The 57671-nt window shown below is 48.8% G+C and carries 58 protein-coding genes (1 of these 58 running past the window's edge); 41 read left to right on the forward strand and 17 right to left on the reverse strand.

All coding sequences use genetic code 11. The features are described from left to right. Positions 1-247 precede the first annotated feature (247 nt). The 17 genes from C8E01_RS18325 (at position 248) to C8E01_RS18405 (ending at position 14831) form a co-directional block, all read left to right on the forward strand. Positions 248-1825, forward strand: a complete 1578-nt coding sequence (locus C8E01_RS18325) for a relaxase/mobilization nuclease domain-containing protein (protein WP_116544922.1) — start codon at positions 248-250, stop codon at positions 1823-1825. Between the two features lie 20 nt (positions 1826-1845). Next, positions 1846-2475: a ParA family protein gene (locus C8E01_RS18330; RefSeq protein WP_116544923.1), complete on the forward strand. Its 630-nt coding sequence runs from the start codon at positions 1846-1848 to the stop codon at positions 2473-2475. 72 nt (positions 2476-2547) lie between these two features. Then, positions 2548-3042 (forward strand): hypothetical protein, encoded by a 495-nt coding sequence (locus C8E01_RS18335; RefSeq protein WP_116544924.1) that lies wholly within the window; start codon positions 2548-2550, stop codon positions 3040-3042. A 154-nt stretch (positions 3043-3196) separates the two neighbouring features. Then, the gene (locus C8E01_RS18340) at positions 3197-3607 is read left to right on the forward strand and encodes a hypothetical protein (RefSeq protein WP_116544925.1); all 411 of its coding nucleotides are present in this window, start codon (positions 3197-3199) and stop codon (positions 3605-3607) included. 24 nt (positions 3608-3631) lie between these two features. Then, entirely contained in the window at positions 3632-3925 is a 294-nt protein-coding gene (locus C8E01_RS18345) for a DUF4134 domain-containing protein (protein ID WP_025603778.1), read from the forward strand. A gap of 72 nt (positions 3926-3997) precedes the next feature. Beyond that, the gene (locus C8E01_RS18350; protein ID WP_243409691.1) at positions 3998-4231 is read left to right on the forward strand and encodes a DUF4133 domain-containing protein; all 234 of its coding nucleotides are present in this window, start codon (positions 3998-4000) and stop codon (positions 4229-4231) included. Positions 4232-4279: 48 nt separating this feature from the next. Beyond that, on the forward strand, positions 4280-6724 hold the full coding sequence (locus C8E01_RS18355; RefSeq protein ID WP_116544927.1) for a TraG family conjugative transposon ATPase: 2445 nt from the start codon (positions 4280-4282) through the stop codon (positions 6722-6724). Further along, complete coding sequence (locus tag C8E01_RS18360) at positions 6699-7370, forward strand: plasmid transfer protein (protein WP_116544928.1); 672 nt, start codon at positions 6699-6701, stop codon at positions 7368-7370. Before C8E01_RS18355 ends, C8E01_RS18360 begins: the two co-directional genes overlap by 26 nt. Before the next feature lie 15 nt (positions 7371-7385). Continuing rightward, the gene (locus C8E01_RS18365) at positions 7386-8009 is read left to right on the forward strand and encodes a hypothetical protein (RefSeq protein WP_133242788.1); all 624 of its coding nucleotides are present in this window, start codon (positions 7386-7388) and stop codon (positions 8007-8009) included. A gap of 4 nt (positions 8010-8013) precedes the next feature. Then, positions 8014-9009 carry a plasmid transfer protein gene (locus tag C8E01_RS18370; RefSeq protein ID WP_116544930.1) on the forward strand — a complete coding sequence of 332 codons (996 nt, stop codon included), beginning with the start codon at positions 8014-8016 and terminating at the stop codon, positions 9007-9009. Positions 9010-9026: 17 nt separating this feature from the next. Continuing rightward, positions 9027-9635: a conjugative transposon protein TraK gene (gene traK / locus C8E01_RS18375; protein WP_007661352.1), complete on the forward strand. Its 609-nt coding sequence runs from the start codon at positions 9027-9029 to the stop codon at positions 9633-9635. Between the two features lie 85 nt (positions 9636-9720). Further along, positions 9721-9999 carry a hypothetical protein gene (locus tag C8E01_RS18380; protein ID WP_116544931.1) on the forward strand — a complete coding sequence of 93 codons (279 nt, stop codon included), beginning with the start codon at positions 9721-9723 and terminating at the stop codon, positions 9997-9999. Beyond that, positions 9986-11167, forward strand: a complete 1182-nt coding sequence (gene traM / locus C8E01_RS18385; RefSeq protein ID WP_116544932.1) for a conjugative transposon protein TraM — start codon at positions 9986-9988, stop codon at positions 11165-11167. The genes C8E01_RS18380 and traM overlap by 14 nt, the downstream gene beginning before the upstream one ends. A 1-nt stretch (position 11168) precedes the next feature. After that, on the forward strand, positions 11169-11957 hold the full coding sequence (traN, locus tag C8E01_RS18390) for a conjugative transposon protein TraN (RefSeq protein ID WP_116544933.1): 789 nt from the start codon (positions 11169-11171) through the stop codon (positions 11955-11957). Further along, positions 11954-12412, forward strand: a complete 459-nt coding sequence (locus C8E01_RS18395) for a hypothetical protein (protein ID WP_133242789.1) — start codon at positions 11954-11956, stop codon at positions 12410-12412. The genes traN and C8E01_RS18395 overlap by 4 nt, the downstream gene beginning before the upstream one ends. Positions 12413-12516: 104 nt before the next feature. Further along, entirely contained in the window at positions 12517-14484 is a 1968-nt protein-coding gene (locus tag C8E01_RS18400) for a type IV secretory system conjugative DNA transfer family protein (RefSeq protein ID WP_116544935.1), read from the forward strand. Next, positions 14481-14831, forward strand: a complete 351-nt coding sequence (locus C8E01_RS18405; RefSeq protein WP_116544936.1) for a helix-turn-helix domain-containing protein — start codon at positions 14481-14483, stop codon at positions 14829-14831. Before C8E01_RS18400 ends, C8E01_RS18405 begins: the two co-directional genes overlap by 4 nt. A 33-nt stretch (positions 14832-14864) precedes the next feature. Here the strand turns inward: C8E01_RS18405 and C8E01_RS18410 are convergent, their stop codons facing one another. Then, the gene (locus C8E01_RS18410; RefSeq protein WP_116544937.1) at positions 14865-15044 is read right to left on the reverse strand and encodes a hypothetical protein; all 180 of its coding nucleotides are present in this window, start codon (positions 15042-15044) and stop codon (positions 14865-14867) included. A gap of 35 nt (positions 15045-15079) precedes the next feature. After that, positions 15080-15830 (reverse strand): IS5 family transposase gene (locus C8E01_RS18415; RefSeq protein WP_116544938.1). Its coding sequence is split into 2 segments (ribosomal slippage): positions 15080-15496 and positions 15498-15830, totalling 750 coding nucleotides; the frame shifts between segments, so codons are not numbered across the junction. Between the two features lie 96 nt (positions 15831-15926). On the opposite strand from C8E01_RS18415, the gene C8E01_RS18420 reads away from it, so the two are divergent. From C8E01_RS18420 to C8E01_RS18435, 4 genes are all read left to right on the forward strand, one after another. Continuing rightward, the gene (locus C8E01_RS18420) at positions 15927-16262 is read left to right on the forward strand and encodes a transposase (RefSeq protein WP_116544939.1); all 336 of its coding nucleotides are present in this window, start codon (positions 15927-15929) and stop codon (positions 16260-16262) included. Then, positions 16259-17170, forward strand: a complete 912-nt coding sequence (locus tag C8E01_RS18425; protein ID WP_243409700.1) for an IS3 family transposase — start codon at positions 16259-16261, stop codon at positions 17168-17170. The genes C8E01_RS18420 and C8E01_RS18425 overlap by 4 nt, the downstream gene beginning before the upstream one ends. Before the next feature lie 154 nt (positions 17171-17324). Next, positions 17325-17702 (forward strand): COG3415 family protein, encoded by a 378-nt coding sequence (locus tag C8E01_RS18430; RefSeq protein ID WP_116544941.1) that lies wholly within the window; start codon positions 17325-17327, stop codon positions 17700-17702. A 2-nt stretch (positions 17703-17704) separates the two neighbouring features. Then, positions 17705-18610: an IS3 family transposase gene (locus C8E01_RS18435; protein WP_262509650.1), complete on the forward strand. Its 906-nt coding sequence runs from the start codon at positions 17705-17707 to the stop codon at positions 18608-18610. Positions 18611-19442: 832 nt separating this feature from the next. On the opposite strand, the gene C8E01_RS18440 is transcribed toward C8E01_RS18435, so the two are convergent. The 8 genes from C8E01_RS18440 to C8E01_RS18475 all read right to left on the reverse strand — a co-directional run bounded on the left by C8E01_RS18440 (position 19443) and on the right by C8E01_RS18475 (position 25682). Continuing rightward, a complete protein-coding gene (locus C8E01_RS18440; RefSeq protein ID WP_116544943.1) occupies positions 19443-19715 on the reverse strand; it encodes a hypothetical protein in 273 nt (90 codons plus the stop codon). A 167-nt stretch (positions 19716-19882) separates the two neighbouring features. Further along, entirely contained in the window at positions 19883-20638 is a 756-nt protein-coding gene (locus C8E01_RS18445) for a DUF2490 domain-containing protein (protein ID WP_116544944.1), read from the reverse strand. A gap of 253 nt (positions 20639-20891) precedes the next feature. Next, complete coding sequence (locus C8E01_RS18450; RefSeq protein WP_243409693.1) at positions 20892-21701, reverse strand: carbonic anhydrase; 810 nt, start codon at positions 21699-21701, stop codon at positions 20892-20894. Between the two features lie 321 nt (positions 21702-22022). Then, positions 22023-22844: an IS982 family transposase gene (locus C8E01_RS18455; protein WP_116544946.1), complete on the reverse strand. Its 822-nt coding sequence runs from the start codon at positions 22842-22844 to the stop codon at positions 22023-22025. Between the two features lie 163 nt (positions 22845-23007). Then, on the reverse strand, positions 23008-23940 hold the full coding sequence (locus C8E01_RS18460) for a TerC family protein (RefSeq protein ID WP_116544947.1): 933 nt from the start codon (positions 23938-23940) through the stop codon (positions 23008-23010). A gap of 218 nt (positions 23941-24158) precedes the next feature. Beyond that, positions 24159-24509: a YetF domain-containing protein gene (locus tag C8E01_RS18465; RefSeq protein WP_133242790.1), complete on the reverse strand. Its 351-nt coding sequence runs from the start codon at positions 24507-24509 to the stop codon at positions 24159-24161. 220 nt (positions 24510-24729) lie between these two features. Further along, positions 24730-25461: a transposase gene (locus C8E01_RS18470; RefSeq protein WP_116544949.1), complete on the reverse strand. Its 732-nt coding sequence runs from the start codon at positions 25459-25461 to the stop codon at positions 24730-24732. Then, positions 25458-25682: a hypothetical protein gene (locus tag C8E01_RS18475; protein ID WP_116544950.1), complete on the reverse strand. Its 225-nt coding sequence runs from the start codon at positions 25680-25682 to the stop codon at positions 25458-25460. Before C8E01_RS18475 ends, C8E01_RS18470 begins: the two co-directional genes overlap by 4 nt. On the opposite strand from C8E01_RS18475, the gene C8E01_RS18480 reads away from it, so the two are divergent. The 4 genes from C8E01_RS18480 (at position 25681) to C8E01_RS18495 (ending at position 30021) form a co-directional block, all read left to right on the forward strand. Then, positions 25681-26801 (forward strand): IS3 family transposase gene (locus C8E01_RS18480; protein WP_394342113.1). Its coding sequence is split into 2 segments (ribosomal slippage): positions 25681-25933 and positions 25933-26801, totalling 1122 coding nucleotides; the frame shifts between segments, so codons are not numbered across the junction. The two genes, C8E01_RS18475 and C8E01_RS18480, sit on opposite strands and share 2 nt — an antisense overlap. Before the next feature lie 905 nt (positions 26802-27706). Next, positions 27707-28339, forward strand: coding sequence for a DUF4099 domain-containing protein (locus C8E01_RS18485; protein ID WP_116544952.1), 633 nt, complete (start codon positions 27707-27709; stop codon positions 28337-28339). 7 nt (positions 28340-28346) lie between these two features. Then, entirely contained in the window at positions 28347-29441 is a 1095-nt protein-coding gene (locus C8E01_RS18490; protein WP_116544953.1) for a DUF3991 domain-containing protein, read from the forward strand. Between the two features lie 136 nt (positions 29442-29577). Next, a complete protein-coding gene (locus tag C8E01_RS18495; RefSeq protein WP_116544954.1) occupies positions 29578-30021 on the forward strand; it encodes a beta-barrel fold lipoprotein in 444 nt (147 codons plus the stop codon). A gap of 129 nt (positions 30022-30150) precedes the next feature. Here the strand turns inward: C8E01_RS18495 and chrA are convergent, their stop codons facing one another. The 3 genes from chrA to C8E01_RS18510 form a co-directional block, all read right to left on the reverse strand. Continuing rightward, complete coding sequence (chrA, locus tag C8E01_RS18500) at positions 30151-31362, reverse strand: chromate efflux transporter (RefSeq protein WP_116545007.1); 1212 nt, start codon at positions 31360-31362, stop codon at positions 30151-30153. A gap of 140 nt (positions 31363-31502) precedes the next feature. Continuing rightward, complete coding sequence (locus C8E01_RS18505) at positions 31503-32366, reverse strand: chromate resistance protein ChrB domain-containing protein (protein ID WP_116544955.1); 864 nt, start codon at positions 32364-32366, stop codon at positions 31503-31505. Between the two features lie 157 nt (positions 32367-32523). Then, on the reverse strand, positions 32524-33090 hold the full coding sequence (locus tag C8E01_RS18510) for a hypothetical protein (RefSeq protein WP_207774915.1): 567 nt from the start codon (positions 33088-33090) through the stop codon (positions 32524-32526). Positions 33091-33488: 398 nt separating this feature from the next. On the opposite strand from C8E01_RS18510, the gene C8E01_RS18515 reads away from it, so the two are divergent. The 10 genes from C8E01_RS18515 to C8E01_RS18560 all read left to right on the forward strand — a co-directional run bounded on the left by C8E01_RS18515 (position 33489) and on the right by C8E01_RS18560 (position 44168). Continuing rightward, positions 33489-34505, forward strand: coding sequence for an extracellular solute-binding protein (locus tag C8E01_RS18515; protein ID WP_116544956.1), 1017 nt, complete (start codon positions 33489-33491; stop codon positions 34503-34505). Between the two features lie 16 nt (positions 34506-34521). Next, complete coding sequence (locus tag C8E01_RS18520) at positions 34522-36081, forward strand: ABC transporter permease (protein ID WP_116544957.1); 1560 nt, start codon at positions 34522-34524, stop codon at positions 36079-36081. Further along, positions 36068-36784, forward strand: a complete 717-nt coding sequence (locus tag C8E01_RS18525) for an ABC transporter ATP-binding protein (RefSeq protein WP_116544958.1) — start codon at positions 36068-36070, stop codon at positions 36782-36784. The genes C8E01_RS18520 and C8E01_RS18525 overlap by 14 nt, the downstream gene beginning before the upstream one ends. Positions 36785-36806: 22 nt before the next feature. Continuing rightward, complete coding sequence (locus C8E01_RS18530) at positions 36807-37568, forward strand: hypothetical protein (protein WP_116544959.1); 762 nt, start codon at positions 36807-36809, stop codon at positions 37566-37568. A 48-nt stretch (positions 37569-37616) separates the two neighbouring features. Continuing rightward, entirely contained in the window at positions 37617-38600 is a 984-nt protein-coding gene (locus C8E01_RS18535) for a DUF1259 domain-containing protein (protein ID WP_116544960.1), read from the forward strand. Positions 38601-38668: 68 nt separating this feature from the next. Further along, a complete protein-coding gene (locus C8E01_RS18540) occupies positions 38669-39301 on the forward strand; it encodes an ABC transporter ATP-binding protein (protein WP_116544961.1) in 633 nt (210 codons plus the stop codon). 12 nt (positions 39302-39313) lie between these two features. After that, positions 39314-40108 (forward strand): ABC transporter permease, encoded by a 795-nt coding sequence (locus C8E01_RS18545; RefSeq protein ID WP_116544962.1) that lies wholly within the window; start codon positions 39314-39316, stop codon positions 40106-40108. A gap of 61 nt (positions 40109-40169) precedes the next feature. Then, positions 40170-42362, forward strand: a complete 2193-nt coding sequence (locus tag C8E01_RS18550; protein WP_165820689.1) for a DUF5916 domain-containing protein — start codon at positions 40170-40172, stop codon at positions 42360-42362. A gap of 181 nt (positions 42363-42543) precedes the next feature. Next, positions 42544-42756, forward strand: a complete 213-nt coding sequence (locus tag C8E01_RS18555; protein WP_116544964.1) for a hypothetical protein — start codon at positions 42544-42546, stop codon at positions 42754-42756. Between the two features lie 326 nt (positions 42757-43082). Continuing rightward, positions 43083-44168 carry a PDDEXK nuclease domain-containing protein gene (locus C8E01_RS18560; RefSeq protein WP_116544965.1) on the forward strand — a complete coding sequence of 362 codons (1086 nt, stop codon included), beginning with the start codon at positions 43083-43085 and terminating at the stop codon, positions 44166-44168. A 237-nt stretch (positions 44169-44405) separates the two neighbouring features. Here C8E01_RS18560 and C8E01_RS18565 read toward each other — a convergent pair whose 3' ends face one another. The 4 genes from C8E01_RS18565 to C8E01_RS21990 form a co-directional block, all read right to left on the reverse strand. Beyond that, entirely contained in the window at positions 44406-45374 is a 969-nt protein-coding gene (locus C8E01_RS18565) for a 5'-nucleotidase (protein WP_116544966.1), read from the reverse strand. A gap of 162 nt (positions 45375-45536) precedes the next feature. Next, a complete protein-coding gene (locus tag C8E01_RS21485; protein WP_133242793.1) occupies positions 45537-47444 on the reverse strand; it encodes a DNA methyltransferase in 1908 nt (635 codons plus the stop codon). Positions 47445-47463: 19 nt separating this feature from the next. Further along, positions 47464-48159: an MBL fold metallo-hydrolase gene (locus C8E01_RS18575; protein WP_243409695.1), complete on the reverse strand. Its 696-nt coding sequence runs from the start codon at positions 48157-48159 to the stop codon at positions 47464-47466. Then, positions 48110-48541, reverse strand: coding sequence for a hypothetical protein (locus C8E01_RS21990; protein WP_243409697.1), 432 nt, complete (start codon positions 48539-48541; stop codon positions 48110-48112). The genes C8E01_RS18575 and C8E01_RS21990 overlap by 50 nt, the downstream gene beginning before the upstream one ends. Before the next feature lie 601 nt (positions 48542-49142). On the opposite strand from C8E01_RS21990, the gene C8E01_RS18585 reads away from it, so the two are divergent. The 6 genes from C8E01_RS18585 to spt all read left to right on the forward strand — a co-directional run. Continuing rightward, on the forward strand, positions 49143-49736 hold the full coding sequence (locus C8E01_RS18585) for a TetR/AcrR family transcriptional regulator (protein ID WP_089320852.1): 594 nt from the start codon (positions 49143-49145) through the stop codon (positions 49734-49736). 100 nt (positions 49737-49836) lie between these two features. After that, positions 49837-50865: an efflux RND transporter periplasmic adaptor subunit gene (locus C8E01_RS18590; protein WP_165820690.1), complete on the forward strand. Its 1029-nt coding sequence runs from the start codon at positions 49837-49839 to the stop codon at positions 50863-50865. A gap of 7 nt (positions 50866-50872) precedes the next feature. Further along, positions 50873-53983 carry an efflux RND transporter permease subunit gene (locus tag C8E01_RS18595; RefSeq protein WP_089320854.1) on the forward strand — a complete coding sequence of 1037 codons (3111 nt, stop codon included), beginning with the start codon at positions 50873-50875 and terminating at the stop codon, positions 53981-53983. A 17-nt stretch (positions 53984-54000) separates the two neighbouring features. After that, the gene (locus C8E01_RS18600) at positions 54001-55293 is read left to right on the forward strand and encodes a TolC family protein (RefSeq protein WP_089320855.1); all 1293 of its coding nucleotides are present in this window, start codon (positions 54001-54003) and stop codon (positions 55291-55293) included. A gap of 560 nt (positions 55294-55853) precedes the next feature. Beyond that, positions 55854-56447 carry a TetR/AcrR family transcriptional regulator gene (locus tag C8E01_RS18605; protein WP_089320856.1) on the forward strand — a complete coding sequence of 198 codons (594 nt, stop codon included), beginning with the start codon at positions 55854-55856 and terminating at the stop codon, positions 56445-56447. A gap of 248 nt (positions 56448-56695) precedes the next feature. Then, on the forward strand, positions 56696-57671 hold the 5' portion of the coding sequence (gene spt, locus C8E01_RS18610; RefSeq protein WP_089320857.1) for a serine palmitoyltransferase. The gene runs 266 nt beyond the window's last position; 976 of the gene's 1242 nt are visible here — the first part of the coding sequence; it begins with the start codon at positions 56696-56698; the stop codon falls past the right edge of the window.

The raw sequence follows: 57671 nt of genomic DNA on the forward strand, positions 1-57671 counted from the left end.
AGAATTAATAAGTAAGAATTAATAAGTAAGAATTAATAAGTAAGAATTAATAAGTAAGAATTAATAAGTAAGAATTAATAAGTAAGAATTAATAAATATTAAGTATTAATTCTTAAGCTTTATATCATAAATAACAATTAATAATTATTAAATAAAATCTAATAGTTTAAAATTGTTAAATAATATATAGTAACTTTTATGTGAAAGTTATTATTTGTTATATTTTTGAAGCGTTAATGAGTGGGCTATGATCGTGAAAATCCTTTCTGCCGCTGCCGGGTTTAATGGCGTTGTTTACAATGAAGAGAAAAGAGCACAGGGTGCAGCTCAGCTGCTCAAGGCTGAGAACTTCGGTTTCTTGAACCTGGCTGCGGGAAACTTGAAGCAGGAGGATTATATCAGGTACATGACGTTGGTGGCAAACACAAACGAGTCAGTGCTAAAGTCCCAGTTCCATGCCATTATTTCCTGTAAGGGAAGGGAGAAGAGTGCGGAGGAACTCCTGGAAATCGCGGAGAAATACCTCCAGCGCATGGGGTACCATGATAACCCCTACCTTATCTACTTTCATTCAGATACTGCGCACAACCATGTACACATGGTGTCTACCAGGGTAAGCAAAGAGGGGAAGAAGGTGAACGACAAGTATGAAAACATGAGGTCTCAGAAAGTGATGCAGGAGATTATGATGCAGGATGTGGAATACGAGGTAAAAACATGCTTGACTAAAGCGCTGGCATATGGATTTTCCTCAGAAGCTCAGTTTAAGTTGCTGCTCGAAAGGGAAGGCGTGAAAGTCACGGAGAAGGATGGGCAGTACCAGCTCATTAAGTACGGTTCAGTGGTACATGCCTTTGCAAGCAAAGAAGTTGCTGACAGGATAGCGAAGTATAAAGCACCAGATGCGCGTGTAGGGCAGGTGAAAGCCATATTCCGCAAGTATAAACGAGGCCTAACGGTGGAGCAGTTCTCCGGGCTATTAAAGGAAAAGTTCGGGATAGAGCTGGTGGCGCACCAGGCAAAGGGGAAGAGCACTCCCTATGGCTACACGATTCTCGACCATGCCAGCAAACAGGTGCTGAAGGGTTCCCAGGTGATGAAGCTCGACGAGCTGCTTTCCAGTGTTAACAGAGAAGAGAAAATACAGGCTGGACGGGAGCTCATAGCCAAGCTTTCTACAGACAGGGGGCTGTGCTACACCGGTTTCAAAAGACAGCTGGAGGCAACAGGGCTCCTTGTCAACAAAAAGGGAGAGATCCGCATCAAGGGAGATGAAGAAGGCAGCATCCCTGTTCTGATGCTTGATAAGACCCATGTCAGGGCGCTGCTTTACCAAGAAAGGCTGCAGGAGGCGCGGCAGTACGCCGTGACGAGCGATAAGGATATGAGGCTGCTTGCCAGGCTGTTTTTTGTAAAGCAGTCGGATCTGTCGGTTGCGAAGGCTTCTGACCCTCTGGAGAAGGAGGTGGTAGCCGCCAAACTGCACAGCGGCCTTGCCAGCGGCAGGCCGCTGCAGGAAATACTGGACAGTTGCGGCTGGAGCATCGCCCAAGCAGACGGAAAGCACTTCCTGATTGATCATCAGCAGAAACGGGTGTATGCCTGGGCAGATCTGACAAAAGAGAGGCCTGCCTTTCAAGCTGTGCAGGTTGTTGAGCTTGATAAGGGTAGTGATCGGGCGAGAGAGGAAAGGCTGCAGGACGCATGGACCCAGTCTTCCGGGACCACCGGTCAACTGGTAGCTTCTATGCTTTACCTTATGGAGTCAAACCTCGGACCTGATCAGGGAGAGAATAGGAAGAGAAAGAATCAACGAAAACGATAATACACATAGACGATTAATACATGAAAATTGTAGTAGCAAACCAAAAAGGAGGGGTAGGCAAATCCACCACCTGTATACTGCTGGCTAATTATCTGGCCTTAGAGAAAAAGGACAATGTGATCATCCTGGATATGGACTTTCAGGACTCCATCTACTCCAGATGGGAGAAGGAGAAGGAGCTATATGCCAATGACCCACTGTACGAGGTTATCAAGATGGAGGTAGAGGAGTACCCGAAATACAAGGTGCATATTGATAGTCTGCAAGGGGGGCATGTTATTATGGACATGCCTGGCAGGCTGGACACGAACGAGCTCATTGCTGTATACCAGGACGCTGAAGTAATCGTCTGTCCGTTTGCCTATGAAAAGATGACTTTTGAGTCCACCATGTTCTTTGTTCAGGTGGCCAAGCATGTTAACCCGCAGGTAAAGATCGTGTTCCTGCCAAACCGCCTGAAGTCCTCCGTGAACTATGAATTGAAAGCTGCAGTGGATGAGCAGCTGGCGCAGTTCGGCACTGTGGCTCCGGCGCTGCCAGACCGGGTAGGATTTCAACGCATAGATACCGTATCGATCTCTTCGGATATCCGAGGGGTGCTCGACAAGTCTTTTGGGTATATATATAATGAGTATTTAGAGACAGTATAGAAGATTCTTTAAATAAAATTTATATTAATATTCAATAATTGAAACATTTTAATTAAATAACGTATAATATTCATGGCTACAGCAGGTAACAAGGGGTTTGACATCAAGAGCTTTAAGCAAAGCATAGGACAGGCTCCCCAGCAGAAAAACGCAGAAGAGAAAGCTGTTCAACCAGTTCCTGAGGAAAGAGAAGAGACGGCGCGAGAAGTTTCAAAATCGGGCAAAAACGGTGAAAAGCCTAAGGCTTCTTCTAACGCTACAGCAGGCAAAAGGCAGGAGGCTCCTTCCTCGAAAAAGACAGCGGCAAAGGCTTCGGGTAAAGCAGCATCAGGTTTAAACTTTGAACAACTGCTTGCTGAACTCGATAAGGCGAAGGATGAGTTTACCTTTACCTCCAAAACAGTTTATGTGGACGTGCATATACACGAAGTGCTAGACCTACTGAAGAAAAAAGGAGGGATCAAAATCAATGTGCTGGCAAGCTACCTGTTTGCCAAATTCATTGAGGAGCATAAAGAGGAGATCCAAAGGCTCCGTGATAGAACGGATAACAAGTTCCTGAACTAAGCTGAATCTGTAACATTAGGTAAAAAAGTATATAAATAAATAATCTAATCTTAAAATATACGTATAAGTATAAAACCGTATTTCATATCAATTATATATTTAAAGTAGGAATGTCTAGTTTGTAAATTGATGTTTTAACTTAAATTATATAGCTATGTCTTGGGGCGTTTTCTTTGCTACGGTAGCAGTACTCTATGTGCTTTATTATGCAGGTAACCTGTTGTTTGACCTGTACCTTCGAAATGCAAAAGGCGTAGCCGCAGATATGGTAGCGCAGTACAGTGTTTCAGATTTAGTAGACACTACAGAGGCACCCCAAGACATTGTGGACGAGGATTACCTGGAGGAAGAATTCGAGGAGGATTATGAGGATTACGAGCAGGAGGAGCAACCCTTGGATAGCGGCCCCCAAGAATATCCTATTGCAGCCGACGGGCATGCCTTTGCGCACCAGACGGTCTCTGAGAATAGTGTCGCCATGCCCGTGATAGGGCAGGGGATACCCCTAGAGGAATTCCTTCAGAACGCCAGGCGACTTTCAAACGCAATACCTTTTTCTTCATAAATTTTTAACTCAATGACAGAGATTATGAAAAAGTTACTTGCTATGCTCGTATTGGTAGTCCTCGCTGTCCCATCTTCCTTTGCTCAAGGGGCCGGAGGCATTGATGCCGGAGCCTCTGAACTCCAAACTTACATTGACCCTGTAGGCAACCTAATCCTGGTCATCGGAGCCATTGTTGGCCTGATTGGGGGAGTTAGGGTGTACATCAAGTGGAACTCCGGGGACCAGGACACACAAAAGGCTGTTATGGGGTGGATGGGGTCCTGCGTATTCCTGATGGTGGTGGGGGTAGTGATCAAAGCCTTCTTCGGCTTGTAAGCCGTGGCTCCTGAAGCTAACAGAGGATTTAATGTCTACAAGGGGCTGCAAAAACCCCTTGTATTTAAATCTTTGAAAGGTAGATATATCTACTGGGGTCTGGCCTCCGTTCTAACTGGCTTCTTTGCGGCAGTTGTCTTATCTGTTTCGCTCAACTTCTTTTCAGGTCTGGTAGCCTTGGTGATCGTGACTTTCGGCGGTATGGGGTTTACGGCTATGCAGCAGAAGAAAGGGTTGCATCATAAAACGAAGTCCAAAGGGGTATACATCATGCCCGCACAATGGAAGCGTTCTGCACGAAGATAGGAGCCTGGCCCTGGCAGCACAACTTTAACGTCATCACTTTTCTCAGCCATGAAAAAGCAGCGGTTTGGTCTGCCATACATTGGCATAGACCGTCATGCCCATGATATTCTATATCATGAGCGCGGAGATTATTCGGTTATCATCAAAGTACAAAATCCTGCCCTGCAGTATTGTGCAGACGTGGAGGCTTACCATCTCTTCCACCAGACCTTTGCCAACATCGTTAAAATTCTAGGCGCAGGCTACACCCTTCAGAAAACGGACATACTAGCCAGGAAGTGCTATGTGCCGAAGCAAACGGATGACCTCCTGAGTCAGAAATTTCAGGAGACATTTGCAGGAAGAGAGTACCTGGACGTCTCTACATATCTGACTATAACAAGGGGCGTGCGGCGCTCCAGCTTCTTTACATATGACGAGAAAGACTTCAAAGCATTCCAGCGGAACGTTGCCAAAGTGCTGGACATACTGGAGAGCAGGTCTTTCAAGCCCTATGCTCTGAAAGAGACCGAGGTGAAGCAGTTTATTTCCCGCATTCTTGCCTTCAACTTTTCCGATGAGGTTTATGCGCTCAATAACCTCCTTGCCTCAGAGGAAGGCCTGCAAGTTGGTGGCAGCGTTATCCGATGTATCTCGCTTGTGGACATAGATGAGATCAACTTCCCGTCCAATCTTAAGCCAAACACAGCGCTTCACATAGGGTACAGCCTCCCGGTAGACCTGATGCATTTTCTGCACCAGGTGCCAGGTTGTGACTGCCTGGTGTACAACCAGGTAATCCAAATCCCTGATCAGCGCCATGAATTGGCCAGGCTGCAGGCCAAAAGAAAGAAACACCTCTCCATGCCTGACCCGGCCAATGATCTGAGTGTGCAGGATATTGATCAGGTGATGGCCGATATCGCCAAGGATAACCAGCTGCTCGTGTACGGACACTACAGCGTGCTGCTTTCAGCCAGAGAAAAGGAGATAGACCGTGCTGCTAACTATCTGGAAAGCGCTTTGTTTTCCATTGGTATTATTCCCTCCCGAAACGCATATAACCAACTCGAACTATTCCGGTGTGCCTTGCCCGGCAATAGTTCGGAGCTTAAAGTATATGATAAATTTTTGACTACTTCAGACGCGGCCTTATGTCTGCTTTTTAAAGAACGTTTGCTGCAAAGTGAGTCATCCAGCTTTCAGGTATACTTCACGGACCGGCAGGGGATTCCTATCACGATTGACACGAGTGATGCGCCCATCTTCTCAGGCCGGATGAATAACCGTAACAAGTTCGTGTTGGGGCCTTCGGGAGCAGGGAAGTCATTTTTCATGAACCACCTGATCCGGCAGTATGCCCTGCAGCACACAGATGTTATTTTGGTGGATACCGGACACAGTTACTCCGGCCTGTGTGCCTACTACAGGGGCCGTTACATTACCTACTCTGAGGAGCAGCCTATCACCATGAACCCCTTCCGGATCTCTGCTGCCGAATTCAACGAGGAGAAGCGGGAGTTTCTCAAGTCATTGGTGGGCCTGCTCTGGAAAGGTGCCGAGGGCACTGTCAGCCAAATTGAGGACAGCGTCCTCTCTTCCGTTATCACTTCCTATTACCAATACTACTTTGAAAACGGCTTGGAGAGCAGCTACCTTTCCTTCCAGTCCTTCTATGACTTCTCCATCAGAAAGATCGACGAGATCACGCAAAAAGAGTCCATTGACTTTGACCTGACCAGTTATCGCTTTATCCTCAAGAAGTTCTGCAAAGGGGAGGCGTATGGCCAGATCCTGAACAACGAGATGGATACCACCCTTTTTGATGAGCCCTTTATTGTTTTCGAAATTGATGCCATCAAGGAGCATAAGGTACTTTTCCCGATCACCACCCTGATCATTATGGATGTGTTCCTTCAGAAGATGCGCCACAAGAAGAACCGTAAGGCGCTCATCATCGAGGAGGCCTGGAAGGCCATTGCCTCTCCGCTGATGGCCGGCTATATCCTCTACGTCTATAAAACGGTCCGCAAATTCTGGGGAGAGGCCGTGGTCGTGACACAGGAGCTGGATGATATCATCGGCAATGTTGTGGTTAAGAACTCTATCATCAACAACTCCGACACCATCTGCCTTTTGGACCAGACCAAATTCAAGGACAATTTCGATGAGATCGCCGCGCTGCTCTCTATCAATGAGGTGGAGCGCAAGAAAATATTTACCATCAACAGCCTCGACAACAAAGAGGGGCGGGGCCGCTTCAAGGAAGTCTACATCAAGCGTGGGGCCACCGGTGAGGTGTACGGTGTGGAGGTATCGCTGGAAGAGTATTTGACCTTCACCACCGAGCGCCAGGAAAAAGAGGCTATGCAAGTGTACCTGAGCAAGTATGGGGATTTCAGGGAGGCCTTGGAAAGGTTTGTCGCAGACTTCAAGGCCTCGGGGCTCAAGCTAAATGAATTTGTTCACCTGATTTTGCAACGCAGCTATGAAAAAGTACCTCTACACGCTTAGCTTCATGAGCCTGGTAACAGGTCATGTACTAGCCCAGCAGGTTGTTTTTGACCCAGCGGTCGTTTCCACACTTGTTGTCAACCACACGGCCCAGCAGGCGGCCTTAAACGACATTAAGGAAAACGAAGGAAAGATCGCGGCCCTGCAGACGACCATCAGCCTGAAGATGACGCAGATCAAGGAGCTGGAGGAAAAGATGTACAACTCCCTTAAATCCGTGCAATCCATTATCGGGCAGAGTAAAAACATTATTTACGCCTCCCAAATTGCCGCAGACATAGGCCGCTACCAAAACCAAATGATGGAACTGGCGCGCGGTGATAACGAGCTGCTCCTGATCGCTGCCAAGACAGAGCTGGAGCTGCTCAACCGGACATCTGACCTGTTTACCTATATCTACCAGGTAGCTGTCATCGGCACGGATGTGAACCTAATGAACAATGCCGACAGGCTCACCCTGATCCGCCACGTAGTGGACGAGCTGCGGGTGATGCGGGGCCTGGCCTATTCCATTACGCGCAAGATGCGTGTGGCCAAGTACGCGGGACTTTTGAAGACTATGAATCCGATGGGACTCACTTACCCTGACAACAGCCAGGCGATCATCCGCTCCCTGATGGATGAGTACAAGGCAATCAAGAAGTAAATTATCTCTATTGCTATGAATTCAATATTTGTACCCGCTTTGTGCCTGGCCCTGCTTCCTGGCCTCTTTACAGATGCCCTGGGGCAAGGCGTACAGCCAGTTAACAGCAAAAACACAAGGTACCAGCTGGAGCGGGAGGTTGTTACCCGTTGGGGAAAGTTCAACCCGAAATGGTACTTTATTCTTTTCCATAACAAGTACAGGAAAGGACCTGACAGGCGGAACATGCTGCAGCTTGCCCCTACCATGGCTTTGCTGAACCAGAACAGGGTGAAGGCCCAGGCGCAGGAGGAAGCAATAAGCCAAGTATATGAGCAGGAGATGTTCAAGTTTGCCGACAGGTCCCTGAATAAAGGCTACCACCTGTTGTATGAAAAGAAGATCGATGAACTCAACACTGCCCTATTGGGGATGAATGCCGAGGCGGTGCAGGCCGGGGTGCAGGCAGATTATATTTTGGCCATCCATGCCGAGCGGGACAGAATCAACGCCGACATCGGGATCATCCTGGACGCTTACCTGGACGATGCCAAAAAAGGGGAGCAGCTGCGGGTATACATAGGGGAGCTTACGGCCTTGAGGAATGATTTCAGGCGGCTCATCTCTCTCTTTAAAACGAGTCAGGACTTAACCGAATGATGCCATGCGTGAATTGATCGATAAAGCCATATTTGACCTGTTCGACGGGCTCTTTCTCAATATACAGGATTTGGTGAGTGTTTTTCTGTATGATGCGCAGGCGCTTTGCGCCATCAGCATGCTGCTCTACTTTGGCCTGGAGGCTTACAAAATGATGGCCGGGGATGAAACGCTTCGCATCATGCCCTTGCTGCGCCCTTTCGCCCTGACACTGGTGATTGTTTTCTGGCCAGGGTTTATCGATGCTGTGAACCTGCCGCTGCAGCTAGTCAATGATCAGGCAAAAGGCATGTACGGCGCACAGGTAGACCAGGTGGAGGATTTGCACCGGGAACGCCTCGCGCTGGTAGACTCTGTGGCCCGAAAACTCTCTGAGAGCAGCGCCGAGTTTGAGCGGATTGAGAGTGAAGCCAGTGACGCGAGCTGGTACGAAACTATGGGGATTGACCTGCAGCCCCTGTTTAACAAAATGAAAGGCTATTACCTGATGCTGATGGCCAAGCTGCACTTTACGGCGATGATGGTGGTTGAGTGGATTGTGATCAGCATCTTTCAGGTATGCTCCTACATTATCTATTTCCTACAGATCATCTTTGCAGGCATTCTGGTGATCCTGGGTCCCTTCTCCTTTGCCCTTAGCGTGCTGCCGGGCTTTCGGGACTCTTACCTGACTTGGATTGCCCGCTATATCTCCGTGGGGCTGTACTCGGGACTGGGCTATATCGTTATGTCCATCTCCTTTGTGCTGGTCAAGTATGGGTTGATGAAGGAAATAGATATCCTGAAGGCAGTACTGGGCAACGAAGAGATGTTCATTGCCTACGTTTCCTTCCCCTCGGGCGGCATCAGTTTCTACATCGTCTCCTTGATTGTGGGAGGATTGGCCATGCTGACCATTCCCATTATTTCCACCTGGATCGTGCACACCACGGGTGTGGGTAATGCCATTGGTACAATGGCAGGAGGAGCTGCGAAGGCGGCCGGAGGAATTTTAAAATAAACTAAAAAGCGCTTGCTATGATAAACAACCTCGAAAAGAAAATGAAGCTGGCATTTGCCGTGAGTATCGGCAGCTTTATCTCCTCCATCATTATAGTAGGCACGGTTTGCGCCTTTGCCTTTCGTTATGCCGAGGAGCAACGGAAGAAGATCTATGTGATCGACCACTCGGTGCCGCTCTTGGTGGAGCAGACCGAGCTGGGGGTAAACCGGACAGTAGAGTACAAGTCGCACGTGAACATGTTTCACCTGCTCTTCTTCACGCTACCTCCAGATGACGCCTACATTAAGAATAACATCTCCAAGGCCATGTACCTGGTGGATGAATCCGGTCTGGCACAATACAACAACTTGAAGGAGAAGGGCTATTATAACCAGATCCTGGCAAGCTCTGCGGTTTTGACGATCAAAACCGATAGCGTTAAAGTGGACGAAAACAGGCACTTTACCTACTACGCCACACAGCGCATTGAGCGGGAGACCTCTGTGATGAAAAGACTTCTTGTCACAGAGGGGGATCTTGAGGAAGTGCCGCGCACAGAGAACAACCCCCATGGACTTTTGATAAAGAACTGGAAAACGGTCATGAACAAGGACTTGGAGTATGTCGAAAAGAAATCCTTTTAGCGGTAACATAAAGCAAAGGCTTTCATACCTCAGGGAAAGTGTCAGGGACTACTGTGCCTCGAATCCTAAAGCAGTAGTGCTGTCCATGCTGGTTTTACTGTCTGTGGCTGTCATGGGGCTATTAGCCGTCCGGCACCTGCACCAGGGAAACTATGCCGTGTCGGTTGGCAAGCTGTACAGGCAGCTTGATACTTCTGGCGACAAGATGACTATAGGCAGGTCAAGTACCGCAGATATGCTGGAGCTGATAAAGCTCTACAACACGGCCAGGCAGCTGGATCCTGACAGCCTGCGTGCCCAAGACAGTGTTTTTCTCAAAGCTATTGATCAGCGTTTAAACCGAATCATCCATGAAGAGAATTAACTTTCGGCATCCCAGATATGCCATCCCGCTCATCATACTGCCTTTCCTTGTCCTGCTTAATTACCTGTGGCTGGACATGACACCGGCGGCCACCGCCGCACAAGCGAAAGTGGAACTCACCGAGACAACAGCTCTTAATACCTCTCTTCCGGATGCCAACCTGAGAAAGCGGGACATGAAGGATAAGTTCTCGGCTTTTCGGGACGAGTTTAAGTATAGGACCGATTACTCGGCCATACAGGAAATCGGGGAGGATAGGGTAGACCCCAGGGACATTGCCTATGGCAGCGTGTACACGGAAGAGGAGCGGCGGATGCTCGACAGTCTCAATAACCGTATCCTATCGGATCAGCAGCCGGAGGGGTTTATGGAGCGTGTAAGCCAGCGGCAGCGCCTCAGCTCAGAGCGCTATGCATCGGCTTCTGCCTCTGTGCCTGGACGGTCAACCCGACCTATGCGAAAAGTTGAATCGGCATATGAAGAGGAAATGCGGCTATTCCGGGAGCAGATGATGTTTATTGACAGCCTGAGCCGGGTAGGAGAGGAACCTGTGCCTTCTCGTAGGGGGCCACAGCCGATGAAAGCCCATGTACCGGCTTCCGAGAAGCAAGAGCCGACACCTTTACCCGTGACCAAAAGCAGGAATACGAATAAAGCCTTTTTCAATACCATTACAGCTGACAGTGAGGAGCAGTTTATCAGAGCTATTCTGGACGAAGGGTTGAAGGTGATGCAAGGCGGCAGGATCAGGATTCGCTTGCTGGACGACATCTATGTGCGGGACTACGAAATAAAGAAAGGCAGCTACCTCTACGGCACTGTTTCCGGTTTCAGTGCCCAACGAATTGAGATAGCCATCCGCTCTATACTCTACGGCAACCAAATCATCCCGGTAGACCTGAGTATCTACGACAACGACGGCTTGGCTGGGCTGTATGTCCCAGATTCGCAGTTCCGGGACTTTACAAAAGAGCTTGCCGGGAATGTGAGCAGTGGTCAGACACTGACTTTTGAGGATTCACCTGACGATGCCAATCAGATGCTTTATTCTATGCTGGAAAGGGTTTCTCAGACCACCACCCGCGCCGCAGGCAAAGCCATCCGGAAGAACAAAGCTAAGTTAAAGTACAACACCATTGTTTATTTGATAGATAATAAAGCCCAATAATATGAAAAAGCTATTCCTTCTATATGTGTTGTTTGCCCTGCTGTTTTCAGCCTCGGCACAGGATTCTCTTCAGGTAGTGCACGTGCATGAGAGCATCTCCACGCATATTGTGAGTCCTGAGCCGATACAGTATGTAGATATCTCTACAGATGATGTGGCCGGAGACATACCTGTTGCCAATATCCTTCGGGTCAAACCCAAGCATGGCGGAGCAAAACCGGGTATTATCACCATCGTTGGAGAGCGCTTCCTAGTACAATATAAGCTGGCCTACAGCCGAGCGGATCGGGCAGATACGGAGGTGCGTATAGACCCTACCCAGGTAGATGATTACCTGAACCCAGCTGTGGCCATGAGCCGGGAGGACATGGCACGGTTTGCGCTACTGGCTCTCCAGCGAAAACCCCAGTTCAATAGTGTGACTACGAAAGGGCAGGGCATGCGGGCAAGGCTGAACAATATCTATACGGTGGGGGACTATTTCTTTATTGATCTCTCCCTTAGAAATGACACCAACATCCCCTATACGGTCGATCAAATACGGTTTAAGGTTGAGGATAAAAAAGTTGTGAAGGCCACTAACTTTCAGCAGGTGGAGCTACAGCCCAGTTTCCAGCTTTATGACACGGGTCACTTCAAGCGTAAGTACCGGAACGTGTTTGTGTTCAGGAAGTTTACTTTCCCAGAGGAAAAGGTGTTCAATATTGAGGTGGCCGAGGAGCAGATCTCGGGGCGCACCATCTCCCTTAAAATTGACTATTCCGACATCCTTCATGCAGACACCTTATGAGAAAGTCGTTACTCCTTTCCTTACTGCTCTTAGTTGTGCTGCCGTGCCGAGCGCAAGAGGGCTACACCCACCTGAACCTGGCATGCGGCTGGATGTACAAAGATGCCTTAACTGCTAACCTTGCCTTGGAGTTTAGCAAACGCCACCACAATTCCTATGAGATCTTCAGTGATGCCTATAAGAGCAACGTGGACGACAGCAAAAACTGGTTAATGGGGGTTGCTTACAAACCCATGCTTTCCCGTTCCAGAAACACGTTTCTCAAGCTGCGCCTGGGAGCGGGCATTGGCTCTAACACCGAGCACTTCATAGGAGCCCTGCAGGCAGCCCTGGAGCTGGGCTATGTGCTGCCGGGAAATTTGGTGCTGATGCTCCAACAGAAAAACGAGGGCGTGCTTCGGGTAAACCACAACTTCATAGCTGGTTTGCTGGCGGGCATCAAAATTCCATTGTGAGCAGGATTTGGCTAGTCGACGGGAATTTCCACAGGAAAGAAATTCTGCTAAGACTTTCCCTCACATCTATCTGATAGTATTGGATAACCTTTATCAGGAACGATATGGAAGAATCCAGCGAAATCAAAAAACTTTACTCCTTCCTGCAGGGACTTATCTACTTCACAATTGTGGTAGAGGTAGCTGTTTTCCTCTTTATGGATTCGGGCAGTATGTATGAGCTGCAGCCTATACTGCGCAAGGTAAAGCGTATGGCTATTTATGAGCACATCTACTTCTCCAAAGCTTTTACTTTCGGGTTGATTCTGATCGTGAGCATTGGCACAAAGGCCAGGAAGAACCTGAACCTTGACCCGCTCCGGCATATCTTCCTTCCCTTGCTCATCGGCTGCGCCTTTTTCTTTGGCTCGGGTTTCTTTTATTTCTTTGAAAGCAGCCGTATTCTTTTCTGGGATGTGTCCCTGTCTGATGCGGCTTACATCCTGCTCTCCTTCTTAGGTGCGATGATGATTCATATAGCCTTGGATAATATCTCCAAGCATATACAGCACCGATTGATGAAGGACAAATTTAACGTGGAGAATGAGTCCTTTGAGCAGTCCAGGAAACCGGTACATACGCCTTTCTCGGTGAATATCCCGATGCTTTACTATTACCAAAAGCGGATACACCGCGGGTGGCTTAATGTGGTGAACCCCTTTCGGGCAACACTGCTCATCGGTACACCTGGCTCTGGAAAGTCTTTCTCGGTGGTGTTGCCTTTTATCAAACAGCTTCTGGGGAAAGGCTTCTCTATGATGGTCTACGACTTCAAGTTTCCAGACCTGGCTAGAACGGCTTATTACCATTACCTGGTCAATAGAAAGAGAGGGATATTGAAAAACCACAGGTTCCATGTCATTAATTTTAATAGCGTAGAGCACAGCAGGAGGTTTAACCCTTTAAAGCCGGAGTACTTGCCTACCCTGGCTGATGCCACCGAAACGGCTGAGGCGCTGCTGGAGGCGCTGCGGAAAGGAGACAGGGACTCTGGGACTGCGCAATTCTTCAACCAGTCAGCCGTTAATTTCCTGGCTAGTTGCATCTACTTTCTGAGCCGCCACGAAGGGGGGCGGTATTCTTCTTTTCCGCATGTACTTTCTTTCATTAACCTTAGCTATGATCAGATTTTCGAGGTGCTCTTTTCCGAACCTGAGCTGGAGAGTCTGCTTTCGCCTTTTGCCACAGCCTATAAGAACAGAGCCTTTGAGCAGCTGGAAGGGCAGATTGGCACCTTAAAGATTAATATTGGCCGACTGGCCACAAAAGAAACATTCTGGGTACTATCAGGAGACGACTTTAATTTAAAGATAACGGACCCGGAAAACCCTTCTATATTGGTGATTGCAAATGACCCGGCCACACAGAGCATTAACAGCGCCTGCAATGCACTTATCCTCAATCGCATGACACGCCTGATCAATACAAAGGGGAACTTGCCCTGTGGGCTGATCGTGGATGAGTCTCCTACGCTTTACATACACCGGGTGGAGAACCTGATCGCTACTGCCAGGAGCAATAAGATAGCTGTGCTGCTGGGCCTGCAGGAACTACCGCAGCTGCGGCAGCAATATGGCAGGGAAACAGCCGACACCATTTGCTCTGTAGCGGCCAATGTACTCTCGGGCTCTGCCCGTAATAAAGAGACGCTTGACTGGCTGGAAAAACTGTTTGGTAGGGTGAGGCAGCTAAAGGAGGGGCTTAGTGTGGACCGTAACCGTACCTCAGTGAATATGAACGAGGAAATGGGGCCGCTCATTCCGGCATCCAAAATAGCCAATTTGCAGGCCGGTGAGCTGGTAGGACAGGTGGCTTCCGATAGCGAAGCGTATAGCGGAAAGTATGTTGCCAGTACCTACCACTGTAAAATTAATCTTGACCTTGATAACATACAACAGGAAGAAAAGCAGTATCTTGACCTGCCAAAATTTTATAACTTTGGTACCCCCGACCAGAAAGACCAAATCCTGAGAGCGAACTACAATAAAATTAGAAATGAGGTTAAGACACTAATCACAGCGTTACAGGTATGAGCGTAAGCATACAGGAGTTAGGCCAAAGGCTAAAGCTGCTGCGAAAGCGGCTTGATTTATCGCAGGAGAGCCTGGCAGAGTCCATGGGGGTGAACCAGAACCAGATATCCCGGCTAGAGAACGGGGTGGGAGGGACGATCGAACTGCTTTTACTTCTGTTCAGCTTCTACAGCAAGCACTTTCACGTGGACCTTCTTTTTTCCGACAACTTCGACATCCTGGAGAAGCACGAAAAGCTATCCAACAGCCACAGCCTCAACAGTATTGCCGTTGAAAAGCTGAAGCTGGCTCAAAGTGAGCTTTCCTCGCAGATTGAGGAGGTAATACGCTTACTTGATACGCCTTAAAAGTTTTAAGGGCATACAGGCTGCTTGTTAGGCTTATAAATTGAGTGTTTTTATGCCTAAGAATCTTCGAACATCAGTAGGCTGCATAGACGCGACTAATTCCAATTTTATTTTGCTTCCTAAGCTTTCATCTAGCGCATGCCTAAAGATTATTTCTGCCTCGATGCCAAGTTCGTTTTGAATACTTTCTGTAATAGCCGTTAACTCTTCCATCTCTAATTCAGCTGTTGTCTAGGTCGTGTTGACAATTAGAGCAGCAGTATCATAGTTGCAGCCAGGTGCAGGAAAGCCAGAAAACTGGAGGCTGTTTTGTCGTAGCGTGTGGCGATGCGGCGGTAGTGCTTTACTCTGTTAAAGAAGCGCTCTATCTTGTTTCTGTCCTTGTAGAGGTTCCCGTCGATGGGGCGTGGCTGCCTGGCGCTAGATCGTGAGGGAACGACCGCTTCTGCCTTCAGGTCGGCAATGACCTTGGCGAAGGCATGGCTGTCGTAGCCCTTGTCGGCCACCACGGCTCCCGGCGTGTCATCACCCAGCAGGGCTACGGCCTGCCGGTGGTCTGACTGCTGGCCGGCGGAGAGAATGAAGCGGCGGGGGTTGCCCAAGGCATCGCAGCAGGCATGTATCTTGGTTGAGAAACCGCCACGGCTACGGCCCAGCGACTCCGCCTCTGCCGTTGTTTTTTTGCCCTGCCGCGTGCTGGTGGGCTCTGACGGTAGTCGAGTCGAGCATTAGCCAGTCCAGGTCCGGCTCCTGCAGCTGCTCGAAGACCTGCTGCCAGACGCCCTTGCGGGCCCAGCGACGGAAGCGCTGGTAGGCCGAGTTCCAGGGGCCGTAGCGCTCGGGCAGGTCCCGCCAGGGGGCGCCGCTGCGGGCAATCCAGAGCACGGCGTTGAGGAAGAGGCGGTTGTCCCTGGGCGTGCATCCCACATCACCGGGCTTGCCCGGGAGCAGAGGGGAAAGGCGCTGCCAGTCATGGTCGCTGATTTCGTAACGTCGCATAAGCTTTTTAGTACTTAAACAACAGGAAAACGAAATCATTCAATAATTGTCAACACGACCTAGTCCTGATATAGGTTGACAAAAAAGTCAACGAAAATGAAGGACAAAGCATTAAGAGAACGTATTGTAGCTGAGTATCTCACCTCCGGGCAGAGCTACCGGGAAGTGGCCGACAGATGTGGTGTTGATTACCGTAGCCTCCACCGTTGGGTTAAGGAGTACCAAGGGCGCATGAAAAAACCACACAAAATCAGAAGGGCCAGACTGCTGCGGGAACTGCCTACAGACAGGCTACCAACCGATGTCGAGACCCTGCAATCGGAGCTGCGCAAAGCCAGGCTCTACAACCAGGCCCTTCAGGAGGCCATCCTCATAGCCGAGGAGGAGCTCGGAGCCCCCATCCTAAAAAAGTCTGGTACCAAGCAATCCTGAGAGTAGAGCAAAGAACGCCCTTCCAAGCAGTTGGAGTGCTTTGCCGCTTGTTTGGTTACAGTAGACAGGCGTACTACCAGCATCTCAAAGCCCGGCAGCGGCAAGCGCTGCAAGAGGACTTGCTGGTGCAAGAGGTGCTGCGAATCCGGCGCACGCAGAAGCGGCTGGGAGCGCGCAAGCTGCTGGTGATGATGTCCCCTTTTATGGCTGCCCATGACATTGAAATAGGCCGCGACGCCTTTTTTGAGCTGCTGAGGGGACTCGATCTGCTGGTCAGGAGGCGAAGGCGCTCCAGGCCCCAGACCACTTTCTCTGGGCACTGGCTGCACAAGTACGAGAACCTTGCCGTAGGTTTTGTGCCCAAGGCGGCCGGGCAGCTGTGGGTGAGCGACATCACCTACATCCACCTGGAGGAGGGCTTTGCCTACCTGAGCCTGGTGACCGATGCCTACAGCCGCAAGATCGTCGGTTTTTACCTAAGTCAGGACCTTGCCGCCGAGGGCTGCATCCGGGCTCTGGAGATGGCCCTGGCCAGCTGCCCCATGCAGGGCTACCTCATCCATCACTCCGACAGGGGTATTCAGTACTGCAGCCAAGGATATGTCAGGCTGCTGCAGGAGCGGCGCATTGCCATCTCCATGACCCAGAGTGGCGACCCGCTGGAGAATGCGCTGGCCGAGCGGGTGAACGGTGTCCTCAAGCAGGAACTCCTGGAGACGCTGTACGCAGGCTTTCCGGCGGCCCAGCTGGCCGTGGCCACGGCAGTGAGCGTCTACAACCATCAGCGCCCGCACTCGAGCGTGGACATGCTCACACCAGTGGAGGCGCACGGCAGAACCGGCGAGCTGAAGAGGCACTGGAAAAACTATTATGCCACCAAGAAGGGAAAGGAGGTACCCCTGCAATAAAGTGCAACTTCTAAAGGAGCATGGCAAGAAGAAATGTCGCTGCCAGAACACCTTGCCTGTGGTGGCGGTATAAGGGTGTAAAGGGTTGGCAGGATTAAGCACCAGCTGGTCTTCTCCTGAAATAGGTTGACAGTTTTTCAAACAAACTATCCCTATGGAAGACCACATTCGAGAACTACTTAACCGCTATCAGTATAGCGAGGAAGTCAAAGAGACCACTGCCTTTCGCGTACTTTTTGGAGGCGAAGATGCCAAGCAAATTATGCAGGAACTTGGCATCCACAGTGTCAAAACTATTCATCATTGGGTGGCTGACTATCAGCAAAAAATTGAGCAAGGGCTTATATCTTTACCTCCCATGAATGAGAAGCAAAAGCAAAACCTGGAAGCCCTGAATCAGCGAAACAAGCAGCTGGAGAAAGCACTGGAGGAGGCTAACCTCATGATCCTGGCCCTGCACACGATGATTGAGGTGGCTGAAAAGGACCTCAAGATCTCGATACGAAAAAAGTCTGGTACCAAACGGTCCTGACCCTGCAGCATAAGGGAGGAGCAAAGGTAAGTGTCGGTTGCCTTTGCCGACTGTTTGGTAAAAGCCGTCAAGCATTCCATCAGAAAAGGACGCACCTGGATCAGCGTGCTGCCCAGGCCATGCTGGCATTGGACCTGGTTACTGCCATCAGAAGGGAGATTCCCGGCTTGGGGACCAAGAAGCTGTATCTTCTGCTGCGGGAGCCCCTGCAGAAAAGCGGCATCACCATGGGCAGGGACAGGCTACATGAGCTGCTCCGGGAACACCGCCTGCTCATCCGCCATAAAAGGTCTGTGCCCAAGACCACCCATTCTAATCATCTTCTGAGAAAGTACCCTAACCTGATCAAGCAGCTCCCTGTCCTGGAGACAGAGCAAGTCTGGGTGTGTGACATGACCTACATCTATGTGGGCTTCGACTTTAACTACCTGTCTCTGATTACTGATGCATATTCCAAGAAGATTATAGGCTACTGCCTGCATCAGTTCTTAAGCACGGAAGGCTGCCTGAAAGCTTTAGAAATGGCGCTTGCCACACGCAGCAAACAAGGTAGCAGGCTTATTCACCATTCTGACCGTGGCGTGCAGTACTGCAGCTTTGAATATGTAAAGAAGCTAAAGGCAGCAGACATTGCCATCAGCATGACAGATAGCGGTGAGGCGTATGAGAATCAGATTGCCGAACGGGTGAATGGTATACTCAAGCATGAGTTCAGGCTCAACCAGGTGTTCAAAACACACATGGAGGCTCTATTGGCTGTAGAAAAGGGTATCCGAAATTACAACACGCTTCGCCCACATATGAGCTGTAGTTACTTAACCCCCTCACAGGCTCATCAGGTGGAAGAGCCTCTGGTGAAGCATTGGAAAAGCAAGTCACCGGTCAGTGGAGCTGATGTTCTAAGCTAAAAAGCTGTGGATTTATGGATAACTCTTGCAGAGTTACCCACAAGTCCACAGCTGCGATAATAGTAGTTACCGGATAAAAAAGGGTCAAGCTAATTTAGTCCTTAACTAGATATTAAAAGAGCAAATCAATACATTTGACAAGCTATAGCCGTATTAATTCTTCAAATTTATCATCAACTCAAAATCGTCAACTTTTTCCAGGACGGGACCAACTGTCAACTTTTTTCAGGACGAGTCAGCTCTATTTAATCTGTTTGATCGGTCTCGTTTTCCCGTTTCACAATTCATAACTTAAAATTGTTTATGAGATGAGTTTTAAGTAGGAGAGTAGGGTGGTAGACTACTGATAATAATAGCTATACCGATGAAGCTTGATTAGTGAAGTGCAAAAGAAGATTATAGAGAACTTGAGAAGAAAAGCTAAACTAATAGCGATAAAAATCTTTTTTATTACTCTGAAATGAAAACCCCCTTATTTGTTGAAATAAGGGGGTTTTAAGCTTTACTGTGTAGACCAAAGGGTCCAATTATTGAACTTTATCCATATGGATCTTATAATTCTAGAAGAATGTTTGAACTTCTAAAATTAGAACCTTTAAGGTAATTACTTCTTATTTGTTGCTCTGAACTGCTCGGGAGTAACACCGCTATGTTTTTTGAAAAAACGAAAGAATAAGCGCTGTCAAATAGCCGAGCTCTGCAGCGATCTGAAAGCTAGTAAGGTCAGAATGAATTAATAACCTTTGTGATTCCAGTAGTGTCCGTTGTTACATAATCTCTTTTGGTGTCTTGCTCAAATAATTTCTGCAGATGGCATTTAAGTGCTTTGTAGTTACATGCAAACGTTCAGCATAAAAGGCTTAGCTGATGTACCTTGTAATGCATATAAGGGAGCCGCTCCAGGTTTTGCAGAAGGGTTTGTTTCTTTTCCCTGATAGCCTGCTCTCCCTTCAATCGGCCGGAAGATACGGGTCAACACGACTAGGAGTATATCCAGGTACCTGCTGAGCATAACTTCTCGCATCAGCATTGGCTGCTTGTGCTCGTGCTTTAGTTTATGCAAAATGGGGATGAGCACACTTTCTTCTTCCTTTATGATGTGCATAAACGGAGTGTAAAGCAAAGCATTAAGGATAGGATAATCAAGACGCAATCTGTTTGAATTTTGCCTAGTCTAATACTCTTGTGCGAAAAACATGACATAGCTTTCGGCATCTGCGACAGTTTACAGCTGTGTAGTCTGGATAATTTAAAACCAACCCCCGGATACAGCTATTCTTGGGCAGCGAAGTTCAGGTTATGGAAAATGCTTACCTGCAGTGTGTGATTGCTCTCGAATACAACTCCGTTTGCTTTCTGTATGAACTGGTTCAGGTATCCGAGTTCGAAGGAGGTGGTATTACTCAGTTTATACCCTAAGGCTATATAAGCCCTGTTCTGGTCAAAAATATTGTGTTTCACGTGCTTTCCAAAGCCAACGAAAACTTCGTCGTAAACAGCCAGAAAAGGCTCTTTTACTTCAAGGGTATTTCCGGCCAGGGGCAGTAGAGCTTTTACCATATAGCGGGCACGGTTCAGAAAAGTATAGTCTTCCGCGCCAGGTTGTTTTACCCAACGTTGTTCCAGGCGGTAACGATGGTTTAGCCCCAACCGGCCAAGAGAACCCTTTACCTGTAGTTGTTGATAAATGCGCTGTTCCGGGAATTTATCTGCTGCCGGATAATCGCCGTAGGGGTGCGTTTCTATGTACCCATACCCCAGTGTAAACATAGCGGCAGGAGTAAGGTCATAATTAATACCGGTGCGGAGGAGCAGCTGCTGCGGGTCTTTAATTATATGGTTCCGCCGGAGTTGAGCCTCAGTATGAATACCCCACTTATCTGTAAACCTATGATCTCCGAAGTACATGTACCAGCCATTTGCATTCTGGTCATAAACACGGTCGCTCTGTGCATAAGACGTATTTGAAAACAGCACCTGCACCAGTAGCATTAATACCGGCAGTAAAGTATAATATGTACGCTTCATATCATTATCAAAGATGAACTACAACTTTGCCTAAGCATTTTGTAAGCTATGCTCTTAAATCATCCTCTATCCTTACTTGCAACACTCTCCCTACTTCATTCTTTTATGATGAAATAAAGCGCAGGAGACTGTGAGGAAAATTAAAGTGAATGACCAGAAAGAACCTATGACAAATCTCAGCAAGACAATATTGTACAGACAAACTATAACTTAAAGAAATGCCCCACCTGACTTATCAGGTGGGGCATTGTTCTTATAGTCCTGTTATGTCTCTTTTTGAATAAGATGTTTTGGGCAGGTCGGTCAATGTTTCGTCCAGAAACTCTACTTTACCTGTAGCCAGGTTGTACACTGCTCCAACAATCAGAATATCTCCTTCTGCGTAAGCACGGCTGAGTACTGATTCGAGTTGACGGAGTTCTTCTACCTGGTTAATAACATTTTGCCGGACAGCATTATCTATTGTTTCGCCCTGTTTCTTTTTTGCTTCCAGTGCTGCCGGTTTAATGGCATTGATCAGGGTTACGATATGGCCTGGTGGGTTTTCCGGGCGCTTAACAGCAGCCGCAACAGCACCGCAACCAGTATGCCCGAGCACCACAACCAATTTAGTACCTAACATCAGGTAAGCATACTCAATAGTGCCATACGAGGCTTCTGCCATTACCTGGCCTGCCGTACGCGCCACAAATAAGTCTCCGAAACCCTGGTCGAACAAGATCTCGCTCGATACCCGTGAGTCGGAGCAACCTACGATAGTGGCAAAAGGAGATTGCCCCTCGGACAGGCGCTTGATCAGGGCTGGGTCCTGACGGGGATGTATGCTGCGGCTTTGCTGGAAGCGCGTGTTACCGCCTCTGAGTTTCTGCAAGGCAAAATACGGGTTGGCAAATGCAGAATCGCGGTTAACAATGTAGTTGTCTTTTCGCCACTGCGGCGATGTCATGTTTTGCTCTATAGTAGTTCTGTTATCCTGGGTTGATGCATTTGTTTTGCGTTGGGCGCAGGCCTGCTGCGTCGTAAGCAAAAGAAAGGAGCACCCGAGAAGTAGTAAGTTTTTCATGTGTATTAAGTTTGTTCAAAGTAAAATGGTCTTTTAATAAACGGTGATTTTACGGAGAGGGTTCGGGTATACCATTTTCCCTCTTCGATCTTACATGGGTAAACTGACTTTAATATTCGCTCAAACGCTTACTATGTGGTAATTATTTAGCAGCAGTTATTACTGACAAATTTTAAGAGTGAGTGAAAGCTAAGGCCTAAAAAGCTTCTTGGGGTTATCTGTAGCTTAGGGAAATTCGGGAGGCTTGGGAGTTTTAGTTTAGAAAGGTAATGACACGCCGGGTTAGGTAGAACACGTTAACTATATAACCCAAGTTGCGAGCTAGTCGATGACTTGAGCTAGGGTGTAGGCGAAGATAAAGAGGATGAGCTTGAGGATGAACCCTTCGGCTGTGACGGCATGGATTTTCTTGGGGAATAAGCCGGTGATGCCAGAGAAGGTGGTTTCGATGCGCTTGCGGTAGTAATCCTTGAGAAAGGCCATGTAGGGTTCATCCTTTCGCTTGCTGTTAGCCTTGCGGCAGCAGCGCAGCTCGATCTGCTCGCATTCTCTGAGCAGGTCCTCCACCTCATAGCAGGTGTAGGCGGCGTCAGCGTAAAGCCGGCTGTTTGGAGGCAGGTCTACTTCCATGGCCTTGAAGGCGGTGATGTCGACAAAGGAGCCGGCATGGATGTAGAACTGCACCGGTACCCCAGACGAGGTGGTGATGACCTGGACGCGGAAGCCGTAGAAGTAGCGCCGCTTGCTGACGCACTTGCCCCGATAGGCCTGGCCTTGGAGCAGGTGGCAGAAAGGGATGCGGATGTTGTCGCACACGGCCACCGGGAAAGAGTCGATCAGGTAAGCTGAGGAAGTGTTGAGCTCCTTCAGGCTCTGGCCCAGGGCTGAGAAAAGGGCCTGCAGCTGGGGCTGCAGGCTGTGCAGGCGGCGGGTAAAGCCGGATTTGTCGATGCGTCTGACCCCGTGATGGGCTTGCATGTAGGAGTAGGCCGAGCACAGGTTGCCGTGGAAGTAGCGGGCGGCCAGGAGAGCCGTGGTGAGCAGCTCGGCATCATTTATTTTGCAATGCGCGTCATCTTTTCTGCCAACGGCATGGAAGAAATCATCGATAAAGCAGTAAATTGTAATGGTCTGTTCTGTCATGGCTGTTACGGTTTAAGTCTGCAAACTTTAAAACGTACCTCAGCCACTGGCAGAACAGATTTTTTTGTTTTACACCGCGTGCACTATTACGCAACTTGAGTTATATAATAAAAAAGCCTGACCCATTTCAGAATCAGGCTTCTCTTTAGATAGGTTGCTAATTCTAATATCTCCCCAATTTATTAACCTTCCTGGTTTTAATAAAGGAAAGCACAACGCTGAAAGTCAGAACCAAGGCGATAAAAAGCAGCGATATGAACGTGGGGATTTTGTAGAGATCGACCATAACCATCTTGATGCCCACAAACACAAGGATGATGGCTAGCCCATAAGAAAGGTACACAAAACGGTCCACCACGTGGGCAAGGGCAAAGTACAGCGAGCGCAGGCCCAGGATGGCAAAGACATTCGAGGTATAGACAATGAACTGGTCCTGCGTGATGGCAAGTATGGCTGGGATGCTGTCCACCGCAAAGATCAGGTCAGTCGTCTCGATCAGGATCAGCACCAGGAACAAAGGGGTCGCATAGCGTTTGCCGTCCACGTTCACGAAGAACTTATCCCCGTGCAACTGGTGGGTGACCGGCATGACCCTTCGGAAAAACTTTATGACCGGGTTGTTCTCAGGATCTATCGCCGCCCCCTTCTGGATAAACATCTTGTACCCGGTGTAGATCAGGAAAGCGCCGAAAATGTAGACACTCCAATGGAACTTCTCGATCAGGGCAACGCCAGCGAAAATAAAGATGATCCTCATGACCAGCGCCCCGAGGATGCCCCAGAACAGGATCTTGTGCTGGTAGATGGCAGGTATCTGAAAGTAACCAAAAACAAGCACAAACACAAATATGTTGTCTATACTCAGCGACTTCTCGATAAGGTAACCAGTTAGGAATTCTACTGCTTTCGCTTCACCAAACCAGTAATAAACAAGGCCGTTGAAGATTAACGCAAGGCTGATCCAGACGGCAGACCAGGTAAGGGCTTCCTTCACGGATACTACATGGGCCTTCCGGTTGAAGACGCCCAAATCGAGTGCGAGCATGAGCAGCACAAAAACGTTGAATCCAATCCAGAACGATGCGGTTACTTCCATGTATGTTTATCTATTTAGGAACAAAGTTAAATTATTGTGCGATATTCTCTACTTATAAAGCTTTATTATAGTTATTTATCACACGGCTGGGGGAGAATATAATTGGGCTTCTATTATACACCCATATGTAACATCTTCGCTGCTATTTATTTTCAAAAAACATCATACTTTGCAAAGCACTATCAATTTTTAGAAGCAAAAAGCGGCATGTTGAAGTTTTAATTCTCCTCCCTTTTCATGATGATACTTATCATGATGATACTTATATTGCCGCTGCGCTCCAGGAAAGCCAATTGAATATCTTCTAAGTCGCCTTCGTTACCAGATGTACGCATGGCTTCCCGTAGGTCGTCTTCTGTGATGCTTTGTTCTTTGATTGCCTCAGGATTCAGTTTCCCATTATCTACTAACTTAACGTGCTCGTCTTTAAAAGAACCACCAAAGCCGAAGTCGGAGTGGAAAGAGATAACTGCCATTAGTTTGTGCAACAGCACCAAGGTAGCTCTAATGTCATATGCCGTGTTAGCGGCTGCCTTTCCTCCATCTAGAAGTGCTTTAGACTCTACCACAAAGGTGGCCAATACGTCTTTGAAGTGGTTATTCTTTCGGGGTTATATAACTTATCAATCACAAAGGGATGGAGAAGTTGATGACCAGTATGGTAATTTTTTTACTGTTTACTGTAAGCGTGTTTACGGATGGAAGATCCACTGCGCAGGCCAAAAGGCTTACCCGCAGGGGAGAGTCATCAGAGCGAACAGATAGTGTCTAGTCATAATGTACGTTGTCTCAAAAAAGCCCGTGGCTGTTGCACAACTCTTGCTCGCCCCTGATCTTACTTCCATTTTGACGCTCAAAGCACTTCCTCAGCTTCCCAGTTGGGAGGAGATTGTAAAATGCATCAAAAAAGCGCTGAACAAAAGCCGCCGCTCCTCTTTCAGCGCCGTGGCCATGCCTTACAGCTTTTGCTGGTTTGAACTTCATGTATTTCCTGAGGTTGAAGGCGACAGCAGCCAGGAGCATGACCTTGTGTGCACCCGATTTGCCCAACACACTGATTCTGCGCAGGCCGTAGTGCTGCACCAGACTCCCGAAGACCGGCTCCACGGTGCCCTGTCGAAGCCTTCTCATCTGCTTGCCGCGCCTGCTGTTCTGCCGGGCGTATGCCCGCCGGTACTGCTCGTCATAGGCGGTGTGGGTGATCTTCCTGCACCTTGACCTGGGGGCGCAGGTGGGTTTGGCCAGGCACTGCCTGCAATCGCTGGGAGCCGCCCAGTAGTTTCTCAGCAGCCTGCCGTCCGCAGTGCAGTCAAAGCCTTTAAATGAAAGCGGGTTGCCCATAGGGCAAGTGTACCGGTCAGCCTGCTTGTCATAGGGGAACCCCGCTATCTCCGGCTTATACTTTCCGAACACGGGAATCCACCCTGTGATGCCCTGCTGCTCAAGCATGTAATAGTTGGAGCCGTTGGAGTAGCCGGCATCGGCCAGCAGCTCCTGCATCAGCAGCATGTTTGTCTTCAACCTGCTTTGACCTGCGTGACAAGGGAAGGCAGGTGCTGGCTGTCCCGGCCGTCGGCAAAGTCGGCCCGGGTGTGGGAGATGACACCTGTGGCCGTGTCCACTGCCATGCTGCAGTGGTAGTTGAGTTTTCTGGCCTTGCCTGACCTCCCCCCGGAAAATCGGGCCGCTGTAAAGTAGAGAAAACGGGCAATAATCGTATAGAACCAAAAGCGAGTTGCCATGAAAAAATCAAAGTTTACCGAGGCGCAGATCATCTTCGCCCTCAAGCAGTCCGAGACAGGCGTGAAAGTGGAAGAGGTATGCCGCAAGATGGGCATCTCGGAGGCCACTTTCTACAACTGGAAGAAAAAATACGGTGGTTTAGGAGTGTCGGAATTGAGAAAACTGCGGCAACTGGAGGAGGAGAACCGGCAGTTGAAGCAGTTGGTGGCGGATCTGAGCCTGGACAAACAGATGCTGCAGGACGTGCTGCGAAAAAAGCTTTGAAGCCAGCCCAACTGAAAGGGCTGGCTTCAGGTTTGACGGATGATTACCGCGTTTCCATCACCAGGGCTTGTAAGGTGGTACGGTTTCACCGCTCCGGTTGGTACTACCGCTCCAAAGCCAGGGACAGCTCTGTAATCAGGAAGCGGATGCAGGAGATAGCCCAAGTGAGGATTCGCTACGGCTTCTGGCGTATCTTTATCCTGCTCCGGCGGGAGGGTTGGAAAGACAACCATATGCGCGTACATCGCCTCTACAAGGAGGAGGGACTGAATCTGAGGAGCAAGCGCCCGAGAAGAAACAAGGCTGCCGCCCACCGGCTGGAGCGCCCGGAACTCTCCACTAGCCACGAGTGCTGGAGCATGGATTTTGTGGCTGACCAGCTCTTCGACGGCAGAAAATTACGCTGTTTAACGATAGTGGATAATTATAGCCGCCAGTGCCCCGGCATCCAGGTGGGACAATCTTTGAAAGGAGAAGACGTGGTGGCCGCGCTAGAAAAGATAAAACAGGAATACAATGTAGTTCCCAAGCGTATACAGGTGGACAACGGAAGTGAGTTTATCTCCAAGGCCTTGGATAAATGGGCTTATGAAAATAAAGTGACTTTAGACTTCTCCAGGCCCGGCAAACCCACGGATAACGCCTTCATTGAGTCCTTCAACGGTAGCTTCCGAGATGAGTGCCTGAACGTGAACTGGTTCCTTTCCCTGGAGGATGCCCAGGAGAGGATAGAGACGTGGCGGCAGGAGTATAACTGCTTCCGGCCCCACAGTTCACTGGGTGACAAGACACCGGAAGAGTGGGTAAAAGAGAATATAGTAAAACCCGTATTCTCTAATTTAGCGCTGTCCTAAAAATGGGGGGAGGTCAACCTTTTTTAGTTTTACAATATTCCCAAGCATATTCTATTACAGTATCTCTAACTGGGTCTTATCCAAGATTATCCTTATTTCTCTCAAAGGTAGTTTACAGGTGCGCCAAAGTATGTCGCAGGGGAATAGAACTTATGACTAAAATCGGACTTTACTAGCCGAACACGAAACATTGGTCTGAACATTGTCATCCGGATGGTAAATTCATATACTCTTTTGTTCTGGCTATACTGTCTGCGAAAGGTGTGATTCTAGAAAAATCTATTTTTACAGTTGAATCGGTTTGTTATGTTGAAGATCTATAGAACAATTTCATAGATAACAAAGCGGGCTACTTCCAGCCATGATTCGCGTTCTTGCTTAGATAACTCCTCCCAAGAGGGCAATGGATGGTCTTGTGTATCTTTGGAATTGTTTGCCCTAGTGTAAGCTTGGTACAACTGAGGTGCTAGTTCTTCTTTTGTCATTTTTAGTCTATCACTGTGTGAGTGTTATATATATTCCTTAATTGAGCAAGCTTCTTATTGAGCCGGTCTTATCATCAAGTAAGTTATCTATTGCACCGACTACCTCTGTGGCGGATGCTTATAGATTTTATTCTGAAGCCTCATCTTTTAAGGGATCAATACCCTGTAGGCGGAATATGTTTCTCTTTAAGCTACTTACTGCATAGTTACTGATTATACCTTTATATTATCTAAGATATACAATATTTAATATATATACGGCTAAGGTTGAGACATGGAAATTTTTTTAATTATATTATGTATAATTATAACTACTTAATATAAATTATGTATAATAATGTTTGAGATAAACAAATTTTATATACTTATTATTTTTTTTAACGTAGATTTAACCAATCGTATCTATGATTTGATTAAACTATGAACTTTGATATAAAGGACCTGCCTTATGGCCAATTCGAGCGTTTGGGGATGAACAAGAAAGATGTGCTCTCCATGAAGTCTGACGATTTGGTCAGCCTGCTGACGGGCAGGCGCACGAGCCTGCATACCTTTACCATCAAGGACGCCGGTCTGGAACCCCTTACCGTGGATGCAAAATTGAGCCTGAAGATGAATCCAGACAACACCCTTTCACTGCTGATTCATCCCATACGGAGGGAGATACAGAACGAGATTGGCGCCAGTAAGCAGGAGTTGGAGAAACTGCAAAACGGGGAGCTGCTGGTAAAGCCGTTTATATCGCTTAATGGGGAGAAAGAGCTGTATATTTTCCAGCTGGATAAGGAGACTAACGAGATTCTAAGGGTGAGGGTACGGGATATCCAAGTGCCTAGCGCTATCAGGGATATCGTGTTGAGTACTGATCAGAAAGAGCACCTGCGGCAAGGCGGCACCCTGGAGCTTTATTCCAAAGCAAAGGATCAGCTGATCTCGGCCCGCCTGGATCTGAATGAACCTAAAGGACTAAAGATAGTGGAGGGACAGGCCTCCCTAAAAGAAAACCACACCTTGGCAGTGAAGGAAACCCCTGTTGTGTCTATCAAACGTTAACTTGCCTATGACCTTTCAGGAATACAGAGAGCAGGTATCGATTATTCAGGTCGCCGAGTCGCTCGGCTATGTATTTGACCCCTTGAAGGGCAGAAAGAGCCCTGAGTTCAAGCACCCTGACGGAGACAGAATCATTATAAACAACCCAGGCGACAGCTCCCGGCAGATGTACTTCAACCGTGATGGAAGCAACGACAAGGGATCTGTGATAGATTTTGTGGCCAACCGGCTGCACCGCTTCCAGGACAGCTTTCGCAATGAGATTGACGGTATCAATAAGGTACTATCTAGGTATGCCTATGCCTCTCAACCCAAAGCTCCAATCTATAATGTTACGGAAGCAAAGCCCTTTGACAAAAGTAGGTTTATCGAATCCGAGGCCTCTGTATTTAAGCTGCATTACCTGATCAAGGAACGAGGTCTCTCTAGCGAGACGGTGCAGCTGTTCCTGCCTTACATTAGGCTGGTGCGGGACGCAGAGAAGGATAATGCCTATACCAATATCGCTTTCCCACTGCAAAGGCCAACTAGTAGCGAAACGATAGGCTACGACCTGCGCAATTATGGCTTTAAGGGCGTGGCAGCGGGCAGCGACCGCAAGCACGGTGTCTGGGTAGCCGACTTTGCGCAGAATCCGGTTCTTACACGCCATGTCTACTTTGCGGAGAACCCTATAGATGCCATGAGCTTCTATCAGCTGGAGAAGGATAAGCGGGACTTCAGCAACTCCGTGTTCGTCTCGTTTGGCGGGGGAATGTCGAGAATGCAGGTGGAGCTTTCCCTGAAGGCTTGGCCGCATGCCCAAAAGCATACCATTTTCGATAACGATTACCAGGGAAAGATCTATGATATCTATCTGGCCACGGCGATAGCAGGTAAGCCTTACACCTTTACAAAGAATGCCGACAGTATTACCTTCAACTTGGATGAGAAAAAGTTTGATATTCCCGTAGACAAGCTGAGCCTTTTTGCCTTTGAGAAGAACTCCGGTATTCGTTCCGGACTTCAGGTGCATAAGCCCCTTGGCCATAAAGACTATAACGACATCATACATCCCAAAAACGACCAGGAGAACCGTATCCCTATGAAAGTGAAGCTATGATCTAGAATCTAGTATAGTAGTCAAAGACTTTAGAAGAGGAAATGCAGTTTCTGTGTCTCGTTTGGCTGTTCCGGTTAATTACGTTTCCGTAGATAATATTTTTTCACCTAACTATAAACCCTTTAATTCTTAGGCTATGAAAAAGCTGTCTTTCTTCTCCCTTCTGTTGTGCATAATTCTACTTTTTACTGGTTGTGACAAAGACAGTGATGACCCGGTGCTGCCCGATACAGCTACCTATCGGGTCGATTACAGCCAGTCTGGGGATTATGAGAAATTCATTAAGATTATTACTATTGGAGGTGGCGATTTCAAAGTTAGGGGCACTACCGAAGCTATGCCGCCCGTATTATTTGATGGGAACCTTTCGGGGGCGTCCTATTCCTATGAGGCGGATAATGTAAGGGAACTCACCATACACGCTGCCAATGAATTTAGTGCTGTGGAGGATGGTCCTGCTTCCATGCAGATGCGCTTTGTTATTTACAAGAACGGCAAGCAGATTGATGTGAAGTCCTTCAATTACAATGAGGCTTCAGGAGAAAAGAACGAGTACTTGCATTACAAAGCAAGTGAATGAGTAGGGGCTTGAGGATTTATTTTGTTAATAATCTACAGGAGCAAAACAAGCATATGCTTTGCATAAGGAGCATATGCTTGTTTTGCTCTCATGGTGGTTAAGAAGCCTGAAGTATCCTGTCATGGTCGTTTATACAATCGTGTGCCAAAGCATACCTATCAGTCCAGCACCCAGAATTACAAACACCACTGTGAATTTTGATTTGATCCGGTACAGCATAAGCAGGGATACAGCGAACACGAATAGGGTAAACCAATCTGTAATGGTTGTTCTGAAAAGCTGAATCGCCGTCATCGCTATCAACCCTACCACCCCAGCAGTTACCCCGTCCAGGAAGCTGTGCAGCGCCTTGTTCTCGATTACCTTTTCCATCAAGCCATGTCCCAGGAGGGTAAAGGAGAAAGCGGGGAGAAAGATGGCGAACGTCATAATCACTGTCCCAAGCCACCCCGCCCCAAAGTACCCCACAAAGGTAGAGAAGATGATAAGTGGCGCGGGAAGTACACCGGAAAGCGCAATGCCATCAATAAACTGTCGGTTCGTTAGCCAGCCATAGTTGATGACCGCGTCCTGCTGAATAAACGGAATAACGGTATACGCGCCGCCAAAGGTCAGCAGGCCCGCCTTCAATCCTGCCCAAAAGACAGCAAGGGGCGAATAGCTACTTGTAGATGAGCCCGTTTCAGGTACGGGTGCGGCAGTCTGTAGCTGCAGCACTTCAGGGTTGAACAGCAGGACACTGGCAATGGCAAGCGCTGCCCCGCAAAGGGCGACATAGGCTCTTTGCCCCTTCATCCAGAAGACATAGGCCAGCCCTGCCAGGGGGAGAACAATAAAGAAACCCACTCCGCAGAAGTAGGCAATGAAAGCGGCTGCAGCCACCGCAATCAATTTCACGTTTGTAAGCGAGTGTTTCCCTATCCGGTGAACGGCTGCAAAGATAAGGGCGATAACCGCGGCTTGGAAACCTATAAAAACAGCCTTAAGTATTGGAGAGTCAATCCCGATGCTGACGTAAAGCCACGTGAGCAGCAGCATGAGGACAAAGCCGGGAAGCATAAAGGCAAGCCCTGCGAGAAACCCGCCAAGCCTGCCTCCTGCGACCATCCCGAAATAGACGCACAATTCGTGTGCCTCTGGCCCAGGCAGCACTTGGTAAACGGCAAGAATTCTGTTGAACCGTTCCTTAGACACCCACTCTTCCTCTTCCACCAATTCCCGCTTTATCATGGCTATCTGTGCCACCGGGCCGCCCCAGGCAAGAAACCCGAACTTTAGGAAGCGTAGGAAAATCTGTATTTTCGTCTGACGAATAACAGTCGTGCCTGGAGATTCTTTCATATGCATAAAATAAGTATGTAAAAAGCTTCTTTAAAGCTTAGCTTAGAGACAGGTGTGGCAATTCGCTCATGTCTATCCGTCTGTCGCTTACTTACTTAGTGCAATGATAGGGAGCTAAACCGATTATTAATAGAACAGCTTTAACCTTTTGCAATTTCTTTACCTTTTATGATCCCTTTTCTGAAATTAGAGGGTTTCACACCGGTTTGGCTTTTGAACATCCTGGAAAAGTGGCTTTGGTCAGAGAAGCCGACCAGGTAAGCGATCTCGGATAGGGAATGACTTGTATGATAGAGCAGATGAATGGCCTTTTCAATACGAAGCTTCCGGATGTACTCCCCAAACGTGAGGCTGTCGAAGTACTTGGGGAACTGGCGGGACAGATAAGCCGGGTGCAGATCCAGTTCCTCTGATATCTTAGTCAGGTTGGGGACCAGGTTCCTGTCTATCTGGTCCTGGATGATTTTTTTTAAAGGAAGGCCCCAGTCTGGCATTTTCCTGTGGGTTTCCTCTTCCTGGGCAAGGTGCTGATGGAGCACCCGCTGCAACAGGCTCTCTGTCGGGTTCTGGGTATGCTTCTCATTTTGCAGGTACTTAGCCCAGCTGTAGAGGGCATCGTAGATAAGCATGCCCCTTTCAAGCAGCTCATAGTCATCCCTGAAGTTAAAGGCAAGGCCGGCGGATATAGCCCATAGGCCGGCGGATTGGCTGCTGATGCTGTGGTTGTCTGTGTCTGCCCCGCGTACGGCCAGGGCCATGGTATGCAAGGCGGCGTCTTTGAGGTTATACTTCTCGATAAAATAGTCGAAGGTGCAGCGGTCTTCGTAGTGGCTGAACTCGACATCGGGTACGTCAAAGGGAATAGCCTGCAGCGCCTTAGCCTGCGCTATCACCTCTTTGGCTGGCACGTATATGATTTCGGCCTTCGCGTCGATAAACCTCTTGATTAACCAGGGGCAGGCCAGGCGGTCAATCTTGGGGCGCTCTCGGGTAATCCACTTCATAAGGTAAATTAATTGTACAGTCTTGAACTGTCTTGTTGGATCCAGCTTTAGGGTTTGATGTCTCTAACTCAACAATCCGGACAGTGGCTTAAAAAAGAACTAATGGCCAGTAGTATTATTTTAATGCAGAATTACCCCCTTGCATGCCAGGTCATACTCAAAAAGCTATTCCCAATTGAAGCCCTACCGTTATAGCGGTAGGGTGTTTGTTTCCAAATCGTACCGGTACGGGAAGTGCTGCAAAGTAGCTACTGTTTTTGTTTCTGATAATGGCCCTGCTTAGAACGGGTGTGAAGCCATATCGGCCGGAGGTCTCGAAAGCTGCACGGCCAGCAAAGGTAAAGCCATTACCTAATGCTACTAATATACCAGGATGAAACAAAAAATTACTCATTCTGCTCGTTCTGTTCTCGACCCTTATGAAAGGAACTGCCTCAAAGGTGAACCCTACTCTGGCACTTTTCCAGATATTGATACCAGTAGGCATACCAACTACATAGTGGTCATTGAAATTCGTAGTAGTGCCTTCTTTGCTGAAAGTCACTAGTGGATGGATTATTCCCACGTATCCGGCTACTTTGGGATAGGTTACGGGCGGTACCTGTGCCAGGCTATGGGCTTGCCCGAAGAAAAAGGCAAGAAATACAGTAAGGAGTATGCAAGCAATGCTTTTAGTAAATCCTGCATTGGAAGTTCTCTTTACAGTAGCGTGTAAGTGAAGCATGGAATCTAATGGTTTGTTTCAAACTGCAATGATAGGAAGGGATTAACAAACAAAATAGAACCCAGTTAACCTTTTGTATTAAATTAACATTTTACACTTTAAAAGCTTTTTGCTGTAAAAATCGTAACATAACAAATAGCATTAGCAGGTAAGACAAGATAAGATTTTAGTATACTCTCCTTTTTATAACCCATCCGACCACAGAAAAAGCCAGGTAAAAGGTAAAGCATGTCCTAAAGGTTAAAATCCTTCTATTATGTCTAATGCAGAATACCTAACCTTGCAAGGTTACCAAGGCAAAGGGAGGTACTGATGACCTCCGTGGCGGGGCAGATTCCGATTCATCTTTTACGTATTCAGACTGACCCCTCCGGATAAATGAAAAACAACAGAAAACTATGAAGGAAAAGCTATACAAAATCCTTGCGCTGCTCTTGGTTACTCTTAGCACGGGTTGCGGCGGGGGCAACGAAGGGGAGGTTGTGGTGTATACTTCCGTGGATCAGGTGTTCGCCGAGCCAATCCTGCATGATTTTGAGAGGGAGACCGGTATCAAAGTAAAGGCTGTATTTGACACCGAGGAAACAAAATCCACCGGGGTGCTCAACAGGTTGATCGCAGAGGCCAATAATCCCCAATGCGACCTTTTCTGGAGCGGGGACCCGGTCCGAGCCAATGTCCTGAAGCAAAAAGGCATCAGCCAGCCCTTCTCTCCGGAGGCCGCCCAGACCATTCCCGGTCACTTTATTGATGAGGAGAAACACTGGACAGGCTTTTCCTCCCGGGCCAGAGTCCTTATCTACAACAAAGACCTCCTTCCTGCCAATCAGGTGCCCACTTCCATCTTCGACCTGACCAAAGAGGAGTATCGGGGAAAAGTGACAGTTGCCAATCCCCTTTTTGGCACCACCTCTTTTCACATGGCGGCCATTTTCGCTGCGCTAGGGGATGAGCAGGCAAAGAAGTGGCTCGATGACCTGAAGGCAAACAACGTGGTGATAGCCACCAGCAACGGAGATGTAAAGAAGCGGGTTGCCAATGGGGAGGTATGGCTCGGTCTTACCGACACGGATGATGCCAACGAGGCCATGAAGGAAGGGGCACCCATAGGTGTCGTGTTTTTAGGGCAGCAAGACATTGGCACCTTGATTATCCCTAACACCCTTTCCTTAATAAAGGGCTCTCCCAACCCTGAGGAGGCCCAAAGGCTGGCAAACTATCTGATGAGTGAGGAGACACAGTTAAAACTGGCACACTCGAGTGCCCAGATGCCGCTGAGCAAAGGGGTAGAAGTGCCGGAGGGCGTGTTCTCCCTTGATAAGGTAAAGCCGATGCGGGTGGATTATGACAAGTCGTCCAAAAAGCTGGAGGAAATTCAGCCTTACCTGAAAGAATGGGTGGAAACAAACATGTAAGTAAGCATTTGAGCAGATGAGCAGAATTTACCTCTGGGCTTTATCATTCCTGTTTGTGGCAATAGCGTTATTGCCCATCCTTTACCTGGTGTCACATTCTCTGGGAATCGGAAGTGAAATAGAGCTGGGGGCATACACTGCCTTGCTGAGAGGCCGGACGGTTCGGCTTTTGCTCCACACTGTTGGCATAGGGGCAGCCGTGGCGATCAGCGCGACCTTTTTAGGGTTGGTGCTGGGGTTTATCATCAGCAAGAACAACCTGCGGCATGGGCAGCTGCTCACCATCCTGCTGTTGGTCCCGCTGTTCCTGCCCCCCTACATCTTTGCTGTGGCCTGGGTTGACTTTTTTGTGGTGCTGGGCATGAGCCCCAGTGTTATTTATAGCCCGGCTGGAGCCATTTTCGTTCTTACCATCATCTACACACCCATTGCCATGCTCCTGCTTTCTAACTCTCTCCAGAATATAAATGCCAGCCTGGAGGAGGCGGCCATGATCATGGTACCCTATAGAGAGGCCTTCTTCCGCATCATTCTGCCCTTGGTTAAGCCTGCTCTCCTATCTTCCGGCCTGCTTATCTTTATCTTAGCCATATCCGAGTTTTCTGTTCCTGCTTTTCTGTCGGTACAGGTGATGACGACGGAGATATTTACACAATTCTCGGCTTTCTATGATTTCGACTCGGCCATCATCCTGTCAGGCTCCCTAATTTTTCTTTGCACTATCGGGTTGCTGGCAGAGTCAAGCTATTTGACAGACAAGCCTTTCCTGACGATAGGAAGCCGAAACGGACGGTCCGGGTATACCGCCTCCGATAAGGATAAAAAGAAATGGCTGGCTGTCGCAGGGGGCTACCTCTTTTGCTCAACACTGGTCCCTATCGCTTTACTGGCCGTGCAGGCGCTCTCTCCTGGGTTGCAGCACCTGGCACAGGCTTTCGACTACCTGAAGGCAGAGATGTGGCAAACGTTTTTATACGCCTGTTGGGGTGCTTTGCTCCTCGTCCTGTTTGGTTTTGGATTTTCCTACCTGAAAGGAAGAAAGACCGCCCGGGCTGTGGATTTTATGTTAATCCTCTCTTTCGCTTTGCCTTCTGTGGTAACAGGAATAGCTCTGATCAGATACTATAACACGCCTGCCCTCAACTTCATCTACACCAGCCCGCTCATCATCATCATCGCTTACCTGATGCGGTACCTGTTCGTGGCGGAGAAAATCCTGCATAACCGGCTGATGCAGATTCCGGCCAGCCTGGAGCAGGCGGCCCTGGTGAGCGGCGCCACAAAGTGGGGGGCGCTCTGGCAGATAACGGTACCCCTTGTGGCCGACGCCTTATTCGGAGCCTTTGTCATAAGCTTTATCTTCTGTATGGGTGAACTGGGAACAGCCATCATGGTCTATCCGCCGGGCACTTCGCTGCTTCCCATCAAGATCTTCACCATCATGGCGAACGCCCCGCAAAGCCTGACAAGCGCCATGTGCCTGGTGGCGCTGCTGTTCACCGGGAGCGTAACAGGGGGCCTGTTTGCCCTCTGGTACATTAAGAGAAGAGTAACTGCACGCTATGGCAGAAGTTGAGCTGAGGAATGTTTCTAAATCTTACGGGAAGAAACAGGTACTCCAGGATATTACGGTAGAGGTTAAGAAAGGCGACCTTGCCTGCCTTTTAGGCAGTTCTGGTTCCGGGAAGACCACTATCTTAAAATTGCTGGCCGGGTTTGAGGCACCGGACAGCGGGGAGATAAGCATCGGTGGTGAGGTAGTGAGCGGCAACGGGAAAGTGACTGTCGCACCTCATAAGAGGGGAATCGGCTACATCTTCCAGGACCTGGCGCTGTGGCCGCACATGACGGCATTCGAGAACATAGCTTTCGGGCTAAAGGCCAGGAAGGAGCCAGATTATAGAATAAAAGTCCAGGAGACGGCAGAATGGCTTGGCGTGAAAGACTCGCTGGACAAGTACCCCTCCCAGTTATCAGGCGGCCAGCAACAATTAGTCGCTATTGGGCGAAGCCTAGTGCTCCAGCCCAGAGTCCTGCTGATGGATGAGCCGCTGGCCAACCTGGATGTGAAGCTGAAGAAAGTGGTGCGAGAAAAGATAATTGAGCTAAAGGAAGCGCTGGGGATTACCATTATCTACGTGTCCCATGACCACCGGGAGGCTTTTTCCCTGGCCTCCCAACTGATCATCCTCAACGGGGCCAGCGTGGAAGCAATAGGCACCCCGGAAGAGATACGGCAATCGGACAGTGCGTTCATTAAATACTTTATAGAGCTGTGATTTTAATTTAAATGCGATAAAGATGCGAAAAATAAACTTAATAGGGCTGCTGGCAGGCGTTTGCTTTAGCTGTAATCAGCAAAACCAGCCGATCGGCACCACTGATAACGATACCCGGCAGGAAGAGGCCACTACCGTGACCACCCAACCTATAAGCCAACCGGAAGGGGTGAGACAAAATGTGGGGAACACCGTCTCCTTTGATTTCGAGGAGGCGCCTGAAGGAAAGTTGCCGGAAAATTGGAGCGCTCATAAAACCGGCAAGGGAAGTGAGATTAACTGGGGGATTGTGAATGACAGCGGCAACAAAGTGCTGGCGCAGTTAGCCGGCGACAACCCTAACAACCACTTTAATGTGGCCGTAAACGACAGCATCACTGCCAGAAATGTTTCTTTGCAGGCCCGGCTCAAATCGTTAAGGGGTAGAATGGACCAGGGCGGCGGGTTTGTCTGGCGGTTCCAGGACCCCGGAAACTATTACGTGGTTCGGGCGAACCCCCTGGAGGATAACGTGGTGCTTTACAAGGTAGAAAAAGGGAAAAGGACAGATCTGCCTTTAGTAGGGCAGGGAAGGACTTACGGCACCAAGACTGAGGTGCAGGGTGATGGTTGGAATGATCTCCGGCTGGAAGCCCGTGACAGCCTCTTTACCGTGTACTATAACGAAATGGAGTTGTTCAGGGTCATTGACAAAACCTTCCCCCAGGCCGGCAAAGTTGGATTCTGGACCAAAGCCGATGCCGTGACCTATTTTGATGACCTGCAGGTAGAAGTATTACCGTAAGTATAATTTTAAACATAAATTTTCAGATAAAAATTAACACTGGACTTCATGAAGAACATCATAAACCGTCGACAGGCCCTTCGTGCTACTGCGTTACTGGGCACGCTGCCCCTTATAGGTATACCTGAGTTACAGGCAGCCCCGCAAAAAGGGAAAACACCTCCTCTTAGCTCGCAGGAGATTGCGGCCATTGAAGCTGCCATGGGTAAGAAAGGAACTTATAAAGAGGCCGAAGCCACGCATACCACGGCGCTGCCTAGAAATGATTTAAAGGTCAAGATAAAGGGCGAAGCCGTACCGATTTCCTTCGGATTTGGTGGCTGGGCCGCTATTAAGAAAACCGTGGATGGTAAGACCGCGATGCTGATGAGCGACACGGTGCTGCTGCAGGAGGAGGTAAACCCTTTGATCTCCGCGGCCCATGCCAATGGCTTGGAGGTAAGCGCTATCCACAACCATTTCTTTTACGAAGAACCGCGCATCTTTTACATGCACCTGCATGGGATGGGTACCCCGGCAGAGCTGGCAAAGAAGTTTGCCGCGACCATCAGCCAAAGCAAGATCTCCCCTGCAAACCAACCCAAAACCACTACAGCTGTTGGTTCGGCGGGGGATCAAAGATTTTACACACCAGCCCTGGATGGCATCGTCGGGCATAAAGGCACGGTGAACGGCCCCACCTACAAATACACCGTGGGACGTGAAGATTTAACCATCATGGCCATGGGTACGGAGCTGACGCCATCCATCGGGTTGAACTCCTGGGCCTCCTTTGCCGGGGATAGAGATAATGCCCACGTAGCTGGAGATATTGCGATGCTGGAACCTGAAGTAAACCCTGTGATAGCGGCTCTCCGTCGAAATAATCTGGAAGTGGTGGCCCTGCACAACCATATGCTCGGCGACGACCCGCGCATGATATTTCTGCACTATTATGGGCGTGGGCAGGCGAGAGAATTGGCAAAGGGCTTCCGGGCAGCACTTGACGAGTTGGGCAGGCATGGCAAGGCAATGAACCATAAAAAGCATTGATGTTACAAAAGCTAAAGCCCCTATCCATGCAGCGCATGTTTTAGGGGCGGGCTTCTGAACGCATAAAGATGATTCATGCCAAAGATGTAGTAGTTAGGTTTGATCAGGAGACTGTTCTGGATAATTTGTCTTTTAAAGTGGGACAAAGCGATAAAGTGGCCGTAAAGGGGCCGTCAGGATCGGGGAAAAGTACCCTGCTGCATGTGCTGATGGGTTTTGTGATACCAGAAAGCGGTGAAATAATCATTGCAGGGCACCCTTTGAGCCAAGAGCATATTCAGAAGATACGTTCCCAAATAGCCTGGCTACCCCAGGAGCTGCCCCTGCTCCTTGATCGGGTGCGGGATTTGTTGCTGATGCCTTTCTCCTTTGCCCGCAACAAGCACCTGCTGCCATCTGACAGGGAGGTAGCAGAGGTTTTTGAGGCTTTCCGGCTGGAGACCACCTTACTGAACAAACCTTTGCAGGAGATATCGGGTGGGCAGAAGCAACGGGTCGCATTAGCATCCTGTGTGCTGATGAAAAGGCCCCTGCTTCTGCTGGATGAACCAACCTCCGCGCTGGATGCTGTGACGAAGCAGTGCGTCATGGACTACCTTTTTAATCTTCGGGAAGTAACGATACTGGCGCTTTCTCATGACCAGGAATGGATTGCCCGTTCCGATGGGGTTATCTCTTTAGGAAACGCGTCACATCATTAAATTAGCAGGAACGTGGACGGGATAAAGGATATACAATGGCCTTTTTTACTGCTCGGTTACCTGTTGCTGCTGCTGCCCCTTGCCCTGCTGGGGTACTACCGTACGGGACTGATAAAGCCCACTCTTATGGCGGTGGCCAGAATGACAATCCAATTGTCTCTGGTAGGCCTTTACCTGGAGTTTATCTTCAAGCTGGACAACGTCTGGGTCAACCTGCTCTGGATCATCCTGATGGTGGCTTTTGCCTCGCTGGCGGTTATCAGCAGGACCAGCCTTACGCATAGGCTTTATCTTATACCTGTTTTCTGGGCCATTGGCCTTAGTCTCACCGTGATAGTAGCGTACTTTTTCACTGTAGTGATCAGGCTGGAGAACTACTTTGAAGCTCGGTACCTGATTCCAATTACCGGTATGTTGCTGGGTAACTGCATGCACAGCAACATCATCGGACTGAATGCTTACTATAGCAGACTCCGCCTGGAACAGCAGCTATACCGCTACGCGCTGGCTAACGGCGCCACCCGCGGAGAAGCACTTCACCCCTTTGTACGGGATGCTCTGGTCAAGGCCTTCAACCCCTCTATCGCCAGCATGGCCGTGATTGGCCTGGTGTCGCTGCCTGGGATGATGACAGGGCAGATATTGGGCGGAAGCGACCCTAGTGTGGCCATAAAATACCAGCTCATGATCATGGTCACCATTTTCACCTCCTCCCTTCTCACGGTACTCCTGACGATTTTCTTCGCTAACCGATATGCCTTTGATGCCTATGATAATTTCAAGCTTGACAGCCTCAAGCCCCAGTAGCATAATAGCAAAAGCAGTCTCACATGTAACTGTCCACTAAACCTGCGCAACCTGTGTCAATATGTACAAAGACCTCCTCTTCCGTTGCTTTTGTGTTCTCTCTTGCCTCTTGACGGCTCCCTGTTATGAAACCGTGGCGCAGGTGAGTCTGCCTGATACTATCCGGACTAACTTCACAGAAGCAGGGATCCAGCTCGATGGCATCCTGGATGAGCCTGCCTGGAAAGAAGCTACCCGGATCTCTAATTTTACCCAGCGGGAGTTAAACGAGGGTGAGCTGGCCACCGAACGCACGGAGGTGGCTGTGGTGTACACGCAGAAGGCCCTCTACATCGGAGCCTGGTGCTACGACCGGGAGCCAGATAAAATAATCGCAAAGGAACTTAGAAGGGACTTCAACCACAGTGTGGATGATAACTTCGAGGTCATCATTGATACGTACCTCGACAAGCGGAACGGTTTTCTGTTCATCGTCAACCCTAACGGGGCCCGCAAAGATGCCCAGGTTTTAAATAATGGGGGCAGCTTTAACGTCAACTGGAATGGGGTCTGGAATGTAAAGACCTCCATCACCGCGGAAGGATGGTTTGCTGAGTTTGAAATACCCTTCTCCACCTTAAAATTCAGGTCAGGTCTTGAACAGCAGGTTTGGGGGATAAACTTCGAACGTAACATCCGCCGGAAACGGGAACAAATCCTGTGGCAGGGGTGGTCGAGGGATTCAGAATTGGAGTTTGTCAATCGGGCAGGAGCGTTGAAAGGATTGAGCAACATTGAAGACAAGGCTTTTGTGGAGGTGAAACCCTATGGCATTGCCGGAATGCAACTCAACAGAAGAGATGCTAATAAAGGGGTGCTCAATGCGGGTGGGGATGTGAATTACTTGGTGACACCTACGCTCCGGCTAAACCTTACGGTCAACACCGACTTTGCACAGGTGGAGGCGGACCGGGCGCAAATCAACCTGACCCGGTTCCCGGTGTTTTTCCCGGAGCGGCGTGAGTTTTTCCTGGAGGGGGAAGACTACTTTGACATGGGGCTCGGTGACCGGATAATAGGCTTTTATAGCAGAAGGATAGGGCTTAACCAAAACCGAGAGCCGGTGTCCATTATAGCAGGGGCAAGGATGTTGGGCAAGATCAACAACTCCACGGTTGGGGCGATGAGCTTACAGACGGCCGAACAAGGCAGCGGGGAAAACCATTCCCCCACTACCAATTATACGGTGCTAAGCTGGCGGCAGGATGTGCTAAAGCAGTCAAGCGTAGGTATCATGTCTACGAACAAATACGCCCAGGGACGTCATCACAGCACCACAGGGGGATACGCCCGCTACAGTACCTCTTCCCTTTTCGGAGACAAGAACCTGATGGCTGGCGGAGCTTACGCCCGAAACTATAACTCAGATGGCACGCCGGCTGACGCCAGCGCTCACCGTTTCTTTGTCAGCTACCCCAATGACCGCATCCAGTTTGACGCAGCCTGGAACCGCAGTGCGACCAACTTTAACCCGGAGGTAGGTTTCCTGAGTCGGGATAACTTTCAGGAGTTTTACACCGAGCTGGAGTTCCGGCCCCGCCCCACCAAGAACTTCCTGCGCTGGATCAGGCAGTTCAGTTTTAAGCCGCTGGACATGAACTGGTTCATTTACGATGACACCAAGCAGATGCAGAGCTTCTTCTACGAGATCAGGCCGCTGGGCTTCGAGACAAGGGGCGGCGAGTCTTTCGAGTTTAATATTCAGCGCCGCGGGGAGGGAGTCAGGGAGCCCTTTGAGATTGGCAGAGGGATTTTTATACAGCCAGGTGACTATTGGCAAACCCGGTATGAGATACAAGCCAGCACCTTTTCTAGCCGGGAGTTCTCGGTAGGCACTGCCGTTAATTGGGGCAGGTTCTATGACGGTAAAATAACAGAAAGTGCCTTCGGCCTCAATTGGCGTGCAAGCCGTTACCTGAACGCCAACCTAAATTACGAACATAATTGGGTGAGCCTGCCGGAAGGGAGCTTCCATGCCAGGTTAGTCAACAGCCAAATCGCTTATGCGCTGAGCCCGAATGTATTCGGCTCCCTGTTTGGCCAATGGAACGATGAGGACAGGGAAGCCATTTTGAACTACCGGCTCCACATCATCCCCAGGATAGGCACGGATTTCTTCTTTATCGTGAACCAGCTCTACGACACCTCCGGCCTGGGATGGAAGCTGACCCAGACGCTCATTATCGGCAAATTGATTTGGCGGTTCGTGCTATGAGGACCACATTCCCGCTAAGAACAGAAGGTTATCAAAAATATGCCGCTGCTATAGGAGGGACAAGACAGCATAACGCGATCACAAAGAAGCAACCATTAAATGGTTGACAACCACAGGATCATTCTATTGGTTATCAAGCATATATTTTAACCCTTTAACAAACCCTAGCAACACCAGTATTGTGGCAGAAATCCCAGAAAGCCCTCCGCTCGGCTTCCTTCCGTTCGCCAAGCTTGAAAAGGATTATCGTCCACTTGAACAAAAAGTCCGGAAAGCCGCTGTCATCCGGGAAGTTTTTGTTGACATGGTTGAGGTAGCTAAGTTCGCCCGGGAAGTCATTAAGTTGAATGTAAAGCGCCAGTGGCAAGTATTAGAGCCCCAGCTGTCGTTATAAGCGCTGCTCCACCGATTCTTGCCAGCCGCAAGGGTTAATTTGATCTGCCAGATCTTGCTTTTGATGCTTTCTTGGAGCTCCGGTGTCATAAGTGTTGCTTGAGCAGCTCCTTCCCCTTGCGCAGTACTTTACCTAAGCCGTATAGGTGAAAATTTATAATTTATTAAATGTCTTATAATTTTGCGATATGTTAAACAGCAAACGGTCTGTTTTGCTTCACACATCGTTTCGTCTCCAGCCGCGAGTGATGCAATGTCCCTACAGCCGTAGTTGACAAGGAGAGCCAAAGTGTTACCTTTGTGACCGTTCACCTTACCGGATTCTTCATGTCACAGGACCAATTCTCTGAAATCACTACGTTCATCCAACAAGCCAGAAGCAGTGCCCTGAGAGCCGTCAACACAGAGCTGATCAATCTGTACTGGCAGGTGGGGGAGTACATCAGCAGGCGGATCGCCACCGCCAGTTGGGGCGAGAAAACAGTCGATGAGTTGGCCGCCTACTTAAAACGAAACCACCCGGAGCTGAAAGGCTTCAACCGGAGGGGGCTGTACCGTATGAAGCAATTCTATGACACCTACTCCACAAGCGCTTTAGCGCCATCGCCAGGACCGCAGGCACCGACAGCCGGGGAGCAGGAGCCTCAAATTGTGTCATCGCCAATGACACAATTAGGGTCAAGCAGCCTGAGCGGCAGTGAGCTGGCCAAAGTAAGCTGGACTCATCACCTGGTGCTGCTGTCACGGGCCAGAACGGAGGAGGAACGGGAGTTTTACCTGCGCCTCTGCATTCAGGAGAAGTACAGTGTCAAGCAGCTGGAAAGGCAGATCAACAGCGGCGTGTTCGAAAGGGTGATGCTGGGGAACCATAGCCAGCCGCCGGCGATCAAGGGACTGGACCAGGAGGTGGTGAATATCTTTAAGGACAGCTATGTCTTTGAGTTTCTGAACCTGCCGGAGCCGCACAGTGAGGGGGTGCTTCAAAAAGCGTTGATCGCCCAGATGAGGAGCTTCATTCTGGAGCTGGGCAGGGACTTTTTGTTTGTGGGGGAAGAGTACAGGCTTCAGGTCGGGAATAGCGATTTCTATATAGACCTGCTTTTCTATCACCGGGGTTTGCAGTGCCTGGTCGCCTTTGAGCTGAAGGCCGACAAGTTCAAGCCGGAGCATCTGGGGCAGCTTAACTTTTACCTGGAGGCGCTGGACCGGGACGTGAAGAAGTCGAACGAGAACCCCAGCATCGGCATCCTACTCTGTAAAGACAGGGACACAGAAGTGGTCGAGTACGCCCTGAGCAGGAACCTATCCCCGGCCTTGGTGGCCGAGTACAGGACCCAGCTGCCAAATAAGGAGCTGCTCCAGCAAAAACTGCATATGCTGTTTGAGGCAAACCAAGAAGGCAGTGAATTATAGCCAAGTGGCCTGCTTCCTCTAATTCCTCGGTGACTTTGTTTTACATAAAAGATGTTATAGAATTCCTAAAATTGCGCTTTAAAAGCACAGTCAAAATTGAAGGGTTAATTATAAAAGAAAAGGCTCCTCATCCCGAGGAGCCTTTTCTTTTATATAATCGCTAAGGCAGGCCTATATTAGGCCATTGGCCTTTTGGCGGTGAATCTCCCGTAGTGGTTACAGGCAGAGCTTGTGATTTTATTCTTTCTTCTTGTCTTCAACAGATTCAATCACAATAGCTTTATTCATCATTTTTAACAACGGTGAGTCAGAGGCGTAGGGCACTTTTCCTGATGGAACTACTTTGGATGACTCGGCTAAGTGAACTTCTTGGTCATCAAAAAATATGTGCGCGCCGAAGGCTTTGAGAACATTGTCTTTTGAAAGGCCACCCAAGAAATAAGCCTCATCCACATAAACGCCCCACTTCCTTAAAGTTTTTATTACACGCATGTGCGAAGGCGCATTCCTTGCTGTCACAATTGCTATTCTCAAGGGCGATAGTTCAACTGTGGTGGGCAACTCATCCTGAATTTTAGAAAGTTTGATCAATAACTTCGCAAATGGTCCTTCTCCTAAGGGTTCATTTTCATGATCACTCTCATACTTATGAAATGCCTCCATACCTTCTGTCTTATACCGATGTTCAGACTCGTCTGAAAAAAGAACTGCATCAGCATCAAAAGCAATTTTCACGCGATTGTCTGTCGGCTTGAATTCAGTTGGTGGCTCATAAATGAATGCGGCAGCGGACTTTTTAGAATCTATAACTGCTTGAACATCTTTTGTGTCCTTACTCAGGAACAAATCAATGTCAAAGGCGTCAATGTAAGGTGCTAAGGGTTCGCCTCCGCTAAAAGCCATTCTTGTGATGTCCAGTTCGTATTTGCGGACAGAATTCATAATACGAACACCGGTTTCCGGACTATTTCTTGACATTACAACAACTTCAACGATTCGCTTTCTTGCATCCTGATTAAGATACAGTAAACTCTGAACCAAATGGAAAGCTGTTCCTGGTTCTAATGACTGGTCTTCATGTTCCTGCTGGTATTTTCTATAACCTGAAATTCCTTGTGAATTAAAGATTTCATTTTCCTTTTCTAGGTTAAACAGAGCTCTGCTCGATACTCCGACTACTAGTATTTCGGAAAGATTTAATGCCATGTTTATTTTTTCGCTATAAATGTTTTAAAATTGATTGTTCTGCTCATAGCTACTGGAGGCATTAGGGCAGCACATCCTAGCTGTTGCTATTGCATATTTACATAGCAGAATAGTATAGTTTATAACTGCTAGCAATGAAGCCTCATTGATAATACCTTCTTTCTACTTTACATATTGATCCTGCTCTGTTTTGCGCAGCAAGCCCAGACCATGAAGCGTTTGCAGCAGGCTGTCGATTTGCTGCAGACGCTGCGGCTGCTGCAACTTGGCTATGGGTTTGAACTGGTGCAGCAAGTCTTCAGCTGTGGCCGGGCGCTCGTGCAGTTGCAGAGCGCGTTGTACGGCTTGTGCCTGTTCCGAGAGCGTTTTTGGCCAGGCCGGCACCTCTTTGGCGGTGGCTTTTATAGTTTTAGCTTTTGCTTCTATGCCCATGTCGGCTTGCTGGGCGCCTTGCGGGTTCTGGTAGGCGGGGCGGAGCCAGCGGATGTGGCCGCGTGCTTCTTCGGCGGCGCGTTCCTTGTTCAGGGCCACGAGGCGCTCGAGTATGGCCTCTTCAGGCAAATTGTTAGGCCAGCCATAGGCGGCGGCAACGGCGGCATCCAGCTCCTGGTGCAGCTGCAAGAGTATACTTACCAGCCCTTGTTCGTGGGTTTTCTGCTCTTTGGCGTTCAGCGCCTCACCCGACCGCAGTTTTTCGAGCACGTTATACATGTCGGTGATGGTGAGCGTGGGGTGCTGCGCCTGCCGCTGCTTGCGGTGCGCGTCCAGCTGCTCGGCTATACCTCGAATCTGCTCCTGCTGCGCTTCGGTTGGGGTAGGGAAGGGGAAGGGCTGAAAGCAACGTGTGCTATTGTAACGAGAGTCATTCCCAACACCAAGTCTTCCTCCTGCTACTGATGACCAAGCTGTATGAATTTCACTTGATAATACCCATAAAAACAAACTGTCATCAAGGCTTATTGCAACAAGAGTGTTGTCTGGAGAGATTTGTTTATCGAAAAATGAAAAGACTCTGTGTCTTGCAGTTTGGGTTGTAATAATATACCTGTCTAATGACTTTAGAGAAGGCCTGAATGTAGCTCTTGCCTCACCAAAATACCACCAGTTTTTTCTGTATGAAGCTCTGTTATTTTGGTCTCTTTCTGGTTTAACATTATTAAGTACATGTTGGTATACCTGAGGGAATTTTGTTCTAGCTTGTTCCTCAGTGTATCCAAACAAATCAATCACAAATAAGCCTCTTGATGTTTGAGTAAAATCTCTTCCATTTAGATAAGGTTTTATGACAGATTCCATACCTTCAATTTCACCTCGACCCAGTTTCTTTGCTTCATCAAGTGTAATTAAGAAACCTGTTCCATAAAGGCCCATTCCAACACTTGACAAATTAGAATTGGCATTTAAAGAAACTGTACTTGTTAAATCTGCACCAACTGTTAAATCGGGGTTTACCGTTCCTATCTTTTCTGTAAAAGAGACTTTCCATTCTCCTTCTGCTGGAATTTCCTTAAATACTTTGTCTACTCTTCCAACTGCAGAATCAAGGCTAGCAACAGTTACTGCTATCCTTACTTGTGCTCCATCTGCACTATCTATCCATGGATGGTCAGGTATAGCATAATCTAGATTTAACGGCTTTTTAGAATCAAAAAAAGCCTGAATCACTCGTCTATTAAATGGTTGTTTTATGCTGTTGGTAGTTATAAAACCAAATCTTTCTGCTTTTTCTGCTTGAACGATTTCTGCTGCTTTTTGCCACCAGAACATAACGAAGTCTGCACTCTCTGGCACTGTACCTTTATATACTTTTCTAAGTGCATCTACATACCCATCACCCAAAGTACTACGCATTGTTTTGTCACCAATAAACGGCGGATTGCCGACAATAAAATCGGCTTCGGGCCAGGTGGCGGGTTTGGGGTCGAGGTAGTCGTAGGTGATGGTGCGGGCGGTTTCGTCGGGTACTTCCTGGCCGGTAACAGGGTGCGGTTTGGTGCTGTGGCCGTCCCAGCGGGTAACGGGCTGTCCGTTGGCGTCGAGGCGGGGTTTGCGCTCGGAGTAGCTCAGCACCGCGTCCTGCTGCTTTATGTTACCGTACTTCCTCGGGCATCATGTGGATGTATTTCCAGCTTTTATCATACTGCCCGTTTTCCAGGATTACCAGGTCAAAAGGACCAAACCGCTCACCTATAGTTTTAAAGTGGGAGTCGTAGCCGGAATCACCACCCATGTATATCCTTTTCGTGGGAGTGGTTAATACATAAGACATCCACAGGGAAACATTTCTTTTAAAACCCCTGCCTGAGAAATGCCGTGCAGGAGCGGTATTTACCCTAAAGTCCTTTTCTAACAAGATCTCTTCGTTCCAGTCTTTTTCTATTATTTTGTCGGCATTATAACCCCAGCGTTCCAGGTGAGCCCCCACTCCCAAGCCTGTTATTACTTTTTTTACCTTAGGTTCAAGAGCCTCTACGGTTTCATAATCAAGGTGGTCCCAATGGTCGTGGGTAATGAAAAGGTAATCAATATCAGGTAAGTCCGCAGGCATATACCTGTCACTCCCTTTAAAGCTCCTCGTGGTGAATTTTACCGGAGATGCACTACCGCTCAACACAGGGTCTACAAGAAATTTCTTTCCGGCCAGCTGCATGAAATAAGAAGAATGTCCAAACCAGACAATTATATCTTCCTCAGGATTCAGGTTCAGGAGATCAATCTTTTTACCGGGCAAGCTATCAGAAGGTGTTCTGCTGGCCTTGTCTCCAAGCAGAAATTCTTTCATCATGGTAAAATAACTGGCTCCTTCCGTGAGCATGGGCGTAGGATTTAAATTCTGAAACTGCCCATTTTTGTAATTTGGAGAATTTTTTACCCTTTCCAGCCTGGGTCCTGTAGGAATACTGCCAAACTGCGGCTGCTGCATAAAGAGGTACACTGCCAGCACAAGCACCAGAATAACAGCTAAAATAACAACCAACACACTCATAAGCTTGCGCATCTTTATCTAAATAATCAACTTTTTTTAAATGTCGGACAGGCTTTTTCATACCAGCGATCTCCAGGACATCCCCTTTATACGCCCGGTTAATAGCATTGAGCATTGCCTGCCCTAACTCCAGTAAAGTGTAAATGCTTTTTTGCGCCAGTTTCCGTAATATTGGGATCATCCACATTGTGTATCTGTAATATTTAATGTTCTTCTTTTCAAGCGTAGGTGTTCCAGAAGTCTGGGCCGGATCTTAAACTTTTAAAAGAAGGCCTCATAAGGTCGTTTTCGGATTTCCCTTTTACCCTTCCCTTTTCTGCGCTATCCGTGCCTGCTCCGGACACAAAGCAAAACGTCATGTTGGTATTTAACCTGACCGGGTAGAAGCAGAATCGGTGGAGGAGGTAGGTAAGCCGGAGAAACACCTGGGGTTTAACGTTGTCACCAAACCTTTTGTTTTATCCCACTTAATGCTTACTTGCCTGCACAAAGTCTACAGCTTTATAGAACATTTTCTTTGGCGGTACTGAAAGTAGCAGGTAGTCTATTATCCTTGCAGCTACCGAAGCTATACTTTCTTTTTCGAAAAAGACCCGTAACGCTCGCCCCGTTCCTTATGTCGACTTCCTTCTGTTTGACATCCTCCCATTTTTATGACTGGCCTAAAGTGGAGAATTACAGCTTCTGACACCGGTTTAATTTTTAGAGCGTTATTTGAAATTTTCCGTAATACCATCTATTTCAAAATTGTTTTTATTAGACATAAAGGATAATTTTGTCGAATGAAAACTAATGCAAATTATGATGTGGTAAAAGCCGGCATCGTGAAAGCCAGCAAACAGGTTTTCAGGCGGTACGGGTATACCAAGGTTTCCATGGATGATATTTCAAAGGCTGCCGCGAAAGGCCGTAGCACGATATATCATTACTTCAAGAACAAAAAAGAGGTTTTTGAAGCATTCGCAATCGGTGAATTCACTGAAATTATCCAGCAGGCCAAGGAGCAAATCCACCCAAATGCATCCTTGGCAGATAACCTCCTGGTGTACAATGCCAGTAAGTTAGATGGCTTGAAGGCCTTAGCTGCTGAATACGAGGGAATTTTAAGAGATCTTAGAGAGCAGGAGGGCTTGATTAGGCAACTTGGCAGAGTACTGCTTCGGGAAGAGTCTGAAGTGGTGCGGAGCCTGCTGCTTACCGGCATGGAAAGAGGGGAAATAGCAAAGTTGAGTAAAGAAGATCTGAATCTTTTGACAGAAATGATAGTAATAGCGTTGAGAAGCTTTGAACAGGAAATCTTTATCAATAACAGAATGACTGGTTTGGGAAACCGGCTAAAATGGCTTATTGACATCCTCATCAAAGGCCTGCAATGATTTTTTTTTCTTAAAGTTCGACAAAAATACTAAAAGTGTGCAAACGTTTAAATCTGATAACCCTATGCATTGTTCAAAACTACCTTTTGCAGCTGGTCTGTTGCTAACAATACTGAGTTCGTCCTGCAGTGATGAAGCGCAGACAGAGAAGGTGTTGCAGCCTGTAAGAGTAGAAACTCTGGCGTTAGCCACTGCGCAGGCACAAGGCGGTTCCATACAGTACACCGGCACTGTCAGGCCATCCAAGGCGGTTCGGCTGAGTTTCATGGTGTCTGGAAACGTGGTATCAATACCGGTGGAGCAAGGGCAGTATGTGAAGAAAGGACAGCTGCTTGCAACCCTCGATGAAACTACCTACCGCCGCCAGTATGAGGCCCAGCTGGCGCAGCTGCGGCTGGCGGAAGAGAACTATAAGCGTGTGGCAGAAGTGTACAGCAAAGGCAGTATCGCGGAAATCAATATGCTGCAGGCCAGGTCTCAGTTTGAGCAGGCACAGGCGGCGGCCAGAGCCACTTACCAGAATATTGCTCACACAAAGTTGTATGCGCCCCAGAGCGGGTATATCGGGTCCAAATATGTGGAGGTCGGTTCGCTGGCAAGTCCGGGTGTGCCGGTAGTTGAGATTGTGGATATTTCGCCGGTAGTTGTGGAAGTGCCGGTGCCTGAAGCTGAAGTCAACTCCTATGCGCAAGGCGATACAGCCACCGTGCAGGTGCAGGCATCGGGAGGTGAAAAGAGGACAGGAACAGTGGATGAAGTGGCTGTGCTTGCAGCAGCGGGCACTCCCAACTATACTGTTAAAATCAGCCTGCCCAACCCGGAGGAGCAGCTAAAGCCAGGAATGGTAGGCACGGTAGTTTTTGAAAACAAAAAGGGCGAAGCGGCCGACGCAACAGGCAGCAGACAGATCATTGTGCCGGTTCAGGCAGTTCAGGCTGAGTTGAACGGGCAGAATTTTGTATATGTCGCCAGCCCGGATGGGCAGAAAGCCATCCGCAAAAACGTGCGCACCGGAAATTTGTATAACAGCGGCATTGAGGTGACAGAAGGCTTGCAAGGCTCCGAAACCTTGATTGTATCCGGCTACCATAAGCTTGCCGACAACAGTCCCATTCAAATCATCCGATAAACAGCACATGAAAGGAAAAAGCAACATTGTGGAATGGGCGATGCAGAACAAAGCCCTTCCGCTCACTTTGGCAGCCGTACTGGTGATGCTCGGCATATACGCGCTCTTTAACATGCCCCGGAATGAGTTTCCCGAATTCACCATTCGCCAGGGCGTTGTGGTAGGAATTTACCCGGGGGCTTCCTCAGAGCAGGTAGAGCAGCAGCTCACCAAAAAGGTGGAAGAGTACCTGTTTAGCTTCAACGAAGTGGATAAGACCAAGACCTATTCCTACTCCCGCGATGGCATGATGTACGTTTACGTGGAAGTGGCGGCGCGGGTAAATGACACCAACACCAGAGACTTCTGGAATAAGCTAAAGAACGGCATGCCCTTGCTGCAGGCCCAACTGCCGAAGGAGGTGCGGGGCCTGTTTGTAAACAGCGACTTCGGCAGCACCTCCGCCGTTCTGTTGGCTGTTGAGTCTGAAACCCGGCCCTACAAAGATTTACAGCAGCATGTAGAGGAAATAGAAGATGAGCTGCGGGGGATTGAAAGCCTGGCGAAGATTACCCGGGTCGGTACTTTGAATGAGCAGATCAGCATTTATGTAGACAACAGCAAGCTCATCAACTATGGCATAACCTCCGGGTCACTGATGCAGGCCCTGCAGCGGGAGGGGGCCATTAACCCGGCAGGAACTCTGGAGGGAAAGGTGATAGACCGTCCCATTCACTTGACATCCTTCTTCAAAACAGAGGCAGACCTGGCTGACCAGATCATCCGAAGTGACCCGAACGGAAATGTCATACGTCTGCGGGATATTGCAACCATCAAAAGGGAGTATGGCGAACCGGAATCATACGTGACGGCCAATGGAACCAAGGCCATCATCATTTCCATGGAAATGGCAGCAGGCAGGAACATCGTGCATTTTGGGGAAGAAGTAGAGGAGCGCCTGCAGCTAATTGAGCGCAACTTGCCCCCCGACATTCACATCACCAAGCTTGCCAACCAGCCAGAGGTGGTGGATGAGTCTATAGCCCATTTTATGAAAGAATTCGGTTATGCCCTGATTGGGGTGATTATAGTGGCCCTCCTGCTGCTGCCTTTTAGGGTAGCCTCTGTGGCGGCTGCTACTATTCCCATCACCATTGCCGCTACCCTGGCCATTATGTACCTGCTGGGGTATGAGCTGAACACGGTGACACTGGCAGCCCTGATCATTGTACTGGGTATTGTGGTAGACGACCCTATTGTGGTTATCGACAACCACGTGGAGAAACTGGACCAGGGCATGTCTGTCTGGGAGGCTGCCAGAAGCAGTGCGGTGGAACTGTTTCCCTCTGTGTTCACGGCAACGCTGGCCATTGCCGCCACCTTTGCGCCGCTCATGTTCTTCATGTCAGGTGTAGCCGCCGATTTTGTCGGCATGTTTCCTTATACTATCATTATTGCACTCTCGCTTTCGCTCATTATTTCGATGCTGCTGGTGCCGTACTTCAATACCCTTTTCATTAAAAAAGGACTGCACCTGCCCGGCGAAACAAAGGAAAAAGAGTCTATGCTGGATAGGCTGCAGCGTGTGTTCAACCGCCATATCAGCAATGCCATCAACCATCCTGTGCTCACCACCATTTTCGGGATCCTTGCCTTTGTGATCGGGGTTGTACTGATGGCGCTCCTGCCGCAGCAGCTATTCCCTAAAGTAGAGCGGAACCAGTTTGCCATGGAGATTTACCTGCCCAATGGCTATAACCTGCAGCAGACGGACAGTGTTGTGAAAAAGATGGAAGGAATAATGGCACAGGACGAGCGCATTGTCTCCTACACCAGCTTTATAGGTACGTCATCGCCACGTTTCCATACGCTTTACGCCCCTAACTTGCCAGCGGAGAACTATGCGCAGGTGCTCATCAACACCACTACAGCAGAAACCACCGAAGAGGTGTTGGCCGAGTACGCAACAAAATACAGCAACTTTTTCCCGGATGCCTATGTGCGCATGAAACAGCTGAACATGGTAAGTGCACCGGCACCCATCGAAGTACGCATTTCAGGCCAAGATCTGACAGCATTGAAACAGGTAGGCGACCAGGTGATGCAGATAGGGCAGCACCAGCCGGGCATTACCTGGGTCAGGACAGATTACGAGGAAATGAAGGAAGGCATCCAGCTGAATGTCAAGAATACCGAAGCAGCCAGACTGGGCCTAAGCAAGGAGGACATCGCCAATGTAGTCGCCATGAATATGCAGGGCCTGCCAGCCACGCAGGTGTGGGAAGGCAGCTATCCGCTGGATGTTTTAGTCAAGACATATGAAACGGCCAGAAATAACACGGGCGCCCTGCTGGAAACGCGTGTCCCGGTTCAGCAGTCGCAAACGGTAGTGCCGCTGCGGCAGGTGGCAGATATTTCACCGGTGTGGCACCAGGGCCAGATCGCACACCGCAATGGCGTCCGCACGCTCACCGTCAGAATGGACATGGTGCAGGACGCGGTTGCCAACAACCTGCTGGGAGAGATGCGCCCTGAAATAGAAAGTCTGAAGCTGCCTGAAGGAGTGCGCATCAGCTATGGCGGAGAACTGGAGATGCAGGAAGAGAACCTCACCCCGATGGGGCTGTCGCTACTGATGAGCGTCGTGGTCATTTTCCTTATCCTGGTCTGGCATTTCAAGCGCATCAAACATGCGCTGCTCAGCCTCATCACCATGCCACTTAGCATACTGGGCGCTGCTTTCGGGCTCATGCTGATGCAGTACCCCTTCGGCTTCACGTCTTTTCTGGGTTTACTGGCTTTGTGCGGTATAGTGGTACGGAACGGCATCATATTGATAGACTTTGCCGATGAGCTTCGTGAAAAGGAGGGTTTGTCGGTGAAAGAGGCGGCTCGTGTAGCGTCGGAGCGCCGTATGCGTCCCATCTTCCTCACCTCATCGGCGGCCGCAGTTGGAGTTATCCCCATGATTTTGAGTCGCTCAACGCTTTGGGGGCCGCTGGGAACCGTTATTTGCTTTGGTTTGCTTGTTTCAATGCTGCTGACGCTATTCGTGCTGCCCACCCTTTACTGGTTGTTCTTCAGAAAAGAAGACAATGAGGCAGCACATCAAGAGAAGGGTTTAACACCTACAGTTTAAGTATACTATTTTCAGCTATGAGGTTTTTCATATATACTATACTGCTGCTCATCGGGTACAGCAGCTATGCCCAGCAGCCCCACACCATTAGTCTGCAGCAAAGTAAAGAGGCTGCGCTTAAATACAGCAAAGCCATCCAGAACAGTGAGCTGGACATCGAGTCGGCTGAAGCAGGTATAAAAATTGCAAAAGCAGCTCATTTGCCCTCGGTAGACGTTACTGGCGTTGGTGTGTATGGCTTCAAGGACTTGGTGCCTGCTATGCCAGAAATGCTGCCAGAAGGTATCAATAACTTTTACATGGCTGGTGTGGCAGCTGTACAGCCTTTGTATACAGGCGGCAAAATCAAAAGCTATAACGAGCTGGCGGAGCTGCAGCTGCAGGTAAATAAGCTACGCGCCCAGCAGTCGGTTGACTCTGTACTATTGATTACTGCCCAGAAATACTGGAACCTGGTAAACCTGCAGGAACAGCACAAGGTGCTGGAAGCGAATGAGCGCCTGTTGGATACGCTCTTAAAGCAGCAGAACGACCTGTTGGCTTCCGGCCTGATAGCCCGCAATGACCTGCTGAAAGTAAAGGTGCAACGAAGCCGCCTGTTGCTGAATAAAAGCCAGTTGGAGAGTGGTAAGAAGATAGCGCTGCTCGACTTCAGCCTGTATGTTGGTATACCATACGATTCATCTCTTGTGATGCAGGATACATTGGCGACAGACGTGTTACCACCTTTGTACAGCCTTGGGCCGGACACATCGCTGGTGGAGAACAGTAACTACCAGCTTTTGCAGAAGATGCTGGAGGGTGAGCGGCTGCAAACAAGGCTCACCAAAGCAGATTATATGCCCACTGTTTCCATAGGAGTGAATGCGGCGCAGGCCGGCGTGCTGGACAGGGGGATCGGCAGCACGTTTGTTCCTCTCTCGTTTGGCATGGTCAGCATCCCTATCAGCGATTGGTGGAGTGAGGGCAAACATAAAATGAAGCAGCGTGCTATCAGTGAGCAGAAAGCGAAAAATAACTTTGAAAGCGTAAGCGATCAGCTGAAGGTGGGAATTACCAAAGCCTGGTATGATCTGGTGGATAGCCGCAAGGAAATTGCCTTTGCGCAAGAAAACCTGGAGCAGGCCAGCAGCAACCTGCAAGTAAGCCAGGACAACTATGCCAGTGGCTTGGCAAGTGTAACAGAGGTAATGGATGCGCAGGCTTTGTACCAGGAAGCTGCCAGCGCCCTGGCCAGAGCTTACGCTAACTTCCAGCTAAAGAAGGAGAGCTACGCCTATGCGAGTGGAATATCCTCGGGGCAGAGGTAGCATAAGCCCGTATCTCATGCAAATATATGACAGTGGGTTTACTAACAATTAAATTGAAGAACTCTTCATAGAGACGACGTGCATTTAAAAGCTATTAATAGGAAGGATCTGCACAGGCATTATGGCAGAAGAAACTCAGACAGATAAAAGATGCTTACCTTGAAGCAATGAGGACGCGAATCACTTGAAGTGGGTTAACAACACGCTTAGACAAAGTTTAGCAGCTTGGTGAGGGAGTTCATGTCTGTTTCTAAAGAACTTCCCTCTAACACATAAGTTAGTAAATGGTTTATCTGCAACTGTAACTTATCATTACATTTCTCAGAGGCTGTTTTTAATATTATTGTTGGCAGCGAATAGGAGGACTTTCGGGCTATGGCAAGGCTCCTTTTAAGTGGCATAGCAGCACTATGGCGAGAAAATGACGAAGCCAGGTTCTGATGAATTCCCTTTGTAGCCCAATGAATAAATAAAGCAGTCTCTAATTACTACCAAGCTTATGTTAATTAATTATTAAATGTTGTACCTTTGGACCATAATACGATTTTGGTCTATTAGGTATGAGCGATAATAAAGACGAGTGTATTAAAACGGAGATTCTGAACGAGGCTCAAAAGCTATTCATCCGCTTTGGCTGGAGTAAAACTACCATGGAGGACATAGCGAAGGCCGCAGGGAAAGGGAAAAGCACGCTTTACTATTACTATAAAAGCAAGGAGCAGATCTTTGACAGTGTGGTGACGCGTGAGATGGAAGAGGTGTTCCGTGTTACGAGCGGAGAAGTAGCCAAAGCGCAGACAGCCGAGGAAAAGCTGATGGCCATTGGTATCACCAAGTTCCGGGCCATACAGAAAAATGCCAACCTCTTCAACGTCATCCGCGGGGAAGTTGAAGCGAACATTCACCACATCATGGAGCTGAAGAGGAGGTACGAGGCCCGGGAAATCAGCATGGTGCGCAACATTCTCAAGTTTGGGCTGGAGCGGGGAGAGCTTTCGCACTACACGGCCGATGATGTGGATGCTGTCGCGTTTGCCTTGGTATGTGCTTTCAAAGGAATCGAAATCGGTCTGCTGATCGAGAACAAGCTTACGGACTTTGAAGGCAGGATGGGGACGATCCACAGTATTCTGATGCATGGCCTGAAGGCGTGACCTGATTGTAATAACTTTAGTTCGTCTTGCTTTTTTAGTCTCCCATGGCAACGTGATGGTTGATAGATATAGCGATGACGCGGGTTTAGTTAGCTCTCTATGTTTAGGACTAACAAAACACAGAGAGGTGAAAATATTACTTAGTGCTAAAGTTTGTTTGTATATAACAAATCTTAACTTGTTTTATCCAATGAATCTCTAAACTGAAAGTAGAAGAAGAGTTCTATCGCTTACTTTAAATACAACAGATGAATAATATACTTCGTCAGAGAATCCTCGCCCGCGAAAAAAGCGCAGCGCAACTGGCTGCAGAGCGGGCACAGGCGCAGGGGGCTTATCCCTATTTCAGGGCCATTGAATCTGCGCAGGATACGGAAGTGATCATAGAGGGCAGAAAGGTTTTAATGTTTGGGTCGAACGCCTATCTGGGACTTACTAATCACCCCAAAGTAAAGGAAGCCGCCATACAGGCGGTGGAGCAGTACGGTACAGGCTGCGCCGGTTCCCGGTTCCTGAATGGTACACTCGACATACATCTGGAGCTGGAGCGAAGGCTGGCTGAGTATGTAGGAAAAGACGCCGCACTGGTGTTTAGCACGGGCTTTCAGGTAAACCTGGGGGTTATATCCAGCCTCACTGGCCGCAACGACTATATCGTGCTGGACGAATATAACCATGCCTCTATTTTCGATGGCAGCCGTCTCTCTTTCTCCAAGGTAATCAAGTACAAGCATAACGACATGCAGGACCTGGAGCAGAAACTCAGCAAGCTGCCTGCCGATGCCCTGAAGCTCATTGTGGTGGATGGTGTCTTTAGTATGGAAGGAGACATTGTGAAGCTTCCGGAACTGGTGGCCCTGGCCGAGCGCTACGGCGGCAGCATCATGGTGGACGATGCCCATGGCCTGGGTGTAATTGGTGAGCGAGGAGCCGGTACCGCCTCTCATTTTGGTTTAACAGACCAAGTGGATCTGATCATGGGTACCTTTAGCAAGTCTCTGGCCTCGCTGGGCGGTTTTATTGCCGGCGACCACGACACCATTCTGTACCTGAAGCACCATGCCCGCTCCCTGATTTTCAGTGCCAGCATGTCGCCGGGCTCTGTTGCCAGCACCCTGGCTGCCCTGGATGTGATCCAGAGCGAGCCGGAGCGGATAGAGCAACTGTGGGCGAATACGAACTACGCCATGAAGTTGCTTCGTGCAGCAGGGCTGGAGCTCGGAC

Source organism: Pontibacter virosus, from assembly GCF_003096355.1.
GTDB classification, from domain to species: domain Bacteria; phylum Bacteroidota; class Bacteroidia; order Cytophagales; family Hymenobacteraceae; genus Pontibacter; species Pontibacter virosus.

What these genes read in the sequence shown, in the direction of transcription:
- C8E01_RS18395 (WP_133242789.1), top strand. Translation starts at nt 11,954, where the DNA reads ATGAGAAAGTCGTTACTCCTTTCCTTACTGCTCTTAGTTGTGCTGCCG.
- C8E01_RS18600 (WP_089320855.1), top strand. Translation starts at nt 54,001, where the DNA reads ATGAGGTTTTTCATATATACTATACTGCTGCTCATCGGGTACAGCAGC.
- C8E01_RS18510 (WP_207774915.1), bottom strand. Translation starts at nt 33,090, where the DNA reads ATGCTTCACTTACACGCTACTGTAAAGAGAACTTCCAATGCAGGATTT.
- C8E01_RS18405 (WP_116544936.1), top strand. Translation starts at nt 14,481, where the DNA reads ATGAGCGTAAGCATACAGGAGTTAGGCCAAAGGCTAAAGCTGCTGCGA.
- C8E01_RS18535 (WP_116544960.1), top strand. Translation starts at nt 37,617, where the DNA reads ATGAAGAACATCATAAACCGTCGACAGGCCCTTCGTGCTACTGCGTTA.
- C8E01_RS18595 (WP_089320854.1), top strand. Translation starts at nt 50,873, where the DNA reads ATGAAAGGAAAAAGCAACATTGTGGAATGGGCGATGCAGAACAAAGCC.
- C8E01_RS18540 (WP_116544961.1), top strand. Translation starts at nt 38,669, where the DNA reads ATGATTCATGCCAAAGATGTAGTAGTTAGGTTTGATCAGGAGACTGTT.
- C8E01_RS18330 (WP_116544923.1), top strand. Translation starts at nt 1,846, where the DNA reads ATGAAAATTGTAGTAGCAAACCAAAAAGGAGGGGTAGGCAAATCCACC.
- C8E01_RS18550 (WP_165820689.1), top strand. Translation starts at nt 40,170, where the DNA reads ATGTACAAAGACCTCCTCTTCCGTTGCTTTTGTGTTCTCTCTTGCCTC.
- C8E01_RS18565 (WP_116544966.1), bottom strand. Translation starts at nt 45,374, where the DNA reads ATGGCATTAAATCTTTCCGAAATACTAGTAGTCGGAGTATCGAGCAGA.
- C8E01_RS18370 (WP_116544930.1), top strand. Translation starts at nt 8,014, where the DNA reads ATGCGTGAATTGATCGATAAAGCCATATTTGACCTGTTCGACGGGCTC.
- C8E01_RS18485 (WP_116544952.1), top strand. Translation starts at nt 27,707, where the DNA reads ATGAACTTTGATATAAAGGACCTGCCTTATGGCCAATTCGAGCGTTTG.
- traK (WP_007661352.1), top strand. Translation starts at nt 9,027, where the DNA reads ATGATAAACAACCTCGAAAAGAAAATGAAGCTGGCATTTGCCGTGAGT.
- C8E01_RS18325 (WP_116544922.1), top strand. Translation starts at nt 248, where the DNA reads ATGATCGTGAAAATCCTTTCTGCCGCTGCCGGGTTTAATGGCGTTGTT.
- traN (WP_116544933.1), top strand. Translation starts at nt 11,169, where the DNA reads ATGAAAAAGCTATTCCTTCTATATGTGTTGTTTGCCCTGCTGTTTTCA.
- C8E01_RS18525 (WP_116544958.1), top strand. Translation starts at nt 36,068, where the DNA reads ATGGCAGAAGTTGAGCTGAGGAATGTTTCTAAATCTTACGGGAAGAAA.
- C8E01_RS18335 (WP_116544924.1), top strand. Translation starts at nt 2,548, where the DNA reads ATGGCTACAGCAGGTAACAAGGGGTTTGACATCAAGAGCTTTAAGCAA.
- C8E01_RS18420 (WP_116544939.1), top strand. Translation starts at nt 15,927, where the DNA reads ATGAAGGACAAAGCATTAAGAGAACGTATTGTAGCTGAGTATCTCACC.
- C8E01_RS18365 (WP_133242788.1), top strand. Translation starts at nt 7,386, where the DNA reads ATGAATTCAATATTTGTACCCGCTTTGTGCCTGGCCCTGCTTCCTGGC.
- C8E01_RS18515 (WP_116544956.1), top strand. Translation starts at nt 33,489, where the DNA reads ATGAAGGAAAAGCTATACAAAATCCTTGCGCTGCTCTTGGTTACTCTT.
- C8E01_RS18490 (WP_116544953.1), top strand. Translation starts at nt 28,347, where the DNA reads ATGACCTTTCAGGAATACAGAGAGCAGGTATCGATTATTCAGGTCGCC.
- C8E01_RS18575 (WP_243409695.1), bottom strand. Translation starts at nt 48,159, where the DNA reads ATGATGAAAGAATTTCTGCTTGGAGACAAGGCCAGCAGAACACCTTCT.
- C8E01_RS18505 (WP_116544955.1), bottom strand. Translation starts at nt 32,366, where the DNA reads ATGAAGTGGATTACCCGAGAGCGCCCCAAGATTGACCGCCTGGCCTGC.
- C8E01_RS18530 (WP_116544959.1), top strand. Translation starts at nt 36,807, where the DNA reads ATGCGAAAAATAAACTTAATAGGGCTGCTGGCAGGCGTTTGCTTTAGC.
- C8E01_RS18520 (WP_116544957.1), top strand. Translation starts at nt 34,522, where the DNA reads ATGAGCAGAATTTACCTCTGGGCTTTATCATTCCTGTTTGTGGCAATA.
- C8E01_RS18380 (WP_116544931.1), top strand. Translation starts at nt 9,721, where the DNA reads ATGCTGGTTTTACTGTCTGTGGCTGTCATGGGGCTATTAGCCGTCCGG.
- C8E01_RS18410 (WP_116544937.1), bottom strand. Translation starts at nt 15,044, where the DNA reads ATGGAAGAGTTAACGGCTATTACAGAAAGTATTCAAAACGAACTTGGC.
- C8E01_RS18585 (WP_089320852.1), top strand. Translation starts at nt 49,143, where the DNA reads ATGAAAACTAATGCAAATTATGATGTGGTAAAAGCCGGCATCGTGAAA.
- C8E01_RS18495 (WP_116544954.1), top strand. Translation starts at nt 29,578, where the DNA reads ATGAAAAAGCTGTCTTTCTTCTCCCTTCTGTTGTGCATAATTCTACTT.
- C8E01_RS21990 (WP_243409697.1), bottom strand. Translation starts at nt 48,541, where the DNA reads ATGATCCCAATATTACGGAAACTGGCGCAAAAAAGCATTTACACTTTA.
- C8E01_RS18400 (WP_116544935.1), top strand. Translation starts at nt 12,517, where the DNA reads ATGGAAGAATCCAGCGAAATCAAAAAACTTTACTCCTTCCTGCAGGGA.
- C8E01_RS18605 (WP_089320856.1), top strand. Translation starts at nt 55,854, where the DNA reads ATGAGCGATAATAAAGACGAGTGTATTAAAACGGAGATTCTGAACGAG.
- traM (WP_116544932.1), top strand. Translation starts at nt 9,986, where the DNA reads ATGAAGAGAATTAACTTTCGGCATCCCAGATATGCCATCCCGCTCATC.
- C8E01_RS18345 (WP_025603778.1), top strand. Translation starts at nt 3,632, where the DNA reads ATGAAAAAGTTACTTGCTATGCTCGTATTGGTAGTCCTCGCTGTCCCA.
- C8E01_RS18560 (WP_116544965.1), top strand. Translation starts at nt 43,083, where the DNA reads ATGTCACAGGACCAATTCTCTGAAATCACTACGTTCATCCAACAAGCC.
- chrA (WP_116545007.1), bottom strand. Translation starts at nt 31,362, where the DNA reads ATGAAAGAATCTCCAGGCACGACTGTTATTCGTCAGACGAAAATACAG.
- C8E01_RS18455 (WP_116544946.1), bottom strand. Translation starts at nt 22,844, where the DNA reads ATGACAGAACAGACCATTACAATTTACTGCTTTATCGATGATTTCTTC.
- C8E01_RS18450 (WP_243409693.1), bottom strand. Translation starts at nt 21,701, where the DNA reads ATGAAAAACTTACTACTTCTCGGGTGCTCCTTTCTTTTGCTTACGACG.
- C8E01_RS18355 (WP_116544927.1), top strand. Translation starts at nt 4,280, where the DNA reads ATGAAAAAGCAGCGGTTTGGTCTGCCATACATTGGCATAGACCGTCAT.
- C8E01_RS18440 (WP_116544943.1), bottom strand. Translation starts at nt 19,715, where the DNA reads ATGCACATCATAAAGGAAGAAGAAAGTGTGCTCATCCCCATTTTGCAT.
- C8E01_RS18445 (WP_116544944.1), bottom strand. Translation starts at nt 20,638, where the DNA reads ATGAAGCGTACATATTATACTTTACTGCCGGTATTAATGCTACTGGTG.
- C8E01_RS18430 (WP_116544941.1), top strand. Translation starts at nt 17,325, where the DNA reads ATGGAAGACCACATTCGAGAACTACTTAACCGCTATCAGTATAGCGAG.
- C8E01_RS18340 (WP_116544925.1), top strand. Translation starts at nt 3,197, where the DNA reads ATGTCTTGGGGCGTTTTCTTTGCTACGGTAGCAGTACTCTATGTGCTT.
- C8E01_RS18460 (WP_116544947.1), bottom strand. Translation starts at nt 23,940, where the DNA reads ATGGAAGTAACCGCATCGTTCTGGATTGGATTCAACGTTTTTGTGCTG.
- C8E01_RS18475 (WP_116544950.1), bottom strand. Translation starts at nt 25,682, where the DNA reads ATGGCAACTCGCTTTTGGTTCTATACGATTATTGCCCGTTTTCTCTAC.
- C8E01_RS18360 (WP_116544928.1), top strand. Translation starts at nt 6,699, where the DNA reads ATGAAAAAGTACCTCTACACGCTTAGCTTCATGAGCCTGGTAACAGGT.